A 57,671-nucleotide genomic window follows, 5' to 3' on the forward strand; every position below is an offset into this window, starting at 1 on the left:
AAATTAAAAAGTTTAATGATGGGATTTCATTTTTTTCTATCAACAAAGGAAAAAAGGCCTCATTGATAAAAGAAGCATTGCAGAATACTATTGAAGCAATGAACAATACCCCGGCATTATTTAAATCACCCGAAGACGTGTTAAATTATAAAAAAGATGGAAACAGCCGTAGTCTTAAACAAGCACTGAACTATAATCGATTGCTTATTCAGCGCGAAAAAACAAATACTTTGCTTGAAGTGGAAAGTTTTTTATATCCTAAAAACGGGAAATAGGGTGGAATCCCGGATTCGATCCTGCGGACCTGCATCCAGGCTACTTTGATTAATATTCCCTATGGAGCCTGGGTTCCCCCCTGGGCTGAATGTTACGCAGGTGTTAAGATTATCCACAACCAAGAATTCTTAAAATTTTTTTATCTGCCGGTAATTCTTTTGCATACATAGCAAAATCATGCCGTTGTTGATGTGCTTTACGTAAACTTAGAAAAGCTGTTTCCAGATTGCCAGCTTTTTTTAAACGCTCAGTCTCATAAATCGGATTGTATAATGATAGAACATAGTCTTGCCAGGTTTGTCCACCTGGCATTGGAGGAGCTTGTTGAATGGCAGGAAGTGTATATTCTGGTAAAGCCAATCCATAGGCAGCATGAAGTTTTTGACTTAGTATAATCACTGCGTCATCTTTTGCTTCAAGACTGTGTCCTGCGATATGAGGCGTACATAATGTTGCAAAATTGACAATGTCTGTACTAATGGCAGGTTCATTATTATAAACATCGGTGCAATAAAGTAAGGGTTGGGCTTGCTGCAATAACTCCTTTTCATTAACAATACTACCACGAGAAGCATTAATAATAGCGCAATGAGGTTTTAATTTTTTTAAAACAGCCTGATTGATGAGATTAAAACTGGCATCAGGCTGATTAAAATGTAAGTTTGCATGGATAGCAATGAGATCACATTGAGTGACAGCTTCGAGCGAACAACTCATAAAATTATGCTGGCGCTTGCTTTTTGGAGGATCATAGGCAACGGTATGTAAACCAGTTGCTTGCAGACGTTCCAGAACTTTAGAACCCACTTTACCTACACCTATTACAGCAGCGTTAGTTCCTTTAAAATCTTTATATTTTTGCAAAAATGCAAGGCTTGCAATTACATAATCAGCAACAGCTGTCGCATTACTCCCTTTGGCATCAAATAATTTTATTCGCCGTGACTTGAGAAAACTCTCATCAATATGATCAGTTCCACTGCTTGCCGTGGCAACGTAATTCAAAGCGGTATTTTTCAATAAATGCTCTGTCACCTTCAAGGTGGAGCGACAAATTAAAATCTGGTGATTTTTTAGTAATTGAGTGAGCTCAGCAGTATTATAATATAAAGTTAATTCAAAAGGTTTTGGAAAAGCATTAAATAACCCTGGTAATGTAGCATCAGCAAGAATTTTCATAAATTAAATAATGCTCGGAGAAACATAAGAGACCACTGAATCGGTGGATTAATAAGCCAGGGTAGAACGCCCGTGAACAGCAGGATTAATAAAATAAAAAACCCCCATGGTTCCAACCTTAAATAAATAGACGCATGGCGTGGTGGCATAAGGCTGGCAACAATGCGGCTACCATCTAAAGGAGGAATGGGAATTAAGTTCAGATAGGCTAATAACAAATTAATAATAATACCCGCACGCGCTGCTAATAATAAAAATAAAGCAAAATTAGATGATTGAGGATTCATATTAGCTGCTATTTTCAGCAATCCTGTCCACATAATGGCCATTAATAAATTAGAAAGTGGGCCTGCTGCAGTCGCCAAGGCTATATCACGTCGAGGATGGCGAAATTGCGAGTCATTAATGGGTACGGGTTTTGCCCAGCCAAAAACAAAATTAAAACGGCTTAAAATTAAAACAGCAATAGGAACAATAATGGTGCCAATAAGATCAATATGTCTCATAGGATTAAAGCTAACTCGGCCTAACATTTTGGCAGTGGTGTCACCTAAACGGTAAGCTACCCAGGCATGTGCTGCTTCATGAAGGGTTATACCAAACAAAACAGGCAGTAACCATATAGCAATTTGTTGGATAGTGGTTAACTCAGGCATGCCATTACTTAATCATGTAAATAAAGCATTCTAACGGTTGTTATAAGCAGACTCAAGGTCCAAACAAGCTAGACAACCCAAGTGTTTACGTCTGTAATATACTATATAATACTATTTTCTTTTTTATAGGTATGAATAACTCACATACACTCATACACCCTTTATTAAAACCCTATATAAACAGGATAGAAATAATTGATTCTGACCCATTACTCTCTCCTTATAAAGTTTATCCCAATCTATATGTGGTAATGGGATTTCAAGTATCAAGGTCGAATCGCACTTTTGACAGATGACCATCAGCATGTCTTGCTTAGGATCCCCAGCAGATAAAATTCCGCTCTTTGAATGAAAAGATCCTTCAAGTGACGATGTCGCTTTCAGGATGACGTGGGCCGGAGCCTTTTGTCTATTTACATCTCGTCATCCAGAATGCGGCAAAGCCGCATGAAGGATTGTAAGTCTAAAAGTGGTTATATTAGGAACTAAGAGGGTTGCCCTTTGCAAAAACAAAGGGCGTGAGCGACCGTTGAAGGATTGGTTTAACCAACCGCGAAGATCATGGTACTCTAGCCCAGCTCTCGAAACGTTTGAATAGTTGCTTGGGTCTGATTACACACCCGCTTACAATCCTAAACAATTTTTATTTCGAGGCTATGATGCCATTGTACAATAATTTTGTAGGTGTTGATATTGGGAAGTTTAGTTTCGTAGTAGCAGTTCATGGGCAGAAACCAATAAAAGAATATGATAATGATGCATCAGGGATTAAATTCTTCCTAAAAGACTACCAGCGCTATTTATCAAAAGGTTTATGTGTATTGGAGACCACGGGTGGTTATGAAATGCGCTTAGTTCTCACGCTGTGTGAATTAGATTATTCTGTTCACCGAGCCAATACAAGAAAAGTAAAACATTTCATTCGCTCATTTGGCAATGTAGCAAAAACAGATAAACTAGACAGTAAGGCATTTGCCCTTTATGGCTATGAGCGAGGGGAGCGTCTTGAGTGCTTTACTCCACAATCAAAGCAAGCTCTGGCACTTTATGAGTTGGTTCAACGACGCCAAGATTTAAAGCGTCTTCTTGTTGCCGAAAAAATCGCTTAAAAGCACCTAGGGTTAACCTTGTGCAAGAAAGTTGCCTGGTAATGATAGAAACCATTACGCAACAAATCCAAGTGATTACAGAGCAAATAAATCCTTTAATCGAACAAGACCCCTAGTTAAAAGCGAAAAAAGAAATCCTTAAAACTATACCCGGAATAGGCGATATCACAGCCAATGAGTTATTAGTTTTATTACCTGAATTAGGAACATTAAGTCGACGTCAAATCGCTTCTTTGGCTGGGGTCGCTCCCATAGCCAATGAGAGTGGAACTTACAAAGGATACCGAGCAACTGGACATGGACGGTCTGCCATTAAGCCCATCCTGTTTATGGCCGCTATGGCCGCCAGAAACTCGAACTCAAGCCTTAAAACTTTTTATCATCGCCTCGTTAATTCAGGAAAAAAGAAAATGGTCGCTATCACCGCTTTAATGCGTAAGATTATTGTTATTGCCAATGCAAGATTAAAACCTTTAGTTACTGGGGGCTTGATCAACTTGCTTAAAAAGATATTTTTTAGACCTATAATTTCTCGCTTCACGTATCATGGGTGTGATTAAAATAGCTCAAGCCTGTTGCTACTAGTACAGAAGAAACTTTGTTAAGTCCTGAACCACAAAAAACCCTGGAAACTAAGGTTTCTAAAGAATCGGGGAAAGAAGAGGCTTCTACTCTCATGGCAGTTAAAGAAGAAAAAAAATTGAGCTTTTTCTTCGTAACGGCGACAAAAGGTAAGACTTTAGTCAAAATCTCACCTCCAGAGGAAAAGGAAGAATTTTTATTATAGCGGTTTGTCATTTTTACAACTCGGGCCGCAATTTATTATTTCTTATTTTGAAAAGAGGAAACTAATTCAGTTTAATAAAAGCCAGGTAGCCGCTAATTAAGTTTCATCCCCCCTTCCGATTGATTAGCTTTCTCTTTACGTCGCTCCATTTCAACAAAATTAGAAACAGAACCAACGTATTATCTTAATTCTCGAGCATGGGTTAGTAATTCGTTATTACATCTATTATCACCAAAAGGTTATTTAAGCTGTTTGAGCAGAACCTCTTTTTTTGGAGAATTTATAAACACAAATATAACTACTAACTTTGATGGTGTTTGAGTAGTATGCACAGATTTATCCACCTCAGCCCACAATAAAATCTCCTTTGCTTTTACATTGGATTTTAATTCTTTAAAAGCGCCCCTCTTCTGCAAATAAAGATTTAAAGTTGCCCAACAATGAATCGCCCTGTGCTCTTCATAGAAATAGCTCAACTTAAAATCAAAGCGCTGTTATGCGCTGTACCCAGTATTGGGGACTTAAGCTTAAAAATAGTCTATTTTAATGATAGGCAAGATGAATCCATTTGGTGTTTAAGATTAGCTATGCTTTATCCTGCACTCAAGGTGGAATTTTATTCAGGCTTCCTATATTATCGATACTTTTTCATTCGGACATAATCTTTTGTCTAAGTTACAGTCGCTTTTTCTGTTGACTTTATTTTCGCTCTTGCTCTTTCTTCCTGGAATTGCCAAATTACCAGCGATTGATAGAGATGAGGCTCATTTTGCGCAAGCAAGCCGACAGATGCTGCAAACTAACAACTACTTCCAAATTCGTTTTCAGGATAAAACCCGTTTTCAGAAACCACCGGGTATAAATTGGTTACAAGCTGCCAGTGTCCGTTTATTTAGTCATGCTGATGCTACAACCATCTGGCCTTATCGCCTTCCTTCACTATTGGGAGGGTTGTTTTCTGTGTTACTGCTGTATTTCTTTGCACGTCATTTTACGAGTCAGCGTACAGCGTTATTAGCTGCAGGTTTATTCGCCACCTCATTATTATTAATTGTTGAAACACACATGGCAGTCATTGATGCTTCTCTATTATTTTCTGTTTTATTGATGCAAGGCTCTTTGTGGCACTGTTATGAGAAGGGCATTGTGGGTGAGCGCGTGCATTGGGGGTGGGCATTTGCTTTCTGGCTGGCATTGTCGTTTGGAATGGTACTAAAAGGAGTGACACCTTTAGTGGGTTTTTTAACGATTGGTGCACTTTGTCTTTTTGAAAGACGACTGGATTGGCTACAAGAAGTTCGTCTTTATCGTGGAGGTTTATTGTTTTTGCTGCTTACCCTGGCGTGGGTTTATAAGGTTAACGAAGCAGAACACAGCAATTATCTCATGCAAATGTTCTATAAGGATTTACTGCCCAAGTTGCAGGGAGGGCATGAGTCTCATGGAAAACCACCGTTGTTTCATTTGCTAATTTTACCCCTGACGTTTTGGCCTGCCTCTTTATTTTTATGGCACGCAGGTGTCTATGCCAGTCGCTGGCATCGTGAAAAAATAGTTAAATTTCTCCTGGCCTGGTTAATACCTACCTGGCTTTTTTTTGAAGTGATGCCCACCAAGTTACCACAATATGTATTACCCACTTTCCCCGCAATTGCTTTGCTCTGTGCATTAGCTATTGATAGCAATAAACAGGACCGCTTACCCGGGAAGTGGGTGCGCTTTTTACAAATTATGTGGGGAATTTTATCAATAGGTCTTGCCAGCAGTTTTATTATTCTGCCTTATTTACTGATGGGTAAAATTTATGTGGTAAGTAGCCTTCTTTTTTGCGGCATACTTCTTCTGACCGTAATCAGTGTCTATTTTTCATGGCAGGGTGCCTATCGCCAATCGAGTATAGCGGTGTGTATCACAGCTTTAATTACTTACCCTCTTTTATTCGAACAACTGCTTCCTCAGTTAGAGCCAGTATGGTTGACACGTCATATTATAGAATTAATAAAAACAGAGAAAATTACAGATGCCAAACCTTTATTAGTAGCAGGTTTTGAGGAACCAAGTTTAGTATTTAATTTAAATACCAAACGAGTGAAATTTATTGATAGTGCCAATGCCGAACAATTATTGAAAAAAGATACCTCGCGTATGGCACTGGTTAATTCGACCATTTTAGAAGCCTGGAAAAAAGAGGGGCTGCAATTATCCATTAAAGCTCATGCCACAGGATATAATTATACCAAAGGGCGGTGGCTTGAGCTTGTTCTAGTAACGCAACAAAAGGAGAATCACTAATGTCACCATTCGATCGTATATTAAGAGTGATGACCAATCCTGTAGTCATGATAAGTTATGTTGGCTTGATTGTGCTATCTTTCCTGTATTTTGACAAACCCGTTGCTGAGTATTTTTATAATCTCGACGTAAGAAAGCATTTGGCACTGGTTGGTTGGATAACGAAGTTAGGTCTTGGCGTTGTTTATATGCCCACGCTTTTTATCCTGGCTGTTATCTTTCGTTACCTCATAGTCAATCGGGAATGGGCCGCTCGCGCATGGTTTTTATTGATGTGCGTTGCCATACCGAATGTGGTTTGTGGTTTCCTAAAAATACTTTTTGGTCGAGCTCGTCCTAATCTATGGATCCACAATGATGTGTATGGGTTTTATGGTTTGCAATTGCATGCACCATTTTGGTCTTTCCCATCTGGTCATACAACCACCATTATGAGTGTTGTTTTTGGTTTAAGTATCGTATTTCCACGCTACTGCTATGCCTTTATGTTGACTGGAATTACAGTTGCTTTGTCACGTGTATTACTTACCCATCATTATTTAAGCGATATATTGGCTGCAGCTTATTTAAGTTTATTAGAAATTGGAATTTTACTTTGCTTTTTGCGTCGCAAATCGTGGCTGGCACCCGCTTGGGGACATGCAGTATAATAGCAAAATTTGATTGGGGTTGGATAAAAATAATGCAGCAAGATGTTTCAATAGTGATACCGGTTTATAATGAGGTTGATAATGTTGAAGAACTTTATCAAGAAATTGTAGCAGCCCTTCCAGATGAACACTTCCTCTATGAAATTATTTTTGTTGATGATGGCAGTACGGATGGTACCACAGAGTGTTTAAAATCATTGTCAAAGTCCTGCAGTAATTTAAAAGTGATTCACCATAAGAAAAATTTTGGCCAAAGTGCCGGTCTGGTGAGTGGTGCACGAGCTGCGCAATATTCCATGCTGGTCACTTTAGATGGTGATGGTCAAAATGATCCGCACGATATACCTCGTCTTTTTGAACATTTGCATGATTCACGTACGGTGGTTTTTGGTAACCGTAAAAAAAGAGACGACAATACACTCAAAAAATTGTCTTCTCGTATTGGCAACGGTATACGCCAGCGCCTGCTTAATGACAATTGTCCAGATACAGGCTGCAGTTTGAAATTATTCCCTCGAGATGCCTTTTTGGCTTTACCGCACTTTAACCATTTGCATCGGTTTTTGCCTGCGCTTTTTAAAAGAGCGGGATTTAAAATAGTTAATATTCCTGTTAATCATCGTCCACGTTGGCATGGTGTTTCAAAATACGGGGTTATGAATCGTTTATTTGTGGGTATCCATGATTTAATCGGTGTGCGCTGGTTATTAAAGCGGCCTTGCTCACCGGAGGTGTCTAACAATGAACAATGAATATCTTTGGCTTCTCTTGGGTTTAACTGGCCAGGGAATTTTTTCAGCCCGTTTTATAGTTCAATGGCTCGTGAGTGAGAAAGAGAAAAAAAGTATTATCCCGGTAGCGTTTTGGTATTTAAGTTTGCTTGGCGGGTTAACGTTGCTAGTATATTCCATCTACAAACGTGATCCCGTATTTATATTAGGTCAATCGACGGGCGTCTTTATTTATGCGCGTAATTTGTACCTAATACAACGGGAAAGAGCGTCCCGTTTTGCAAAACCCAATCAGGTCAGTGAGAGAGGTATTTCTTAGCCTCTCTGTTTATATAGCAGTTGACTTCTCATTTAATAAACGCTTCCTTGCCTCAATTTTGTCGAAATCCCTACATTGTTTTTGTCTCTAAATCTACAATGTCATCTCCTGCTATCTCTTCTTTATAGTGACCCTGCGCGATATTGCTCATTCGGTGAGTAGAATAAAGTAAATACTTATTTCCAGTTTGTTGCTGCATCGTTTGGCGCTTTTGGAGCATTTCCTCATAGGCCTGCTGCCATTTTTCCTGAAATTGAGGTAAAAAACGCATAATTCTTTGATTTTCTTCCTGAACTTCTATGTCATCCTTACTCTCTGCAATCTCACAGGATTTTTCCAGAATTTTTTCAAGGGTCTTAAATGGATAGGTTTTATTATCTTTCTCTACCACTCCCGGATTTTGGACATTTTGTTTAGACACAATGGCTTTGAGGGCTTCATTGTATAAACTCACCTGCGAATACCTTAAGACCTGTGGTGAAGGGAGGAAAAAACATTCCTTCTCCCCTCTATCGTTGTAATAGGTAAAACTTAAAGTCAATTCCTTTAACTGTTTAGCATTGTCTTTCAATAATTCTTTGGCATACATCATGGCTAAGGTGCCACAGGACATAACATCAGCTTGCGGAATTAATTGTTGTTGCATAGTTCCTTTACGAGAGAGATGTAGGAGATCAGGAGTAAAATAATTACCTTCAGCAGAAGATGAACTAAGCTGTAACTTTCCTTCAAGATTAAAATAGTCGATGGGCCAAAAAGTATAAAGTATAGGCCTTATCGCTTTTCCCGGTAAGCAAATGTAGATTTCAAAATGGGCTTTTCCTGTGAGACGTTGACCTGTAAAAATATACCCAACCGCCTCATCTCCAGTAAGTCCAGCGCAAATTTCTTGTATTTCTTGCTCACTTTCTTCACCAGTTAATCCAATAAAATCTGCATTCATTTCTATGAATTCATTGATTTTTTTGTCAAAAATAGGCTTACAGGAAAGTTCTTCACAAAGTCTATTCAACTCGCCTAATTCTTCGGGAGCTAAACTTGAATTTACTTTTCCTCTTGAAGTTAAGAAGGGGGCTATTTTATTGCGGATTTCTTGATAATATTCTTTAAAAACGCCATCATGCTTATTGATGGCAAAAGGGTCAGTCGTACTTAAAACGTCGGGGCTATGGAAAAATATTTGTAAAAAGCGAGCATATTTCAGTTGCAAAAACCGCTGCTTTTGTTGTTCAAAATTTTCTTGACGGTCTTTAATAAGTTTCTCGGAAGTTGGCGTAGTGCCGTTAATAATTAAACGAATGCCGTATTTTTCCTGGTAATGTTGAACTATTTTTTCCAGATCCCGGGCGCTTACCTGATAACCTGGATAAGAATTCTCTTGTTCCAAAAATGTAGATTTACTAATTTTCATCTTAAACCCCTCTTAATTAAGAAACCAACTGCTGACTAATGAAATACATCAGGGCAGATAATTAAGAGACAAAAAAGATGAAACTTTGGGCTTGGTGATTAATAACTTCGCTGAATGAAAGTCAACTAACAATTCTCAATCATAGGATTGACTGAATCGTTCATCTTCTTTGCCTCAGCGACGAACCCGTTTACTCATTAAAACTAAGTGTTATCACCAGTCCTCCAGAATATCCTTATGGAGAAGATAGGTCGCGATATAAAAATCATTAAATACTAGAATGATTGTTAAAATTTTAACAAATGATCATTAAAGAAATATTAAGGATAGATAATTTGGTTCAAAGTTTAACTTATAATTATATTCCTCGAGAGCTATCCAATCGCATCGGTGTATTGCTTATTAAACATCTTCTCGATGGGACTGTTTCCCTTAAGGAAGATCTTACGATAACGAATAATCAATTAAAACTGCTTTTTGGCTTATACGAGAGTCATCAGACACTAACACCGCAGTTATTGGAAACCTTATTGGATTGTAGAGTAACTGCCGACAATGTAATGCTGGACGCAGAGACATTACGCGCTTTGCACCAGAATAGCTTATTTCCTCCAGCTGGGGAAACGGTTACAGAGGGAAGGCAATTTCGAGCCTTTGGTTTTTAGCTATTATTCATGCTAAAAACAACTAGCTCTTTGGAGGGAATATAGCCAAAGGCTTGCCCCCCAATAACCCGTTTTGTTTCCGGATTTACAAGCAGTTTTATCTCCGTTAATAAAGAGGAATGAGCAAAAAGGTTAATCCAGTAAGGCAATTGGGGAGTTGTCCAAACAATAAGCGATCTGCCTTTGGGTAAATACTCTTTTGTAGGTTGAATCAGCCATAGATTTTTTGTGGGGAGTGTTGTAGCAATATTTCCTAAAAGCCAATAAGAATCAGAAACAATGTAATCCCGCTTGCTAGAGTCAGCTTTAATGAACTCTAATATTTGCTGTAATGACACTTGCTTGCGTTTTGTGTGGTCTGAATGACTGTTGTAAATTAAAATAAGAAAATAAAGGACTTGCGTCGCTGCGCATAAGACAAAAAATGAAATTACCTTAGTTTTTAAAGCTGGACTGTATTTAAGTTGACTAAAGTAGAGGACAGGACATAAAAATAATATCGGAATTAGCCAGCGTGTTTCAAATTCACTAAATCTGCCCAGTATAACAATTGTGGCAAGAATAGGTAGACATAGTAAATGATAACGATACAGCAGCAAATCGCTCTTTTGTTTAAATTGACTTCCATGAAAAAAAATGGCTGCAACGAAAAGAGGCGCTGTGAAAAGTAAGCTTGTTTTGAATAATTGAACAAGCCCGTATAAGTAAGTCACTCCAGAAGGATTTAGTTTATAAGCACTGGCAAAGCCCAAATCAGAATACTTTAAAAGCCAATAGGCATAAGGGCTGGTAATAATCATTGTCATTATTAAGGATACCAGCATAAAGGGATGCATTAACCGCTTGCGGTAGGCTTGAATGGTTAGAGAACTGATAAAAAAAATTATAAAAAATAATAAATAGTTAAATTTTGCCAGCAAACCTATGCCAATAATCCCTCCAAAACCACCATACCAAAAAAATTCGGAACAATGATTGTAGATATGAAACCAATACCAGGTTAAACAGACTGCAAATAAAACTAATATAGAATGGGTGTTGTCTTTTACTAAATCAAGACCAATAGATGGGATAAGAGCCCAGGACGCAAGGGCGCACCAGGCCAATACATTATTTTGGCAGTGAAGCTGACTTATCAAATAAAAAAGATAAAGGCAGCCAAATAATAAAAGGCATTTTAGGAGCGCCAAGCTGAATAAATTAACCCCAAGCACGTGGAAAAAAAAATATTGTAGCCAGGTATAGAGGGGAGGTTGGTTAGGGTAGCCCGGTAAAAGATTTTGTGCCAGCACCACTTGCTCAGACTCATCAAGCAACAGCACGGAGCCGCGTAATACTAGCCTTATAAACAGAATAAAACTTACGAATAACAACAAGCTAATTGCAGGATGCTCAAGCCAAAAATTATTCTTCTTTGTTTGAATATCCATATCTATTATTTTTAACGCACTAATTATTAAAAAATAATTATCCTAAAAAAATTCACTTTAAGCTATAAGAATAGGCGATGTACTGTTGTAGTTTTTCATCTTTTTTACAAGATGAGAAAATTGAAATCAACTGTTGGTTTTTTTTAACGCTTACTTTAATCTGTAGAAAGGGCATTTCAGGTAAGGTAGCGTGATACTCATAGTTTAACCGCATTTGAAATTCCAAGATGCCTGCAGCGATGAAAAAAAAGACGCCACCTAATATATAAGAAAATAAAGAAATCATTGAGTGATTAGCAAGGAGCAGATCATGGATTTTGAGGAGTGTTTAAAACAATTAATCGCTGAATATACCGATTATGATGAAGAACGTTTTATCTACAAAGATAAAACAACCATTACCTTTGAGACTAAACAAAAGATTGAAGCAAGTCTTATCGCGCTAATTTGCCAGTATCTCTCTCAAGATGGATTAACTGCAGAAGCAATACATCCCTATACTAAAAAATTACAGCTTTTATTTCATCCTGACAAATATCCAGTCAGTTCACCGCAAAATAAATGGCTGCAGAATACATTGAGCGCAGAGGGTATTAAAGATGCGACCTGCTTTAATCTGGTAATATTGTGTGAGAAAAAATTAACGGATCCAGAAGCACCGGAATTTCATTATGGAGAAATATTAACGATGGAAGCGTTAATTGCTCAAATCAAAAAAGACAGGGAAAATGCGAAAACTTACACCCAACGTGCCTTGTTGGACAGCATACTTGCCATGCTAACGTCTGCAGAAGCTTACAATAACCAACTAAATACTATTTCTATAATTTGGGCGCAACGCTTAACGCAGTTAATGCCCTATTTAACCACAGGCTACTGTCTCAGTTTTTTTATAGAGGAACTGGCATTGCTTTACGCCGTGACGTTTACCTTGTCAAAAGGGGGGCGTTGGCTTGAGCAATCTTCCTTTAGCCAAGGCCAGACAATCGGCCGTATTATGCGAGTCTTTGGTGAGACTATTTTCACCGCAGTCACAGCACTGGTTGCTCGTTTGACGGAACTAAATATTTTTATGGTTAGAGGGGCCATTAATTTAGGTATTGATGCAGGTAGTGGTATTTATAAATTATTAACGGCTTCAGCCGTAGAAGGAACGAGCAGCTCGCATTCCACCAATCAAAGCAAAGCTTTAATATTGGCTCCACAAGATTTATTGGGTGGCATACGTTTTAAAACCTTCGAATTAAAAATATTGGCAATGAGCTTCGAACAAAAGGCTAAACAGTTGCAGAGTCAATGGTTTTTAGAGTGGCGTGCTGGTAGTTATAAAAATGTCACCATTAGAAAAACATTGCGAAAACTGCGAGAGATAGATCGCAGCAATCTTTCTGTACCTGAAAAGCTTGAAAAAGCCGCTGAAATTATTACAGCACTTGAAAACAATAAGAAAGTGAATGTCAAAGGAAGCGGAACAGAAAAAACTATCAACATCGCTAAAACACTTCTGGAGCGATTACGTGATTCGAATGGGGAGGAAATACAAAGCCAGCTTGCAATATCGGTTTAACGAGCTGAGGAAATGCGCGGGAGACTATTTCCATTCTTTAATATTTTGTCGATAATGCTGACATTTGATTTTTGAGATAGCAATGATTATTTCTATTTATGGTGCGGGCTATGTAGGTTTGGTGTCTGCCGTTTGTATTGCCAAACTTGGTCATGAAGTTATTTGTGCAGACATTGATGGGCAAAAGATTGCTTTACTTTTAAAGGGGCAATGTCCTATTTATGAAAACGAACTTCCGGAGTTGCTACAAGAGCAGCTACAATCAAAGCGTTTGCGTTTTACTGCTGATATCAGTGAGGCTATAGAATCAGCTCAGGTACATATTATTGCTACCGGAACGCCTGGTCATGCGGACGGTAGTGCTGATTTATCCCAAGTATTTGCAGTGGCAAAAAAAGTGGCTCAAGAAGCGAAAGAAAATGGAATATTAGTGACTAAATCAACAGTTCCAGTGGGAACAGGAGATACTATTCAGAGTCTGGTTAATGAAGAATTAGCAGCTTGTGATAAAAATATCACGATAACAGTAGCCTCCAATCCTGAGTTTCTGCGCGAAGGAACCGCTGTTAATGATTTTTTAAATGCCGATCGCATTGTTATTGGTGGTAAGGAAGACGCTTTAGCAATTTTAAAAATGATCTACCAACCTCTGGTGGATAGAGGTGTTCCTCTTCTAAGTATGAGTCTTTGTTCTGCAGAATTAACCAAATATTCAGCCAATGCCATGCTTGCCTGCAGAATCAGTTTTATGAATCAAATGAGTCAAATTGCTGAAAAATTTGATGCAAACATCGATGACATTCGGGAAGGTATCGGGCTTGATCATCGTATAGGTCCTTATTTTTTACAAGCAGGTATCGGCTATGGTGGCTCCTGTTTTCCTAAAGATGTCCGCGCACTCATGCAGCTTGCCAAATCGCATGATTTCGATACAAGTCTTTTACAAGCCATTGATAGGATCAATGAAGTACAAAAAAAGTGGATTTTTAATCAATTAACGAGCTATTTTGAACATAATCTTAAAGATTTAAACATTGGTATTTGGGGACTGGCCTTTAAACCAGGGACCGACGATCTACGTGAAGCAAGCAGTTTAGTTGCCATAAAGGCTTTATTAGACGCTGGGGTAAAACTTCACATTTATGATCCAGTCGCAATATCTGCGGCACAAAAAATATTGCCTAAGGATAGCGCGATTCATTGGTGCAATTCATCAGAAGCAGTACTTGATAACAATCTGGATGCTTTGGTGATTGTTACTGAATGGCCAGAATTTAAAAAATTCAATCTATCTCTCTTAAAGGAGAAATTACACGATGCTCCTGTTATTGATGGTCGAAACTGTTTTGAACTTGCCAATATGGCTGCTGCAAAATTAACGTATTATTCAGTAGGACGCCCAAAAGTTGGTGGTTTCCCCCTTGTCCAATAGGAGTATAAAAGGATGCAAGTTAAAAAGGCTGTTTTTCCAGTCGCAGGATTAGGCTCTCGTTTTTTACCGGCAACGAAGGCAAATCCTAAAGAAATGTTACCCATAGTGGATAAGCCTCTTATTCAATACGCTGTTGAGGAAGCAGTTCGGGCAGGCATTACTCACATGATTTTTATCACAAGCTCAAGTAAAAGGGCCATTGAAGATCATTTTGACAATCATTTTGAATTGGAAAAACGTCTTGAAGAACAAGGAAAAGAAAATCTGCTGGAGTTGGTTCAAAATGTTTCACCACCAGGTATTCAATTTACCTATGTTAGACAAAATCAACCGTTAGGACTTGGCCATGCTGTGCTTTGTGCTGAACATGTCATTGGTAATGAGCCCTTTGCTGTGTTATTGGCTGATGATTTAATCGATGATTCAAGACTCCCTTGTCTTTCGGCCATGACTGAACATTTTAACAGAGATAATTTATCGGTTTTAGCAGTACAACCGGTTCCCTGGCATGATGTGCCGCAATATGGTGTAGTTCGTGTGGTTGATGCCGGTGAAAATTATTCAACTATACTTGCTATGGTGGAAAAGCCAAAAAGAGAACTTGCGCCGTCTAATCTTGCTGCGGTGGGGCGCTATATTTTTACACCACAAATTTTTGCCTGTTTGAAGAAAACAGTCCCAGATCAGTGTGGCGAAATTCAATTAACGGAAGGTATTAGAAGTTTATTAACTGAACAAAAAGTGCAAGCTTACCAGTTTTTGGGAAAACGTTATGATTGCGGTTCAAAATTAGGATATTTACAAGCTACTGTCGAGTTAGGTTTAAATCATCCTGAAATCGGGCAAGAATTTAAAGCTTATTTACAACTATTAGCCAATGATTAGTACAGTCTTGCACAGGGACAACAATTTTTATGGGATTATTGTGAATAAAGTAAAGCAATTTAAAAACGGATTTTTGTACGGGATGGTTTTGCTGGCACTCGCAAAGACGCAATTTTAGGTTTTCGTGCTATGCAAGGTTAAAATAATGTTAAGAATAAAAACAATCAAAGATAAACTTGAACTTGGTCCAGCATCTCTGGCAAGATGCTGACAGGTTGATATTCCAGCGAGGAACTATGAAAATTCTGGTTGCAGTGAAGCGAGTAATAGACCCCTATGTTAAAATTCGGGTTAAAACGGATAACACTGGGGTGGAAACACAAAATATTAAAATGTCCATGAATCCCTTTGACGAAATTGCAGTTGAAGAAGCTGTTCGTCTAAAGGAAAAAAATGATGCTCATGAAATTATTGCTGTATCGATTGGTCCTGACGCAAGTCAGGAAACGCTGCGGCATGCCCTTGCCTTGGGAGCTGATCGAGCAATTCTCGTTCGTATAGAGAGACATCTTTGCAGCTTGAATGTTGCAAAAATACTGCAAAAAATTGTGGAAAAAGAACAACCCCAATTAGTTTTAATGGGTAAGCAATCTATTGATGGTGATAATAATCAAACTCCTCAAATGCTTGCTGCTTTACTGGACTGGCCTCAGGCAACGTTTGCTTCAAATTTGACAGTCCAGGAAAAAACGATTGAAGTAACGCGTGAAATTGATGGTGGTTTAGAGACATTGGCTATGCCACTACCAGCAGTAGTTAGCACGGATTTACGCTTAAATGAACCTCGGTATGCAAGCTTGCCTAATATTATGAAAGCAAAGCGTAAGACTTTGGATATCATCGAATGTGACGCACTTGGATTGACGTTGAAGGAGCACATTCAAATTATTTCTACAATGCCTCCACCCTCAAGAAGTGGTGGTGTCAAAGTCAGCTCTGTCAGTGAATTAATTAATAAATTAAAATTTGAAGCCAAAGTGCTTTAATAGGGAGACAGAATGAGCACTTTAGTAATCGTTGAACATAACAATGAGTCCATGCATTCAGCAACGCGTAATACTCTTTCTGCGGCAATGGAATTAAAACAGGATGTCATACTTTTAGTTGCGGGATATCAATGTCAAGCTGTCGCTGAAGAAGCTGCTGCTATAGCGGGTGTTCACGCTGTTTGGCTGATTGATAATATTGTCTTTGAGCATCAATTGGCTGAAACCATGGCTGAATTAATTACCTCCATTGCGAATTCATTTACGGCCATTTTGGCACCTGCCTCAACATTTGGTAAAAATCTACTGCCACGTGTCGCAGCCAGATTAGATGTTGCCCAGGTGTCTGATGTTAGTCGGATTATTGATAAAGATACTTTTGAGCATCCCATCTATGCGGGTAATGCTATTGAAACAGTAAAGGTTTTAGATGCTATCAAGATTCTTACTATTCGCACGACGGCTTTTGATGCGATAACTGAGAGTCAATCTTCTTGTTGTATAGAACGAATTGACAAATCTATTCAAGAAAGTAGCACCAGGTTTGTTAAGCACGAATTAAGTCGATCCGAACGTCCTGATTTAGGCAGCGCTAAAATAGTTGTTTCGGGTGGAAGAGGACTGCAAAGCGCTGAAAAGTTTAAATTAATTGAAGAGCTGGCTGATGCATTAGGAGCGGCAGTGGGTGCTTCAAGGGCGGCTGTTGATGCAGGTTTTGTTCCCAATGATTATCAGGTTGGACAAACTGGAAAAATTGTTGCTCCATCACTGTATATTGCGGTTGGAATTTCTGGGGCGGTTCAACATTTGGCTGGCATGAAGGATTCCAAAGTTATCGTGGCTATCAATAAAGATGAAGACGCACCAATCCTGCAAATTGCTACCTATGGATTGGTAGGAGATTTATTCGAGTTGGTGCCTGAATTGATTGAGCAATTGAAAGTTAATTAGTAAGGGCAAGAAAGTTGACGTGTGGGTTAAATTCTGCTCCAGGTGTACTTTTTACCTGGAGCAATGACATTAGCCGGTTTTGTAAGGAAAAATTATGTTTGTAGGTGTGCCAAAAGAAATCAAGCCCCAGGAGAATCGGGTCGGTCTTGTTCCTGGAAGTGTGCGAGAAATTATAAGAGCAGGTAGTAATGTGCTTGTGGAAAAAGGGGCTGGTTTAGGGATTGGGATAAGTGATGAGCACTATGTAACTGCAGGTGCGGAAATAGTGGCAACTGCGGATGAAGTATTTGAGCGTGCGGAGTTAATCGTTAAAGTTAAGGAACCTCAGCCGATAGAATGCAAACGTCTACGTGAAGGACAAACGATATTTACTTATTTGCATTTAGCGCCAGATCCTCAGCAAACACGCTTGCTCAAAGAGTCCGGTGCAACTGCAATTGCTTATGAAACCGTAACGCAAAACGATGGTGGATTACCTTTATTAACCCCCATGTCGCAAGTAGCTGGACGTATGTCAATTCAAGCTGGAGCCCACTGCCTGGAGATGGCGCAAGGGGGGAGTGGTGTTTTATTGGGAGGAGTTCCTGGCGTCGCACCTGCTAATGTAGTGGTAATTGGTGGGGGAGTAGTTGGTAGTAACGCAGTACGTATGGCGATGGGTATGGAAGCACGTGTTATTGTAATTGATAAGTCTCTCCCTCGTTTACGTGAACTTGATTTTCAATTTGGTTCCAAATTACATACCATTTATGCGACAGTAGAATCTCTAGAGCACTATGTAAGGGAAGCGGATTTGGTGATTGGTGCTGTGTTAGTGCCAGGGGCTGCGGCACCAAAGCTGGTTACAAGAGCAATGCTGAAATCGATGAGACCGGGTTCGGTTGTGGTTGATGTTGCAATTGATCAAGGTGGTTGTTTTGAAACAAGTAAACCCACAACCCATCAGCAACCTACTTATGTTGTAGAGAATGTGGTGCATTACTGTGTGGCGAATATGCCAGGCGCTGTTCCAAGAACTTCAACATTTGCCTTAAATAATGCCACGTTACCTTTCATAATGAGTTTGGTAACGAAGGGTGTTAAATTGGCATTGCTTAGTGATGGTCATCTTCTCAATGGATTAAATGTCCATAAAGGAATGATTACCTGCGAAGCAGTAGCCCGTGATCTCGGCTATGAATACATTGAAGCAGCAGAAGCGCTAGCAAGTTAAAGAAACCAATTAAGTGTTTAATTCAAATTTACAGAATGTGACTGATAGTCTGGTAAGGCGCAGCATAGTCAATGTTGTTAAAAAAAGGTTCAATGAACTGATCCTTGATTGCGCTGCACTTTATTGATGTCACAGACTTACATCAATTCATAGGCAATTAAATCCAGAGAATTAAATTTGCTATAAATTATCTATATCATCAAAAATGTATTGGTCTCTTTTTTCTTTTTAATAGAAGCTAAATATAGCTATGTCGCGAGGTAGTTTATATGTCCAGTAAAATTATTCAATTTTACGATTTACACCCAATTAACTACAACCAAATTACTTCTAGTCTTGAAGATAAGTATCATCATTTAGACTGTATAACTCAAAAACAATTATCAGATTTTGATCAAGATCATTACGAGGGCTCTGAGGCAATTGAGATATTGGCTCATTCTATTGGTCTTGAGCAAATTCACCAGGTTCTTGATATAGGATGTGGTGTTGGGGGACATCGCGATATTTAGCTTACCACTATGGTTGTCAAGTTTTTGGGTTAGATATTACTCAATCGCGTATCGAAGCAGCAATTAAGCTTACGGCATTATGTGGCTTAAGTCACTTAGTAAAATTTCAACAGGGTGATGCAACCTGTATGCCTTTTGCAAATCAGCAGTTTGATAGGGTCATTGGGCAAGAGGCCTGGGTACATATCGCTGACAAAAAAGCTCTATTTAGTGAGTGTAAAAGGGTACTAAAACCCTGTGGTAAATTAGGATTTACTGATGTGGTTATTAAAAAAGATTTGACTTCAAAAGAACTACTAAGACTTCATGAAGAAATGGCTTGTTACGGTTTGATTACATCAAATGAATATGAGGATGAAATAAAACAAGGAAATCTTACCCTGACGGGGAAAGAGGATTTATCCAGTAATTGGGCGAATATTTTATCAGATAGATTGAAAATGTATCGCAATTTAAAGGAATATACGATAAAAAAATTTGGGGAAGAGTATTTTTTACAATGGGATAAAGCTTACGCATTTTATGTTGATTTATTTGTGAAAGGAAAGCTAGGTGGTATGCGTTTCATAGCCCAATCCAACTAACTACAATTACCTTCATAACAAACACTGTTTGCAATATAAGATAGCTTGATAAAGCGACGCTAGAGCGTGAATGATCTAATTAGCACGAAGAGCGTATTACTTATTTAAATCTGGCGCTCAGCGTGTAAAACTCATGTCTTAAACATCTGCTGCTACACCAGATTTGCCATCGTTTAGATTTATTCTCCAGTGGCAAGAGCCACATCAAAATAAATTCTCCTGCGTGTCTGCCTCGGTTGATGTTTCTGTATCATCAGATGCAGCTGACTCTGTTCCTGGTACATCCTGCTCGCGGAAATATTCAACAATTGCATTGGGTTGATTGTTTTTAGCCAATAATCCGGTTATGGGATCAATTCTTACAGCAACTATATTCTCAGGTTGAGGCAGCTCTTTCTGAGGCAGGTTGGTCAATGCGACTTTCATGAAATCTATCCACATAGGCAATGCCAAACCGGCAGCATATTCATGTAGCGATTGGGGATTATCGTAACCAATCCAGGTAGTCACTACTAAATCTGAATTAAAACCGGCAAACCAGGCATCAACTTGATCATTTGTTGTTCCGGTTTTACCTGCCAAATCAAAACGATTCAGTACTTTTGCCGCATGAGCCGTTCCATGCTGGACAACATCTTTAAGTGCTGTAGTCATCAAAAAAGCAATGTCGGCAGGAATGACTCTAGGAGCCAAGGTTGCTGGATCAATTTTATCCAGTTTACAATCATCACAAGCTATAGACGGTTTAGCCTGTAACAGAATTTCTCCATTGTTGTCTGTAATATGATCAATTAAATACGGTTCAACACGAAAACCACCGTTTGCAAAAACCGCATAGGCTGCTGTTAGTTCCAGAGGACTTACAGATAAACTTCCCAGAGCCAAAGATAAAGCTTTGGGTAATTTATCTTTACGGAAGCCGAAGCGGGAAATAAAATCAATGGCGTAGTCAAAACCTATATCATCTAAAACGCGGATAGAGACTAAATTACGTGAATGGACTAATGCATCTTTAAGGCGAGTAGGGCCATTAAATTTTAGATTCACATTATGAGGTCGCCATAAATTGGCTTGACTTGGATCATCGACTACGACGGGAGCATCATTAACCAAGGTTGCAAGTGTATAGCCTTTATTTAATGCAGCTGCATAAATAAAAGGTTTAAAACTTGAGCCGGGTTGTCGTTCTGACTGTGTAGCTCGATTAAATTTACTTTTTTGGAAATTAAAACCGCCCACGAGTGCTTCGAGTGCACCATTGTTTGGATTTAAGGCAACTAAAGCTGCTTCTACTTGTGGAATTTGCGATAGACGCCATTTATTATCTTGATTATGCACATAGACAATATCACCTACAGCGATTATTTGCTGTGCTTTAGTTGGTGCTTTGCCCATCCAGCCATGTTTAAGAGCCGGTCTTGCCCACGATAATCCCTCCCAAGTGAGAGTAAAGTTACGTCCATGGCGAGTGGCTGCTATGGCTTCTTTATCGCCAACGGCTAAAATCACAGCAGGTTCAAGACTACCAATTACTGGGTATTGAGCTAGCAGTTTATGTATCGAGTCAGGTGATTTGCTGTCAACGCCGCTTATTCTGGCAACCGGCCCTCTATAACCATGACGGCGATCATAGGCAAGAAGATTTTCAGTCACTACCTTATTGGCTGTAATTTGTAAAGGGCCTTTAATAGTTGTATACACTTTGTAGCCTTTGGTATACGCTTTAGGGCCAAAATGATCAAAAAGTGATTGACGAATCATTTCAGCAACATAAGGCGCACTCACTTCAATGTTGGTGCCATGATATTTAGCAGTGATGGGCTGATTAACAGCTTTCTGGTATTCTTGCTCTGTAATGTATTTTTCCTCTAACAGACGTTCTAACACATGATCACGTCGCTTCTTGGCAGCGAGAGGATTGACAATAGGGTTTTGAGTTGAAGGCGCTTGTGGCAAACCTGCAATCATGGCTAATTCAGCCAAGTCCAATTCATTTAATGGTTTGCCATAGTACACTTCCGCAGCAGCACCTACACCATAAGCCCGATTGCCTAAATAAATTTTGTTAAGGTAAAGTTCAAGTATTTTTTCCTTGCTTAATTCGCGATCAATCTTGATAGCTAATAAAATTTCATTAAATTTACGTAAGAAAGTTTTCTTACGACTTAAAAAGAAATTACGAGCCACTTGCATCGTAATAGTACTACCACCCTGCGATTTAGTGCCAGTTTGAATCATACGAACAGTAGCTCGACCTAATCCCAAAATATCAACGCCTGGGTGTTCAAAAAAACGCTGATCTTCGGTAGCGAGAATCGCATGAATTAAGGTAGGTGGAATTTCTTCGTAGTTAAGTGGTATGCGTCTTTTTTCACCATATTCCTGAATGAGGAGGCCATCTTGAGTATATATGCGCAAAGGAACCTGAAGTTTAACTGTCTTTAAAGAATCTACATTGGGTAGCTGACTTTCAAGGTAGAGATAAAGAACACTTGCACAAACAATTAAGAGGAAAAAAAGGCTAAATAAAGCCCATAAACCTTTACGCCAAAAATATGCCGATTTTCTCATCTGATAGGGTTTATAATTTGTTAATCTGCGAATTATAGCGCTATTTAGTGGCTTTTGGCGACTTCTTCTGTTCGTTTTAGAACAAAATCATGCTTTGTCTAAATTAGCAGTGTATATGAGGTTAATAATACCCCTCTTCACGCAAAGAGGGATAGCGTCTTAATCATCTATAAACGTAGGAAAACCCAAAGAGGGTGAGGAAATTTTATTCGTCTCTGATGAATCATCGCGTGGCAGGATGGGTGTTAATCTATTGGCTACGCCAAAAAAAGGATGCATTAAATGCATGTTGGGTTTGACAGCCTTGGTTCTTAACAAAACTAATTCCTTTTTCAGCGTACTTAACTCTTTTTCTAGATTAGTTTTCTCAGTCAGCGTAACTTGTTGCTCTTCCCAAATAGCTCTTTTTTCTTTCGTGAGTTGCTCGTTTTCTATAATTAACTGTGATTTTTCTTCTTTTAGTTGCAGCATCTCCTCTTTTATTTGTTGCTTTTCTTTTTCTAAAGAGGTGACTGTCTCTTTTAATAAGTCCCTTTCTTTCATTAAAAAAGGAATAGTTACTTTCTGCTGATGATTCATAATTAGTTTTTTAACAAAAATTGCAACTGAAGAAACATCAAAATTTTGCAGGTGTAATGGTTTTAGAAATATTTGGTCAATCATATTTCCTGATTTGCAAGGATACCAACCTTGCGTGATAGGTAGTACAAGTCCTGGGATTTGTTCCTCGTTGCCATCGAATTTGATTGAAATTTTACTACTCTGAGAGGTTTTTAATAAAGTATTAACATTCATTATCAGAGATTGTAGATGTTGTTGAACAAGGGATTGCTCTTCTTCATCTAAAGGGGTTTGACGTTCTATCAGAGGCTTTAGTTGTTTAATTTCAAAAAGAAAATAATTAAGCAAACTAAGCCGTTTTGCATAAGATTTAGTACTTTCATTAATGACAGTTTGTAAAGTTTCAATAAAATTTGGGTGAGGTTTTGTTAACAAGGTTTGTAATGGCTCTACTTTGACGTCTTGGGATTCACCATAATCCAAGATGACTTGAGCCAAGGAATGCACAACATTTTGCAATAACATAGTAACTCCTTTTAATATTAATAATGGATGATGCTATACCTAGCTCATTCACTATATGTAAACAACACTATGAGTGCAAGTGTTGAACAATCGGTTAAGACCACAGTTAATACGTAAAATTTTAAATCTAAAATTAACCTGTGGTAATTTTAAAAAAAATATTTATTTTTCTTATGAGTTAGGCTATATTGCCACGCTTAAGTTGCAGGAATAGGGCAACTTATTACAAGTCCAATCAATAAATAAGGAAATAAAAGTGTTCAAGCGTTTTCGATCACGCTACCGTCCTGCTATAGGAGTAGATATAACCCCGGCAGGGATTAATATTCTGCAGATTTCTCAGACTGAAAGTAAACTGTCTATTGAAAATTTTGCCTCAGAAATATTACCGCCTCATGCAATTGTTGATAATCAATTCAAGAATATTGATGTAATTGCACATTGCCTAAAAAAAATTATATCGACTACTTCTTTGTCAGGGTACCCAGCTATCTTGGCTGTACCAGATTCTGCTATTGTGAACAAGTTACTGCAGATTGATAAGAATTTACCTGAAGAAAGCATTGAGGAAGCAGTTTATTTAGAAGCCAGTAAGCAATTTAATTATCCCTTGCAGGAAGTCAGCCTTGATTATTCAATAGCAGGGCCTTCGAAAATGAATAAAGAAAAATTGGATATTTTTATTACGGCCTGCAGAGCAGAATATATTAATCAGCGTATTGAGACAATAAGTCGCGCCGGATTATCAACTCAAGTTGTGGAGCCAGAATCAAATGCTATAGAAAGAATAATCCTCTTGCTCAAAAACCGCACTAAAAATCAGGAAATTACAGCAACAATTGCTCTTATAAAGATTAATCAGTTAAAAATTCAATTGTATGTCATAAAGAAAAACAAAACATTTTTTATACACGAAGAGCTATTAGGTAATCATCAATGGATTGCTGCATTCGGACAGAGCGCTTTAAATAAAGAAAATATTTTAACCGAGTGGAACATGCAGCCTAAGTGTCAACCCAGTGCAACAAATGAAGATTTTGAAATCATAATTCGTCAGATCAAGAAAATGCTACAATTTTTTTATTCTGCCCATGCTAACGAGGTTATTGAGCATCTTTTTTTAGCGGGTGAAAGAGAATTATTGGCCAAGCTTTGTCTACGATTACCCGATAAAATTAAAATTCCGGTTTCTATTGCTGATCCTTTTGCAGATATGCTCCATTCAGCGCGTATTTGCTCTCAACAAATCATCGAAAAAGCACCCTCCTTATTAATAGCTTGTGGTCTAGCACTTAGAGGAAGTGTTAATAAATATGGTTGGAATTAATTTACTCCCTTGGCGAAAGTTAAGAGAACTGGAGAATAAACGAAAATTTAAAACAGCAATAATTATTGGTGTTTTTGCAGCAATATCCCTCATATCATTAATGAATTTTTTTACAAATGATATTTTGTTGGAGCAAGAAAATAAAATTAAAATTTTGAAAAAAGAAATTAATATTTTAAATTTAAAGGTTGGGGAGTTGTCGAGAATTAAAACGGAAATTAATGAAACAAAAACGCATGTTTTATCCTTTATTAATATGCAAAACAACCCCGCTATTTTAATGCATATTTTTGATGATCTATCAAAGGAAACTCCGGGTGATGTTCGATTGGTTTTTATTACTTTTAAAAATAAAAGAATCACTATTTTTGGTCAATCTATAAATCATAATGGCATCAATAAAATGACGAAAATCCTATCAAAAAATAAATGGTTGGTAGATGCTAAATTAGTTGAAGTATCAAAGAGTAAAAATCAAAAAAAAGAGTTTAATCGATTTAAATTGCAAGCTAATATGGAAATTAAAAATGGAACTTAAGAAAAAATGTAAATCAATAACTGTTGAAAGGATTATACAATGGATAATCGTGCAAAGATATTTAAGTGCAACTGCAGTTGCCATTTTAATAATTGGCATTAATTACTTTTTCTTTATCAGTGAAGCAAAAGAGAAATACCAATTCTTAAAAACTCAAGAAGTTAAATTAAAAGAAGAATTTGAGGAAAAGCAGGGTAAGGTTGCTACGCTGGATATTTATTATAAGCAAAAGGAAAAGCTTGATACAATCTTAAATAAAATTCTTAAACTATTTCCTGATAAGAAAAATGCCTCTATTTTGTCAGAAAAAATTTTTAATTTAGCGAAATCTAATGGATTGATGGTAAATTTTTTTGCGCCAATGCATGAAATTAGAAAGGAGTTCTATGTTGAGTTACCCCTTCGTTTAGTCATATCAGGACATTACAGGCAATTGGCTGTTTTCCTAAGCAAAGTAGCTCAATTGCCTTACCTGATAACTTTCGGAGATTTTAAAATCACAAAAATACGTGGTGATAAATTTCAAAAGCTATCCGGTCAATTGTTAATGAAAATTACCCTTCACCTATATCGATTATCTATAAAATGATTTTTAAAAAAAGGATAACTTTAATCATTTTAATTTTAATGGTGACTTCTTGTAGTGAAACAGATAAGGAATTGACCCAATACTTTCAGAAAATTAAAAACAGAAAAGTGCCGTTTCATGAAGACACTCCTCTTTTAAAATTGTTAGCCAAGTTTGATTATCCCTTGGGCAATAAAAGAAATCCTTTCCTTTATAATTTTGAAGATAACAAGAAAGTTGAAGAGAGCTCTTCAAGACCACTTTTAAAGGAGTTTTTCTTTAATTCTTTGCAATTTGTTGGTTTGCTGTGTTCATCCGAAAAAAGTTGGATCTTGATAAAAAATCCCGCTGGGAAAATAACTGCCATTAAACCAGGCGATCACATCGCAAGGGAAAACATAGAATTAATTAAAATTAAGAAAAAAGAACTGCTATTCAGAGCCCAGAATTTTGTAGAAGGAAAATGGCAACAACAAACAGTTAAGGTTTCTTTAAAGAATAAGAATAGGAGTTGAAATTGCATAAAATACTTCTGGGATTGTGCTTATTACTTTTTAACATAAATGTTATAGCCCAAAATAGTTTACAGCACCCTAAAATAAAGAAAGAAGTAGAAAATATAACGAAAGCTAGGATCATTAAAAATAAAGTAGGTAATAAACGAATTTCTTTAAATTTTCAAGATATTGAGGTAAGAGCTGTTTTGCAGTTATTAGCTGAATTTACTGGAATAAATATGGTTATAAGTGATACAGTAAAGGGTAATATCACCTTGAGTTTAAATGATATAGCCTGGGAACAGGCTCTGAGTATTATTTTAACAACCCAATCTCTAGAGAAAAGACGCATGGGCAATATCATGTTTATCGCACCTGCCGAAGAGTTCACTAAACGTGAGAAAAAAATTCGACAGGCACAAGATGAGACGAATAAATTTACGCCATTACAGTCATTGTTATTTCGAATTAAGTATGCCAAAGCTGCCGATATTGCTAATGTTTTGCAAGAAAAAAATGAAGCATTTTTATCAAGACGTGGCAGAATTGCTGTTGATATAAGAACAAACAGCTTATGGGTGCAAGACAGTTATAAGCACTTAAAAATTATTAGAAAACTCATTGAGCAACTCGATATTCCAGTAAAACAAGTTTTAATTGAAGCGCGTATTGTTAATGTTACTAAAGATTTTGCTCAAGATTTAGGATTGCGATTTGGAGTTGCAAGACCAACTCATTTGGGTGCTCTAAAGAAACACGACTCTCTTATAAAATCATCAGACTCGGCTGAAGGTGTTTCATTGAAGGAGAGATTAAATTTTGATCTTGACAGCTTGCCTATGGCAACCTCACCTGTGTCTGTAGGAATAGCCTTAGCCAAGCTCAGCAATCATATCCTTTTGGATTTGGAGTTATCGGCACTTGAAAGCGAGGGGCGGGGCGAAGTAATATCCACTCCAAGATTGATAGCAACCAATCAACAGCCTGCGTTAATCGAATCCGGAGAAGAAATTCCCTATCAGGAGGCGACTTCAAGCGGGGCAACTGCTGTAGTGTTTAAAAAAGCTGTGTTAAGTTTGAAAGTAACACCGCAAATTACTCCGGATAGCAATATTTTGATGGATTTAAAAATTAATCAGGATATACCATCACCAAAAGTTTTTAATGGTGTACCTACAATTCTGACAAAAGAAATTCAAACGAGTGTTTTAGTAGAGAATGGTCGTACAATTGTCTTGGGAGGAATTTATAAACAAGATAAAAATAATGAGATTAATCGCACGCCTCTCCTAGGTGATTTACCGGTTGTGAGACATTTATTCAGGAATCGCTCTCTATCAACCAGAAATGAGGAGTTGCTCATTTTCATTACTCCTAGGATAATATCCAACAATTTATCGTCAAAATCCTTTGACAGTTCAAAGCAATACATGATGAGAGGTGTAAAATTAACAAAGTTTGGTAGACAATTAGAAAAATATCATTAAATTTTTCTGGGTGTACTATGTTTAATCAAGTACATGGGTGTTTTTCTCATGTCTCAGTTGAAGGGGTGTGTAATTAAAAATGAGCATAGTTAAAGTACGAAACATATTTTTAATAGGGCCGATGGGAGCAGGTAAAAGCACAATAGGCCGTACTTTGGCAAAAGAGCTCAAACTTGAGTTCTATGATTCTGACGAAGTAATAGAAGAGCGTGCAGGAGCTGACATCTCTTGGATATTTGATATTGAAGGAGAAGAAGGTTTTCGACGTCGAGAGCAAAAGGTAATTGACGAATTAACGCAAAAAACCAATATTGTCTTGGCGACTGGTGGTGGTGTGGTAATGACACCTGAAAATCGTAATGCCTTGGCAGGGCGGGGAACGGTTATTTATTTAAAAACATCTTTACAACAACAGTATGAACGCACTAAACGTGACACCAAGCGTCCCCTGCTGCAAACTGAGGATTTGGAAAGTCGGTTAGAAATGTTACGGGATGAGCGAGAACCATTTTATGATGAGTTGGCTGATATCAGTTTTGAAACTGATAAATTAACTGTCAAAGCTGTAGCAAATAACATTATTAAATACATCTATGGCGAAGTTTGACCTGTATAAAGAAGTAGTGCTTCATTTACCGAGTCAGCATTATCCTGTTCTCATAGGATATAATGCCTTAAATGATCAGGTGGTACTGAATCGCTATTTAGCAGGTGAGCAGATTCTCATAGTAACCAATGACAAAATTGCATCACTTTATCTTGGTGATTTGCAAACAGCGTTTGCGAACAAACAGTGTGATGTTGTGATTCTTCAAGATGGAGAAGAATTTAAAAATCAGCAAAGCTTGGTTGCCATTTACGATGCATTAATTGCAAAGGGTCACCATCGAGATACCACATTAGTAGCTTTGGGAGGCGGTGTAATAGGGGATATTACTGGCTTTGCCGCAGCTACTTATCAGCGTGGAGTACAATTTTTACAAATACCTACTACGCTGTTAGCTCAGGTTGATGCTTCTATCGGTGGTAAAACGGCTATTAACCATCCTCTCGCCAAAAATATGATAGGCAGTTTTCATCAACCTGCTGCAGTAATCATTGATTTAAATACATTAAATACTCTGCCGGAGCGCGAGTTTCATGCTGGATTTGCTGAAATTATTAAGTATGCGTTATTGTCGGGAGGAGATTTTATTGAGCTTTTGTGTAATGTCTTGCAGGAGGGAATGAAAAACTCTCCAAATTTGGCTGCTGTAATTAGTCATTGTTGTCAGATTAAGGCAAATTATGTTGAGCAGGATGAACATGAAATCAGTGGGATCCGGGCCTATTTAAATCTTGGGCATACTTTTGCGCATGCACTTGAAGCTTATACCCACTATAATCGTTGGCTTCACGGAGAAGCAGTGGCTATTGGACTTTATTGTGCAGCGTTACTGTCGGAACAGTGCGCGCGGCTAGATAGAAAAACCATCCAATTGATTGATGATATGTTACTCATGGCAAAGTTACCACGACGGATTCCAAGAGATATTGACCTTGATAAACTGCGTGCAGCAATGGCGCAGGACAAAAAAATAAAAAATAAACATTTGCGCTTCATATTAATGAGAGCACCAGGAAATTGTTACATTGAAGATGAGGTATCAGAGGACTTGTTGCGCTCAATATTGCAAGCTGCAGTTGATGGAGATTAATTGATGCAAAGCGTAATGCAGGAATTAGAAGGCAAAGAAACGGTGAGCAAAAATACTTTTAAACCAAGCGCCTGGTTTACCAAAATTGATTTTATTAATCACCTTATTTTATTTAATAACGCATTAATAACTGTATTAGCTGAAGAAGGTGGTGGCAAAACGACATTTTGTGAGTTGCTGCAAGCAAATTTAGATCCTCAAATAAAGTCTTATATAATAAAAGCGACCCCCCCTTTCTCACCAGCTGAAGTATTAGCTCAACTTGCAACTTCACTGCATTTACGTACCGATTATGAGCTTTCTTTTGTAAATTTAATCCAGCAAATTAATGAAAGAAAGGCACATGTTGTAGTGATTATTGATGATGCTCAACACGTCCCCGATAACTTTCTTCATGACTTTTTAACTGCATTAAAACAGCAAGGGGAGCAATGTTTTTTTCATTTTTGTTTGGTTTCTGATTTTTCACTCGTGGCTAGTCTCAATAAGCTGGAAGCTGCCTCTTTAGAAAATTTAATTCATCGAGTGGAACCAGGTGCATTAACAGAAGTGGAAACAAAGACTTATCTGCTGAGTAAACTTTCCTCTCCAAAACGTATCGACCTAACCATGTCTGATAAACGACTAGAGCAATTTTACCAGCTAACTGGTGGTAACATAGCACGCATCAATAAGCAAATGGTGAGCTTTTTTTGTCCGGAGTCACTTAACTCCACAGGTTTGCAGAAATCTTCCTATTCAAAATATATAGGATTAGGGGCAACCTGTGCAGTGGCTTTGTTGGCTTCAGTTTACCTTTGGCAAAACCAGGATTTGTTTAAAAACAGGAAAAATCTTGCGCGAGGGAATACGCAAATTGTGACTGCTGTCGAACACCAATTACCTTCGCTTATTCCCAAAGTACCGCAAACAGCCAATGAAGAAAATGTTTTAATCAGCCAGATCCCCAGTTATAATCAACGTATGGAAAGTTATATTCCTGCCTTCACAATTTCAGCAAAAAGACAAGACACCCAACCGTCTCCTCTAAAACGTGTGGTGGAAATTGTTTTGGATGAAGAGGAGCAAGAGAATAGTTCACTCGTGGTAATGGATAAGGTTGTTGTGATTCCTAAACCCATTGGTAATGGTAGTCTTTCAAATACACCGGTAGCTTCTTTGGAAAGAAAGGTAGTTTCTACTCGAGAAACACCTAAGCCAACATTTCAACCGGCGTTTGCTCCTACCACGACGATTGCCTCAAAAGTACAAATTAACGCGCAGCGGGGGCAATATACTTTGCAGTTACTGGCAAGCCAGAACCTTGAAGATATTAAGCGTTTTGTAAATCATCATCATTTAACCCATACAAAAATCCGTATTGCAAAACGACAGGGAGTAAGTTGGTATGTTTTGACCCTGGGAGAATACAGTCGTTTTGAACAAGCGCAGCAGGCTGCCAGTCAATTGCCGACTACTCTCACTCAATATAAACCCTGGATTCGTTCAACCTCAGGGCTTACTGCTTTAGGTTAAGTGAGTTATTCACGCTAAGCGGCAGCTTGTCTTGCCGCTTAGCCCAGGAGCGGTAGCCTGCAATAGCCATGATGGTATAGACAAGCATTAGTAGACTGTGAAATGGTAGTTGCTTTTGAAAATATAAATAGCTGTAAACAGCATCGGTTAAGAACCATAAAATCCATGTGGCTATTAACTTGTAGCACATTAGCCATTGCGCAGCCAAACTTAATGAGGTGGTCAGGCTATCGAGTATGGCGATATCGGAACGAGTAAAAGTTTTAAGTAAATTTGCAATGAATAGAAAAAGAGCAAAAGTGACTGCAGTAAGCACTAGCCACTGTGTTGTTGAGAGTTTTGTAATTATTTTGGTAGTTCTGGGATTTGAACTTCGCCATAAATACCAACCATAGCAAGTACTAAAAAAATAGAATGATTCAAGTGCCATATCCGCATAAATTCCCTTTTGCCAATATAATAAACCATTAATTAATGTGGCCAGCAGGCTCACAGGCCATGCTTTATTACTGATTTGAATAAAATAATAAGTAGCCAATAAGGAAGCTACAGTTCCTACTATATCCAGAAGCATACATCATCCCTACGACGGCATTACCCGAACAGGTTCAATGGGTATTTCTCAGCCCTTTGGAGAGACAACTATCATTTGTCTCACAAAGGACACCCCTAATCTCTTCAAATTCAAGCTATTTGAATTTAAGAGAGAGTAATTTTATAGTAAACTGCTATTTATGGAAATTAAATTCTACGCTATTTAGAACTGATGTAGCCAAGGAGAAAATCATGTACAAAAGAGTACTATTCGCGACGGATTTTGATGAAGTAGGAATAAAAGCAGCTCATAAGGCAAAAAAAATTGCTGATGAAAATGGAGCGGATTTACTCTTGGTTCATGTTGTCGAGCCTATTCCTGCTTATGCTTATCCTGGTTTTGCTGGATTTGCCGAGGTGGAGGTTTCGATTCGTGAACAGGCTGAAAAAGAGCTTTCAGCGTTAGCAAAAAAACTTGGTGTTGATAGTGCACATTGCATGATCGAGTTTGGCTCTACTAAAAATGAAATTTTACGCGTCGCTAAGGAAAAGAAGATTGATTTAATCGTTACAGGAAGCCATGGAAAACATGGGTTAGCCTTGCTGTTGGGGTCAACAGCAAACGCCATTTTACATGGTGCGGAATGTGATGTGCTGATAGTGCGTCCCAAGGTTGATTAGGCTTGGGTAAGTCCAGAAAAAGAAGTTGGGCCAAGGCCCAACCAACCTGCACCTGGTTATGATTCTCAGGCAATCTCTAATGCTTCTTCTTCAAGGGATTTTACAATAGCTGGGCGCTTGTGAAGATTGGCAAAATAGCGTGGTAAATGATCCCACCTTGCTAAATCAATTTTATAGTTTTTTGTCCACATCAGTATAACAAACATATAAGCATCGGGTAGCGTGAATTGTTCACCCATGAGATAGCTATGCTTTAATTGTTTGTCAATAAAGCCTAACTTGGTTTTGATTAGAGGAATATATACCTTCTCTTTCATTTCCTGAGGAATAGTGGGATTAAACAAGGCTGAAAAATTTTTATGCAACTCTGTCGTAATAAAATTAATACACTCAAGAATGCGGTAACGTTTAAAATCACCGACAGGCGGTAATAGTTCTCGACTATGAAATTTATCCGCCAAATACTGTTGGATTACAGCATTTTCAGTGAGTATTTGTCCACCTTCCACTTCCAGCGCTGGCACCGCACCTTTAGGGTTAATTTTTAAATAATCCTGATCATCTTCAGTGCGTTTAGTTTTTAAATTGACGGACTTATAGTCACAATCAATACCCATCTCATTAATAAGAATTCGTACTGCCAGAGAACACGCTCCCTTTGTATAAAATAATTTCATGCTAGTCCCTTAAAAATAGATGAGTTTTTCATTTTACTTGTTCAGGTATATTTGTCGATACCTATTCACCATTATGAAATACTACCATTACCCGGGATTGTTTAAATTATTTCTGAGTAATTCAGTAATAAGATGGAAGTATACTCCAAATTGCTAGTGTTCTGATGCTATAGTTAGAGGATATATTTAAATGGCTCTGGACACAGGAATATTAGTAACGATGAAAATGAAAAGTAGCATAGTGCAAATAGTAGTAATTATTACATCGCTTCTACTTTTCAGTTGCAGTGAAAAAAAAGCCTCAACGCAAACTGTACCCGAGGTAGGTGTTGTAACTTTAAAGGCTGAGCCCTTTATTTTAACTACCGTGTTACCCGGTAGAACTCGCCCTTATCGGGTGGCTGAAGTAAGACCTCAGGTAAGTGGCATTATATTAAAACGCCAGTTTATTGAGGGTAGTGATGTTAAGGAAGGCCAATCTTTATATCAAATTGATCCAGCACCTTATCAGGCAGCTTATGATAGTGCCCAGGGTGATTTGGCAAAAGCTGAGGCAGATGCTGAAATCAATCACCTGACGGTAAAGCGTTATAAACCTTTGTTAGGCTCTAAATTTGTAAGTCATCAGGATTATGATACCGCTGTTGCCAATGCAAAACAGGCTGACGCAACCGTAGTAGCGGCTAAGGCTTCACTCAAGACTGCTCATATTAATCTTATTTATACTAAAGTTATCTCCCCAATTAGTGGACGTATTGGTAAGTCCAATGTAACTGAGGGGGCATTGGTTACTGAAAATCAAACAACACCACTGGCCACAGTACAACAGCTTGATCCCATTTACGTTGATGTAACTCAGTCGAGTACGGATTTTTTGCGTTTAAGGCGAGAATATGCCGAGGGAGCTTATAGAAAAAGCAAGAATGATCTTGAGATTGAATTGCTCCTGGAAGATGGCACCCTTTATAGTAAAAAGGGTACTCTGGAATTTTCTGATGTGACTGTTGATGAGACTACGGGAGCAATTACTGTACGCGCTATTTTCCCGAACCCTGAGCATGAGCTTCTTCCTGGGATGTTTGTTCGTGCCCGTATAAAAGAGGGTTTGAAAGAACAAGCAATTCTTGCTCCACAACAGGGAATTACTCGTAACCCTCGTGGTCAAGCCACTGCTTTAGTCGTTGATGCCGGTAATAAGGTCGTGTTACGTGAGGTTAAAGCGACACTGGCTGTGGGTGATAAATGGCTTATTACCAGCGGCTTGCAAGAAGGGGATAAAATTATTGTATCTGGACATATGAAAGTTAAACCAGGTATGACTGTAACTTCCGTTGAAGTCAGGGCGAATGAAAAAGAGAGTTCAGATGCGGCTTTGCAAAGAAAAAAGGTAAGTTAAAAAGATGTCTAATTTTTTTATAGACAGACCCATTTTTGCTTGGGTTTTAGCCATTCTTGTTAGTCTGGCAGGAATTATTGCTATTTTTAATTTACCTATAGCGCAATATCCAAGTGTTGCCCCACCAGCTATTGAAATTCAAGCGACTTATCCTGGAGCTGATGCTCAAACAGTAGAGAATACAGTAACTCAGGTTATTGAGCAAAATATGAGTGGCCTTGATAAATTAATGTATATGTCGGCTCAGAGCGATTCTTCGGGCACCGTTACCATTACGCTTACCTTTGATGCGAGTGCTGATGCTGACATTGCACAGGTTCAAGTTCAGAACAAATTGCAGCTAGCAATGCCAAGGCTCCCGCAGGAAGTACAGACTCAAGGCATTAATGTTAAAAAATCGAGTAGTAGTTACCTATTGGTTATAGGCGCTATTTCAGAAGACGGCAGTATGGATCAGTATGATCTTGCTGATTATGTGGCCTCAAGCATTCAGGACCCAATTAGCCGTCTTAATGGGGTAGGTGATGTTGAGTTGTTCGGTGCTCAATATGCAATGCGCATTTGGTTGGATCCTCATAAGTTAAATAATTATCAACTGATACCTAATGATATCATTCTGGCGATAAGAGCGCAGAATGATCAGGTTGCCGCCGGACAGTTAGGAGGAACGCCTGCTGTGGCTGGTCAGCAACTTAATGCTCCCATTATTGCTCAAACTCGCTTAAGAACTCCGGAAGAGTTTGGCAAAATTCTATTAAAAGTAAATAAAGACGGCTCGCTTGTGCGGTTGAGGGATGTGGCTCGGGTAGAGCTGGGGGGTGAAAATTATACGACCATTTCACGTTATAATGGAAAGCCAGCCGCAGGTTTAGGCGTAAAACTTGTGACAGGTGCCAATGCTATTGATACTGCAGCAGCCATTAAACAAAAAATCGTTGAAATGGAGCCCTATTTTCCCACAGGTTTTAAAATTGTTTATCCCTATGACACCACACCTTTTGTAGAAATCTCTATTGAAGAGGTCATAAAAACTCTATTTGAAGCAATGGTTCTTGTTTTTTTGGTGATGTATCTTTTTCTGCAAAATTTTCGTGCTACCTTGATTCCAACCATTGCTATTCCTGTCGTTTTGCTTGGTACTTTTGCCATATTGGCTGTGTGTGGATTTACTATTAATACCCTTACCATGTTTGGTATGGTTTTAGCGATTGGATTATTGGTCGACGATGCAATTGTAGTCATTGAAAATGTAGAACGCGTCATTGTCGAAGAAGGTTTAAATCCTAAAGAAGCAACGCGTCGCTCTATGGGACAAATCCAGGGAGCATTAGTAGGAATTGCCACGGTATTATCTGCAGTATTTGTGCCGATGGCTTTTTTTGGGGGCTCAACGGGTGCAATTTATCGCCAATTTTCTATTACCATTGTATCAGCAATGATTTTGTCTGTTCTCGTTGCATTAATATTAACGCCTGCCCTGTGCGCTACAATGCTAAAGCCTGCTTCAGTCAGTGAAAGCCATAGAAAGGGATTTTTTGGCTGGTTTAACCGAAATTTTGAGCGCGCGCAGCATCTCTACCATGATGGGGTTAAGAAAATTTTGTTTCAAACAGGGCGCTATCTTCTTATGTATTTAGCCATCATTTTGGGGGTAGGCTATTTATTTTTAACCTTGCCCTCTTCGTTCTTACCCGAAGAGGATCAAGGCATGCTGCTCACCATGATTCAATTACCACCTGGAGCTACTCAACAGCGAACACAAAAAGTTGCTGATCAAATTACAGATTATTATCTTACTGAAGAAAAAAATAACGTTATTTCAATTTTTACTGTCGTTGGCTTTGGCTTTAATGGACAAGGACAAAATAATGGCATTGCGTTTATTACCCTTAAGAATTGGGATGAGCGCAAGGGGGCTGAAAATAAAGTAGAAAGTATTATTAACAGGGCCACACAGGCTTTCGCAAAAATCAAAGATGGCTTGGTTTTTCCTTTTAACTTGCCTGCGATTATTGAATTGGGTACGGCGACAGGATTTGATTTTGAATTAATTGATAGAGCAAATCTTGGGCATGAAAAATTGACTGAGGCTCGAAATCAACTTTTAGGGATGGTTGCCAAGCATCCCGATACACTGGTTCGCGTGCGGCCCAATGGTCTGGAAGATGCGCCACAGTTCAAACTCAAAATAGATCAGGAAAAAGCGGAAACCTTGGGTGTTTCTATAGCGGATATCAATCAAGCCATCTCTACCAATCTTGGTAGTACTTACGTCAATGATTTTATTGATAGAGGACGAGTAAAAAAAGTGTATGTGCAGGCTGATGCTAAATTTCGTATGCTTCCAAATGATATTAAGACCTGGTACATACGAGGAAAAGATGGACAGATGGTGCCTTTTTCAGCCTTTACTGAATCACAGTGGGAATATGGTTCACCTCGTCTTGAAAGGTATAATGGTTTGCCATCCATGGAAATTCTTGGAGAAGCCGCTCCTGGGAAAAGTACAGGGGAAGCAATGAATCTCATGGAGCAACTCGCTTCCAAATTACCGCAGGGGATTGGCTACGATTGGACGGGGATGTCTTATCAGGAGCGTTTGTCAGGCGCACAGGCCCCTTTACTTTATGCCATTTCCCTGATTGTGGTCTTTTTATGTCTGGCAGCTTTGTATGAAAGTTGGTCTATTCCCTTTTCGGTCATGCTGGTTGTTCCACTAGGCGTCATAGGCGCATTATTGGCCACTTATTTCCGTGGCTTGAACAATGATGTTTACTTTCAGGTTGGACTTTTAACAACCGTTGGTTTATCGGCCAAAAATGCGATTTTGATAGTAGAGTTTGCCAAAGATTTAATGGAAAAAGAAAGGAAGGGATTAATAGAAGCAACCTTGGAAGCATCACGCATGCGTTTACGTCCCATTTTAATGACTTCCATGGCATTTATCTTTGGAGTATTACCTTTGGTGCTAAGCACAGGAGCAGGTTCTGGAGCTCAAAATGCGGTAGGTACTGGGGTCGCTGGCGGAATGTTTACGGCAACTGTGCTGGCTATTTTCTTTGTCCCTGTATTTTTTGTGGTAATCCACCGGCGGCTAACGAGAGATACCGCAGAATAGTGCCTGGAAATTCAGCGACAAATAAAGCAGGAGGTCGCCTCTACCCATATTAATTTCGCAATCTGCTTTAAACTCTGTATAATTATTTTTTTATTATTATTAATAAAGCATGAAGCTGCTACGTGGACTAAAAAATATTCCTGATTTTTCACAAGGCACTGTTGCAACGATTGGCAATTTTGACGGCGTGCATCGCGGCCATCAGGCGTTGCTGGCACGATTACGCTTTCAGGCTGATCGAATGCAATTACCTTCGGTTGTTTTATTATTCGAGCCGCAACCTAGTGAATTCTTTCGAGGTTCACAGGCTCCAGCGAGATTAGCAACGCTGCGTGAAAAATTGGAAGCGCTTAAGCAGTGTAATATTGATTACGTCTACTGTTTAAAATTTAATAAAAAGCTTGCTTTAATGGAAGCTGAAAAGTTTGCGCGACACTATTTTTTTTCCTTATTGAAGGTAAAGTATTTGTTGGTGGGAGAAGATTTCCGTTTTGGAAGGCAACGACAAGGGGATATTCACTTAATTCAGCAGATGACTAAGGATTATGACGCTTGGGTTGAAACATTTCCTGAAGTGTCCATTGAAGGCGAAAGAGTAAGTTCTACAAAAATTAGAGCAGCGTTAGCCAATGGTTATCTTACTCAAGCTTCTTTGTTATTGGGCAGAACTTATAGTCTTTGTGGACGCATTATCAAAGGAGATGGACGAGGAAGACAGTGGGGCATTCCAACGGCTAATGTAAGAACCCAGCGACTTACCTTACCTTTAAAGGGCGTATTCTGTATTCAGGTCAAAAGAGGAAATAAATGGTTAAAGGGGGTTGCTAATCTTGGAAGCAGGCCCACCGTCGATGGAACTAAAAACGTTTTAGAAGTTCACCTTTTTGATTTTGATGAGAACCTGTATGGAGAGATATTGCAAGTGTTTTTCTTGCACAAGCTGCGAGATGAGATTAAATTTTCATCAGTGGATGTTTTGATAAAACAAATTCATGAGGATATTGATGCAGCGAGAGCTTTTTTTGCTAAAGGCTGTTGACAGCTCGTGTTAAAACCCCACGCCTGGGCATGGGCTCCATGGAGAGGATAGGGCTACAGCACCTCAGCGTTATAGCTCCAACAACCCGAGCAGGCCTAATTTAAATTTTAACGCTTTAACAGAGTAGATGAGATGGCAGATTATAAAGATACCTTAAATTTACCAGATACAACGTTTCCAATGAAAGCTAATCTTGCCCAGCGAGAACCCCAAATGTTGGCTGAGTGGGAATCCCAAGGTATCTATAAAAAAATTAGACAGGCCCGCGAAGGGGCTAAACGATTTGTTCTTCATGACGGGCCTCCTTATGCCAATGGGCATTTGCATTGCGGACATGCCCTTAACAAGATTCTGAAAGATATTATTAACAAGTCAAAATGTTTCAGTGGTTTTGATACGCCTTTTGTGCCTGGTTGGGATTGTCATGGCTTGCCAATTGAGTTGAATGTTGAAAAAAAGATAGGCAAGGCAGGTGTTAAAGTTAGTCCCAGCGAATTTCGTTTAAAATGCCGTGAATACGCTGCAAGTCAAATTGATATTCAACGTGATGAATTTAAACGTCTAGGCGTATTTGGTGACTGGGAGCATCCTTATGTGACGATGGATTACTCTTATGAAGCCAATATTATACGTGCTTTAGGGAAGGTCATTGAAAATGGCCATTTACAGCAAGGCTTTAAACCAGTTCATTGGTGCATCGAATGTGGTTCTGCGTTGGCAGAAGCAGAAGTCGATTATGAAGACAAAACCTCGCCTTCAATTGATGTGGCTTTCGTAGCAGTAAATCCTCAAGCTATCTTAGACAAACTCGCAAATAATCGGGTGGTTAAGCCTATCATTGTACCTATTTGGACTACCACACCATGGACGCTGCCTGCTAATGAAGCAGTGTGCTTGCATCCGGAGCTCGAATATTCATTACTGGAAACTTCTGAACACTATTTTTTAGTTGCCACTGAACTGACTGAATCCGTGATGAGTCGTTATGGAGTAGACAGGTACACCATTGCTGGAAAAGTAAAGGGTCAGCATTTTGAAAATATTTCCTTACAACATCCTTTTAATGAGAGACAGGTTCCCATTGTTTTAGGAGAACATGTAACTATCGATGCCGGTACCGGCTGTGTGCATACCGCACCAGCTCATGGCCCGGATGATTATCAGGTGGGCCTGACTTATGATTTGCCATTAATTAATCCTGTTTTAACAAATGGTTGCTACAGTGAGGATGTACCTTTGTTTGCTGGACTTTCTGTATTAAAGGCCAATGACAAAGTGGTTGAAGTTTTAAAGGCACGCCAGGTGCTTTTGCATAATGAATCCATTCGTCATAGTTATCCTCATTGTTGGCGCCATAAAACCCCCATGATTTTTTTAGCTACACCCCAATGGTTTATCGCCATGGATAAAAATGGTCTACGCCATGCAATTGCTGCGGTGATTAATGAAGTAAATTGGATTCCAGAATGGGGCAAAGCGCGTATTGCCAACATGATAGAAACCCGGCCTGATTGGTGTATTTCTCGCCAACGTGCCTGGGGTACTCCGATGACCTTGTTTGTGCATAAAAACACACGTGAACTGCATCCTGACTCAGTTGCGTTAATTGAAAAAATTGCAATGAAAGTAGAGCAGCATGGTATTGATGCCTGGTTTGATTTAAATATTGAAGAGTTTTTAGGTGACGATGCTGCCCATTATGAGAAAATAACCGATACACTGGATGTTTGGTTTGATTCGGGTGTTTCCCATTATTGCGTATTAAAACAAAATAAAGAATTAGAAATTCCCGCTGATGTTTATTTTGAAGGATCGGATCAGCATCGAGGATGGTTTAATTCTTCTTTGACCACTGCCGTTGCTATTTACGGTCATGCTCCTTATAAAAGCGTATTAACCCATGGTTATACTGTTGATGCAGAGGGACGAAAACTCTCCAAATCCAAAGGCAATTATGTAGCCCTGGACAAGCTGGTAAACCAACATGGTGCTGATATTTTACGTTTATGGGTTTCCTCGACAGACTATCGTCATGAAGTGAGTATTTCTGAGGAAATTATCAAGCGCAACTCGGATGCTTATCGCCGTATACGAAATACAGCACGGTTTCTGTTGGCGAACTTGTTTGATTTTATTCCGGAAGAACACTGTGTCGATGCTGCTGAATTAGTTGAATTGGATAGTTGGGCCATTAAACGTACTCAGCAACTACAAGAAGAAATTCTGGAGGCGTACAAAAATTATAATTTTCATGTGATTTATCAGAAAATTCATAACTTCTGTGCGGTGGATATGGGAAGTTTCTATTTGGATGTCATTAAAGATCGGCAATATACAACCGCAACAAACAGTATCGCCAGACGCTCTTGTCAAACAGCGATGTTTCATATTATTCATGCCTTGACACGTTGGCTGGCTCCCATCTTATCGTTTACCGCAGAAGAAATTTGGCAGGTTATTCCTGGTAAAACGAGTAGTTCTGTTTTTGAAGAGCGTTGGTATGAGCAATGGCCTGCAGTCACTGAGGTTAACATGCAGTTTTGGCAACATTTGCAAGGAATTAGAGATGAAGTGAACAAGGCACTGGAAAGTCAGCGTAAAGAGGGTTTAATTGGTTCCGCTTTGGCAGCAGAAGTAACCATTTACGCCAATGAGAAAACAGTTCCTTTATTGCAGCAGTTAGGTGATGAATTAAGATTCATTTTAATAACGTCTGCAGCGAAAGTAGAGGCGTTAGAAAACTGTTCCGCCAAGGTTGAGGTGGATTCTGAATTGGGTGTGGCTATTGTAGTCCAGCCTAGCCATCATGAAAAATGCGAGCGTTGCTGGCATCGACGAGAAGAGGTAGGTCAGGATGTAAACTATCCAACCTTATGTCAACGTTGTGTAGGGAATATTAGTGGTCGTGATGAAGTGAGGCACTACGCATGAAAAAATGGCCCTGGTTTTTATTGAGTATTGTAATTATTGTAGCTGATCAGCTTACCAAGCATTGGGCTGCTATAAATTTGGTTCCTTATCAACCGGTGCCCTTACTGCCCATGCTTAATTTTACCCTGGCCTATAATTCAGGAGCTGCTTTTAGCTTTTTGAGTGGTACTGGTGAATGGCATCGATGGTTTTTTGCAGGATTCAGTATTTTAATGAGTATTTTTTTAATCCTCTGGCTGATGCGATTACCTGCAAAAGCCAAACTACAATCTTGTGCTGTTGGTCTTATTCTTGGTGGTGCAGTAGGAAATTTGTATGACAGAGCAGTAGTTGGCCAAGTTACTGATTTTATCGATTTCTATTATAAAAATCACCACTGGCCTGTATTTAATCTTGCTGATAGCGCAATTTGCATTGGCGCTTTTCTGCTACTGGTTGATTTATGCAAGAACCCCGGCCGATAATGCCTGAAGTTGCTTACTTTCAGGGTTAAGAATGCTAACTGCTGCTACTGCAGGTAAACTTAAGTAATGTTCGGCTTCATCCCATTCAATTTCGGCTGGGAATAGTCTAAGCATAGGCAAGCATTTATTTAATGAGGCACAGAAAGTTAAATTTGCGGGATAAGGCCTTGCTTGATGATAACCAAGCGCCATCACTTGCATTGCTTCAGAAATGGTAGCAATACCAGGAAGATAATTCATTGAATAAATCGCTGCTGTCTGAGCAATGGCGGGTAAAAAACCAGGACTTGAAGCGAAATGAATGCCTGCTTGATAACTATCTTCTAACTGTTGTGTTGTCGTAATATTTCCAGCACCAATTCGTAGTCCTGGAAAATCTCGCAAGGCCTTCTTCAGAATTTCCTGTTCGCTGGTATTAATTTCAACCACAGCAAAGCCTGCACTGGCAATTTGCTTTAGTTTGTCAAATAAAAAGGCATCAACATCTAAAGTTATAATAATTGATTGATTATCAAACAATTTGTCAGTCATCATAGTGTTATTCGCTAACGGCCGCAATATTGTCCATGTTAGAAGAGTTGCGGCCGCTTAGCAAGAGTTGATTAAGGTTTTGGATAAGGAGTTGTTGAAAAAGGAGTAAACGTTGAACGAGGTTGATCATCGTGAGCTGTTTCTTTCGGACGTGGAATTTTAGTGACGTTGGGTTTATAGGCAGAGACGCCAAGCCGCTCCATATTTTTTAGCAAACTGTTTATAATTTGTGGTGGTATGGGCTGCCCATAACGAATATTAGCCAGGATAGATTGTGTTGAAGAATCAATTGTACCGTCAGGCCTTTTAAAAATAGATTCCAGTCGAGATACAGATTGAGGTGTGGGATTAGCCTTCATCAATAGTAAAATATGTCTATAACTTTGGGCCACAACCTGTGTATTAGTTGGCTGTGAACTTTTGCTGTTCATACTGGGCTTAGGGGATGGAACAGGCGTAGTGGAGCGGGGGTCTGTAGCTATCTCCGGAGTCAAATTATTCAACTGCTTCATCAAAAGTTCTACATCAGCTCGTGCAGCTTGAAGTTTTGTAAGCTGATTGGAAATCAGTAAAATTTCCTGCTGCATTGTTTCACTACGGGTATTAATAGCCTCTCTCTTATCAAATTGCAGTCCTTTTTCCAGTGTCTTGTTGTGATGAACCAAGGTTTTCAAGCTGCTAATACTTGGACGGGCACGCTCGAAATCTTTGTGGGCTCTATTTTTATCTTCTTCACTCAGGAAAGGGAAATTTTCAGGTGACTGATCTTTCTGCAGTAAATAATATTTACCATCATGCAATACGATAGATTGTTCTTTAGAAAGTATAAAGGCAGATTCGCCAAATTGAGCAAAAGACGACATGGGTTGACCATCTTTGCTCCAAAGTGTTTTTTCTCCTTTTAAAACGGCGACCATATCTCGAAGCCCTTCATATTGAACATGCAAGCCATTGTGCTTATGAAGCAATTGTCTTGCTTTTTCCTCGTTTCCTTCTTCAATTAAAGCACCAATTTTTCCTGCCTGTTTTTCAAGAGTTTCTTTAAGGTTATTAATTTTTAATTCCAAATGTTCTGTGGTGAATTCAGGCGTTTCAGTTTGTTTCTGCAGAATAGAGTAGGTGGTTTGTAAAGTCTCTAATTGCTTTTTGACATTTGCATTGCCTGTTGAAGACAGTTGTTCTTGCAGTTGGGTTATTTTTTGCTCTAATTGTGTTAAAGTTTTACTTCTTTCTTCAGGGCTCATCGAATGAGAATTAAGAAGAATAATGTATTGATCGAGCGCGTCAAGATTGCCGTCGAAGAGGTTGTAGCGTTCTTCAATAATGGCATCTTGCTCATCAAGTTTCTGTAATTCAATTTCTAACTCTACTTCCAGTTTCTCGGATTCCTGAAGTTTATCTGAGAGCGTTTTTTGCAGAGCATTGATAGATTCAGTGTAGGCGTTATATTGCGCCTGAGCATTGGCTATCTCTGAATTACTTTCAGATGCGGTAGAAGTGGGAGATTGATGTAATTTTTTATCAATTCCCTTCTGGATTTCCGTATTTTTTTCCTTGGCTCTGGCTTCTTTTTCATAAAGTAGTCCCAGAAGCAAGGCTGCCAAAGCACGATGTCGTCGAATTTCATGATCTCGTTGTTCCAGTTGAACAGCTTCTTTTATAGATTCAATTTCTGCCAATTGTTGACCGATTATGGCAAGGACATCATGGCCTGCAGGAGATTTAAGAAAAGTAATAACGTCTTTGGACGTTTTAAGACCATAGCGACTTAAATAAATGGTGGCTAGATAGGAGGGGTGAACCTCTGGATCATGTGGGTGAGGTATATGTTTATCTTTCCTGTTTTCTTGCTGATTACTTGCTTCAAGATTAGCAAACCACTGCTCCAGATGAGAAGCGGTTAAACTAATTACCTTATTCGGACTGGTTTTAATCTCGAGGGATTGATCAGACTCCTCATGAGCTCTGGTTGTAAAAGCAGATTCTTTTGCAGGCTCAGAATGCTGTTTATTGAGTTCAGTAGGTACTTTTAATTCCTCCCTGGAATTAATTTTAGTGCTGTTAGCCATAACAAACCCCTCAAGCAAAATTAATACTTAAGTATACATCATTTAACTGGTTATACAATAGCCAAAATGGGCTCCAAAAGAACTAAAATGATGCAATTGTTTAATATGCTACCTTTAGGGCTTTTAAAGGTAATTCAGTGCCTCAGGGGGGCTGTCATTTCGTGGCAGGACGATTTTAACCGGTTTCAAATGGAGTCCTACCAGCATTTTTCAACAGTAGCAGTAGGACTACCAAGAGGGCCCGGAGAAATTCCTTTAACGCCCGCCTGATCAAAAGAGAGCGTTTGGCAGGCTTTATCCTGGCTTTGAGCCCCGCGAGGAATTGCATGAAGGGTAAATCGGTGGGTCGTTTGCAGGGTTATTTTTAAAATATACCATTTCTCCTCGGATAAATTAGTTTCTTTCACATCAGTGGGTTTCCCACTAGCCAGCGTTGCGGTTTTATAAGTATGGTTTTGTCCATAAAAATGCTCCATTCGGTTCGCTAAATTAATTAATGCAGTCTGACCATCATAACGTCTGGTATATTGTAAATGAGCAACATAACTTGGGTAGACGAGGTAAATAAAAATAGCCAGTAGGACAAGTACAAGAAGTGATTCAAATAAGGTAAACCCTTTTTCTAACATCATGATTAATAAGTAGGTGCTTGTTGATATGAAGCAGGATCTTCTTGCGATGAAATGATGCTTTTCGAGTTTCTGGCAGAGGCTGAATGAAACAACAGGGTATGTTTAGGATTTTCCGCAGGCAAATTCTGCACGGCATTGCTCAATAAGTTTTCAAGTACACATCCTGTTGACGTATGGGGTAAACGTTCAAATTTCATTGGATCACGAAAATGCTCTACATCATTATGGATTTTATGAAAAGCTTTTTCTTCTTCCTGAGTGAAGGCCCAGTGGTAAAGCTTTCGTCGCTCGACTTGTATTTTTGCTACTAAATATTGTTTAAAATGCCCAGCAATAGTATCCAGCTGACTACAACCATAAGTAATGGCGTAAGCTGTCAGATTACATAAAATTCCTACCGAATGGTCCCAAAAGACACCGGTTATTTTTAAAAATAACCCGATGCCATAGGCAATTCCTCGACTTAAAGGATCAAGAAGAGTCAATAAACTTCGCAACAGAAAGGATAGTGAATCAATAACAGGCAGAACAATAAGGTTTTTAAGCAGCATTAAAGGGGGCAAAAGAAACAGCATGAGCGCATTTAATGTTAAATTAGCCCATTTATTTTCTGCATAATGTCCAAAAGGAGAACGAAATCCATACAGTGGTGATAATCGGAAACCAGGCAAATAACCCCAACTATTGGCACGAGTAGCAAATTTCATCAGCTGATCACCCAATAGCTCCCAATTTCCCAAAACAGCCAGAGACTTACTTAACAATTTAGTGATTCCCCGAAAAGGAACATGAATCAATAAAGAACTAAGTTCTAACACCGGGATAGTTATCATTTCCAAAACAAGATCAGCAAGAGCCGCAAAGAATTGTTTAGTTAGTTTTACAAAAAGATGCTGGCTTTTTTTCAAGCCCGAAAGAAAGCCATTGCGATAGCCGTAGAAATAAGCTTCTACAAACGGTCCGCCCACTAATTTGGCCAAATTAAGCGCTCCGCGAAGCAACCATTTAATTGAACCAAGTAACCAATCATCTCCAGGATGCATAATTGTATCGTAAATAGCAGCCCCCCCTTTTGCTCCTAGCGCTGCATAATTAATATAAGGAAATTGACCCATTTCTTCTTCAAGGCTTGGTACGGTTTTACAAAGACCATAACCTAAAATGATGGCGAGTGAAATAACAATGGCAACCTCGGCAGGCTCTTCCTTTAATAAATCGACCGCCTTGATAAAAAATTGATCCAAATCACCACCAACAACAATGGCCTGCCAGTAAGTCATTGCGGCAGAAATTGCTTCTGAGGTTGTACCATGACTCATCCACTTAGCCATTATTTGCGTAGGTTTAATTCCCTTGATAAGTCCACCAAGATTCAACTTGGTTAAGAGTGAACTTAATGTTTCAGGTGCAATTACAGCGCCTGCCCCATAAACATAAGCTGCCATCGCCAAAGTACCCAGTATTGGATTTTTCTCACTGGTATCAACAAAAAACCCTCCTAAATGACGCAGGACACTTAAAAAACGGTGAAGCGGATTTTCATAGGGTGGTGGACTGGGAGCGTGCTTTTCACGCACGAGAATATAATGATTTTTTTGCAGTTCAGTCCTAACAAATTCCTCTAAAGTTAACCCATTTGCTAATAAACCATGCTCATGCAGTGCTTTTTGTAAATAACTTAATCGATTTAGTTTTTTGCTATCAACGGATGATTGAGGAGTTGATTGTATGTGATTTAAATGAATATGATTGATGAATTCCTGATATAAATCACGCACAAATTGACTGATACTACGAAATAAATAGTTAAAAAAAACAGGCAGACGTGAAAAAAACGCTTTCAACTGTAGACTCGCCCGCTCGGGCAAGTAAAGATGATGCTTTCCTAACTGACTTAACATAAACAAATCCTCTCCGCAGGGTAGAGGAAAAAATAAACCTTGTTCTTGGAAAAAATGAACAGTAACGAGTTCATTGTGTAACCGCAAAATGACCTTATCTGGCAACTTAACCCAGCTGCCATTAGGGCGGCTAATTAACCATTGTGTAGCTTCCTGAGTTGAAGAGGCGTGGGTAGACATTGCTTTTGGATGCTTACTGATACAGCTTATTAAATCGTCTAACGTTGGATAGCCGATTTGAGCAAGACCATCAAGATAATAATAAGGTTTAATTTTAGTGATGGATAATCCATCGGCTCTGGTCTCAATGTATGTTTCTGGACTTGCTTTTTGAGGGTAGGCTAAATGATTCATCCAATCGCGCCCATCTAGCCAGAGTTTTCGCACAAATAATTGCAGGCGTTTAAAACGATTTGCTGGAATATTGCTAAGTGATACAGGGGGGACAAGTCCATATTGTTGACAAATGACTCGAATAGCATCGTTTAATGCTTCTTCATTTTGACCAATATGCAACTCACTATCCCATACAAAAATTTTTTCAGCCGTTTCCTCACTAAAATCAAGTTGATCAATTTTACAGACGGCATGCACGCGGTTAAATTGATAATGTTGCGCAGCTTGGCTACTCTCGTAAAGAATAGTGTCTAATTTACCCTCAGAAACAACAGGATTTGTAGCAATCAATAAATTCTTTCCACGTGCTTCATTAAGAATAGCAATCACTTTTGCACGTAGTTTCTCTTGTCCTTCCCAATCACTCCAGGATAATTCACGCTCTGTCGCAAGTAGCTGAGACAGTTGAGCAATACAGGCAGTGGCTAATTCATATTTTGCACGCTGCGCGTTTGTACGTGGTTGTTGATAATGCGCAGAGCGAATGCAATAGCGATTAACTTGCTGAATGGTGTTGGCGACTAAAGAAGACAGGCGAGCCCCAGGCAAGGCGTTTAGTTTGTGAGGGTCATGAGTTAGTAATAGCAACTGTACGTTTTTTTTATTATGGTTAGCAAAAATACGAAGACAATCATTGCCTGGTAACTTATATTCCATGTTGTAGTAGCCATAGAACACTGTTCCTGCTTGACTACTAATTGCAGAACCTGTAATGGTGGGCATTTCTTCATGAGCATGAGGTTTAACTTGCAGAGGAATAACGGTTTGTAGCCGCTCACCGATTAATTTTACTGGAAACATAGTTTACTACTATAATTTGCCCATCCTTTAGCAAGACTACAAAACTTTATAGTTTTATTGCAAGTAGACGAGTAGAACGGATAAATGTATCTGCTTTTTGAGCACAAAGGCTGCTGGTAATCTGGCAGAGGCGCTGTTAAAATGACTTAAAAATAAACAGGAAAGATAATTGATGACAAGCTATTGCGGCTATATTGCTTTAGTAGGAAGACCAAACGTTGGTAAGTCTACCTTACTAAACCGTCTCTTACATCAAAAATTAAGTATTACCTCCAGGAAGCCCCAAACTACCCGACATAGTATTTTAGGCATACAAACAGTTGATGACTACCAGTATGTTTATGTGGATACTCCTGGAATTCATCAAGGTTCAAAGAAAGTCATGAATCGCATGATGAATAAAACTGCGAAAAGTGTCTTACGTGATGTGGATGCCATTGCATTTCTTGTCGAAGGCACGCATTGGACTGAAGAAGACGAGTACGTCTTGCGTTTAATCAAACAAGTGAATGTTCCTTGCCTGTTGCTGATTAATAAAGTGGATAAAATTGCAGATAAAACGCAGCTATTGCCCTTTATTGAAAAGTTAAGCAGCCTTCATCAATTTGTTAAAATTATTCCTCTTTCTGCTAAAACAGGGACGCAAGTAGAAGAGTTTGAACAAGTAATAAAAGATTATTTACCCGAAGGCCCCCACTTATTCGCAGACGATCAATTTACAGACCGACCTATTCGTTTTCTCTGTGCAGAATTATTAAGAGAGAAGGTTTTTCGTCTCTGTGGGCAAGAGCTTCCTTATTCAACCACGGTAGAAATTGAATCTTATAAAGACGAAGGGAATCTGGTGCGTATTCATGCTTTGATTTTAGTAGAAAAAGAGAATCATAAACGCATCATTATCGGTGATAAAGGAAAGAAACTTAAAGAAATGGCAACCAGTGCTCGTTTGGACATGGAAAAATTATTAGGGAAAAAAGTTTTTCTGCAATGCTGGTGTAAAGTAAAAACAGGCTGGGCGGATGATGAACGTATATTAAAACAATTAGGTTATGACGACTGAACTACTTGAAGCCTGGGTGTTGCATAAACAACCGTCAGGGGAAACTAGTATCCTTGTTACTTTTTTTACACGGGAAAAAGGCATCATTAAGTGCCTGTGCAAGGGAGGCAGGACCCTTAAAAAGCAGGCAATGCTTCAAGCGTTTACTCCCTTATGGATCTCGGTAGATAGCAAAAACGAGCGACATTATGCTCGCCAACTTGAAGCCGTTTCATGTCCCTTTAATTTTAAAGGCGATACATTGTTCGCCGGTTTATATCTTAATGAATTACTCTACTATAGCTTAAGTCTTTCAGATCCTCATCCAGATCTATTTGATAATTACCTTGGAACGCTTCGAGGCTTGGCAACGGTTACTGACAAGTTTGTCATGGAAGCTTTATTAAGACAATTTGAATGGTCTTTATTAGTGGCTTGTGGTCAAGCTATTTCACTGACTGAAGAGGCGCATTCAACAATGTCGATTGATGAAAATAAATATTATCATTTTAAAGCAAACGAGGGATTTATACCCGCCTCGGCAGGATTGCCAGGCAAAGACATACTAGCACTATCGCAGGGGTGTCTGGATAATGCATCAGTTCTTAAGACGGCCAAGGTTATTATGAGACAGGCAATTGATGAATTATTGGACGGCAGAGTTTTAAAGTCACGTGCTTTGTATTTATTGAAGAATTCAGGTTAAGATAAAATAGTTGTAGAGCTGAACCTCTGCTAGTTGTCAGTATACAGGTCGATATAGTTGCCACTGAGAATAAGACGATGGTAGCGAAACTTGCTGAAGCCAGTAACTGGTTTGCGGATTAAACCGCGTAGGATGTTCTAAAGGACACAGTAATATTAAATCGATTTGTCTTTTTTGGATAATTTGTCTTGCCTCTTTTTCATTTGCTTTAAAAAAACGAAGGGTATCTTTCAATCCCTGGGGATTATGATGGTCATTAGTAGCAATGATAGCGTACTGGGTTGAGTAAAGTAATAAAGGGCCATAATTGCTATGAATAAAGAGGGTTTTATCCTTACCAAACTGGGGGGTTTCCAAAAATTTATTGTTAAGCATTAAATGAAACTGTTGCAGGCATAATTGCTGTGAGTCTACGAAGTAATCTTTAATAGTCAGAGAAATTAAGAGTGGCAAGAAGCTCATTACCCCCACTACCATTACTTGCATGCTTTGAGAGGTGTGTTTCATTTCACGAATGACAAAAGAAGCCAATATGATGCTCATAGGAATAGCAAATCCTACCCATCGGTACATGTAAACAGTGAGTAAGGTTGTAGTCGTACTCGCCCATAAGAAAAATAATAGCGGGGTACAAAGGGAGCCTGACAAATAGAGGTAATAGCAATAGCCGGCGCCTATTAAAAAATAACTCAAGATGGCTAGTGCCAGAGAGGGATCTATGCTGAATGGTGAGTAAAATTCAGAAAGAGTAGGAAAAAAATAGTGCAATAGATAGGAATCCACCTGGTTATAAGGTCCGCGATAAAAGCCTGGAAATAAAAAATTCATTACTCCAAACAGAGTAATGATGCTTGCAGCGATAAAAAGAAGCTTAGAAGCAATGCTTTTACTCTTAAAAAATAAGATATAGAGAGTAAAACCTAGCGTTAAAAGAAGAAAAAAAGTCAGGTGCACAATGGAGATAATATCATAGGTGATTGTCAAAAATTGACGGTGTTCAAGAGGAATAATAAGAAGAAAACCGATGCAAAGACTAAGAAGAAAGATAGCAACGGGTTGAGGATTGATTTCTTCTTCGACGAGGGCCAGCCAAAAAGAAAAGCTGTTCCAATAAATAAGGGCAATAGAAAGCTGATGCTAGTCCAGGTGGCAAGACTGACAACTACTGCCGTTATTATGGCAAAACTTCTTCCCTCTGCTTGTATGAACCTTAATAAGCATCCCCAATAAACGATAGAAAGAGGAATGAGTAAAAAATCATAGTCAACACGTAAAGGTATAAAAAAAGTATTAATAAACGGATTAAATAAGAAAGCAAATAGCACAAAAAGTTGTTGAAACACTGACGGTTTTAATGGCTGGATAACCCATAACATTGCCCAAACCGCTATAGCATAAAAAATAAGGGGTAGCCAAAAGCTCCACCAGTAAAGTGCAGTTGTAAGAGGCATGAATAAACTTAACAATAGGGCACCAGTGGCTAGTAGGGCAGTGATAGCTCTTGTCCAACTATGGGTATCCGCTCCCCATGGTGCATTAAGTCGTGGGTTAAAATGCTGATACCAATCTCTGTGCTTTAACAAATCGGAAGCAATGACTAAATGCATATAAGCATCTTGCTCATAGACATAATATTGATGGTGAATAAGATCTTTGATATTTTGCAGATTGCAAAGGAGAATAATAACTAGCGTGATAGCAGCAATTACACACTTTTTAAGCCGTGGTGTCGGTTGCGGTAATTTTGGGTAGAGAGAAGACATAATCTGTCAAATTACTGATTTTAATAAACTATACAGTGTGGAAGCTGTCTTTAAAAGACAGGTTAAGGGTATGCTTTCTGTGGAGCAATATCAAAAAAGCCTACAGGAATGGTTCTTAGGCATAGTCAGGGGATCCTTCAAGCGACGATGTCGCTTTCAGGATGACGTACTAGGATGATGTACTGGAACCTTTTGAGCGTTGTTTAAACCCGTCATCCTGGCATTAACTGCATGAAGGACTTCCTGCAAGCAAAGCTTGATCCGTATAGAGATTCTTACTTACCTCTATTCAGAGGGAAATTCTTTGGAAGCGACAGATTTCTTGGCAGAGGTAAAATACTCCAAAATTTGGCATATAAATCGCTTATATTTGTACAATTACAAAAATGATCACTGCTGAGTATAGATGCAAAATACGTTTCAAGTCATAATTCGTGCACTTTATTTTTATTGATGGTGATGCTATGACAAATAACATTTTGCTAGGCGTAAATATTGATCATATCGCGACAGTTCGTCAGGCGCGCGGTACCCGCTACCCTGACCCTGTACAAGCAGCGATGGAAGCGGAAGAAGCTGGTGCTGATGGAATTACCTTACATATGCGTGAAGACTTACGCCATATCCAGGCGCGCGATGTAAGACTTATTAAAGCTGTTTTGCAAACACGAATGAATTTGGAATTAGCTGTAACCGATGCCATGCTTGATTTTGCTGAAGAGATTAAGCCTGAGCATGCCTGTTTTGTTCCTGAGAAACGCGAGGAGCTGACGACTGAGGGTGGTTTGGATGTTATAGGACATTATCAACAGGTTGCCACTGCGGTACAGCGTTTAAAGGCGATAGGCAGTGAAGTTTCCTTATTTATTGATCCAGATATGAAACAAATTGAAGCCGCTGCTGCTATTGGTGCTCCAGCCATTGAAATTCACACCGGTTGTTATGCAGATGCCACCAATCCGGTAGAACAGGCACATGAATTGCAGCGAATTGCGGAGGCGGCAAGCTATGCAGCCAGCCTTAATTTAATTGTTAATGCGGGTCATGGGTTAAATTATCATAATGTTAAACCTGTTGCGGCAATTAAAGAATTCCACGAACTAAATATTGGCCATGCCATTATCGCCCGTGCTTTATTTAGCGGTTTGAAGGATGCGGTAAGACACATGCGTCAACTCATGTTGGAAGCGAGAAATGATGCTTAATACTGACGCAATCGTTATACGATTAACCGGAGATTCTGGGGACGGGGTGCAACTGGTTGGTGAGCAGCTAACCATTACGGCGGCTTTAACGGGTAAAGATGTAAGAACGCTGCCTGATTTCCCTGCAGAAATTAGAGCACCAGCTGGAACAGTTGCTGGTGTGTCCGGTTTTCAGTTAGCGATGTCAGAGCAGACTATATTTACGGCAGGTGAAACACTTGATGTGCTAGTTGCATTAAATCCGGCCGCTTTGAAGAATTCTTTGGAACATTTAAATCCTGGTGGCTTGTTAATTATCAATGAAGACAGCTTCACGGAAAAAGATTGGCAGAAGGCTGGATTAGACAAGAGTTTTCTGGATAATGCCGCGGAACATTATCAACTTGTTGCTTTGCCTTTGATAACTCAAACGCTGGAGGCTGTTGCATCGGTAGATATTAGTCACGCACAAGCAAAGAAAGCTAAAAATTTTTATGTGTTGGGATTAGTTCTTTGGTTATTTGATTTACCCCCGGATAGCTGTATTGATTTTATTAGAAAAAAATTTAAAGCCAATCCGCCAATTGCGAAAGCTAATGAACTCACCTTATTGGCAGGATTTAACTATGCCATGACGTTGGAGCTTGCTCGCCGCCAATTTATGTTAGGGCAGGTCAGTCGTGAAAATGGTGAATATAGACAGATAACTGGTGTTGAAGCGCTATCGTTGGCAATAGCAACCATGGCTACCAGCACTGAAACCCCCGTTCTAGTTTCAGGCTATCCCATTACCCCGGCATCGGCAATTTTACATGAATGTGTTCGTTTGGAAGATTATGGAGTACGATTGCTGCAAGCAGAAGATGAGATTGCTGCTATTTGTGCCTGTATCGGGGCTGCTTACGGTGGTTGCCTTGCTCTTACCTGTACTTCAGGACCAGGTTTTGATTTAAAAAGTGAAAGTTTAGGGCTTGCCGTCATGGCGGAATTACCGTTGGTATTAGTGGATGTACAACGGGCTGGTGCTTCAACTGGATTACCTACCAAAACCAGTCAAAGTGATTTACGCCAGGCGCTTTACGGACGACATGGGGAAGCACCGTTACCTGTGCTTGCAGCCAAGTCACCCGCTGATTGTTTCAATACTATTTTGGAAGCCTTTCATTTGGCGATTAACTACATGACCCCCGTAATCGTTTTATTAGATGCTTATCTTGCAAATGCTGCTGAGCCCTGGAAAATTCCTTCACTGGAATCATTGGAAATTCCCCAAATCCAGTTTAATCGTTTTCCCAAACCCTATCAGCGTGATGAAATTCTTTCACGCAGTTGGAATGTGCCTGGTACCCCGGGTTTTATTCATCAATTAGGTGGCCTGGAGAAACAGGGTGAAGATGGACGCGTGAGCTATGATGCGGAAAATCATCAGAAAATGGTTAAGCTCAGAGCGGATAAAATTGCTGGTATTGCACGTGAATATGCTGAATTACAACTCGAGGGTGATGAAAGCGCTGACACCTTGGTTGTAGGTTGGGGAAGTACTTACGGCAGCTTAAAATCTGCGGTTAATCAATGTCGTGCTGAAGGCTTGCCTGTAGCTCTCCTGCATTTGCGACATTTAAATCCTTTACCACATCAATTAGGTGATTTACTAGGCCAATTTAATAAAGTGTTAGTTGCAGAATTAAATTCAGGACAACTATGCCAGTTACTTCGTGCTACTTATTTAGTCGATGCTAAGTCAATCAATCAGTGCAGTGGTCAACCTTTTACAGTCAGTCAGCTGGTTAACGCCATTAAATTGGAAATTAATCATGAATAATAGCTATAAACGTGACGATTTTGCCAATGCAACAGAAGTTCGCTGGTGTCCAGGATGCGGCGATTACGCCATTCTGGCTGCGTTGCAACGTGTGTTACCGGAATTGGGTCTGCCTCCTGAGAAACATGTTTTTATTTCTGGTATTGGCTGTGCAGGACGATTGCCTTACTACATGAATACCTACGGTTTTCACACTATTCATGGCAGAGCTACTGCGGTTGCTACGGGTCTTAAAGCCATGCGTGATGATATAACCGTATGGGTAATTACTGGTGATGGTGATGCATTGAGCATTGGTGGCAATCATTTAATCCATTGCCTGCGAAGAAACGTCAATGTTAATATTTTACTATTCAATAATCAGGTTTATGGGCTAACGAAGGGGCAGTTCTCACCAACTTCCCAAAAGGGGCAAGTAACAAAAACCTCTCCCCAGGGGGTTAATAATGAGCCGATTAATCCATTGACTATTGCTCTTGCTTCTGGCGCAAGCTTTGTAGCACGTGCTGTCGATAAAGATCCAGCCCATCTTGCAACCATTCTAAAAAAAGCGTATGAACACAAGGGGTGTTCATTTGTTGAAATCTATCAGGATTGTAATATTTTTAACAATGGTGCTTTTGATGCATTCGCGATAAAAGCAAACCGTGCGGAACAAACAGTGATCCTGAATGATGGCCAACCGTTAATTTTTGGCGCCGAACAGCAATGGGCATTAGATTTAGAGAATGAAATATTGCTACGAAAAGCAATCGGAGAAGCGAGTTATTGTCATGATGCAAGTAATTTTATAGCCGCTATGCGCTTAGCTCGCCTCACCTTTCCCGATTTTCCAGTACCACTGGGTGTTTATTACCAAGAGGAGCGTGAACAATTTACGCTCAATAAATCATTTAAAAAATCGCAAGCGGATTTACCCGCTTTATTTCGTGCTAAAGCCAGCTGGCAGCAAGCCGGTAAGTAAATGGGCTATCGCCTTTCTGGACTATAATTAATATAGGCTTTACAGGGAGAAATCACTGCTTCGGATGAAAGTAGAATTTATCTGCTTTAATTTTCAAAAGCATATTTAAAAGGTGGACGTATGAAATGGATAGTGACAGCGAATTCAAATGCGTGTTGTTTTTATAGTTATGACTCTAAAAAATTAGATGCGTTAAAGTCATTGACGCATCCTAAAGGTAAATTGCAAAATCGCGAGCTGGTTACCGACAGACCGGGACGCTATAAACTAGGCGAGTCCACGCGAGGAGCTTATGAACCTCAAACAGAACCTGAAAAAGTTGAATCAGAAAAATTTGCCCAAGAAATTGCCCGAGAATTGAATAACGGTAGAGTTCATCATCAATTCGATGGGCTTATCATTATTATGCCTGCACAAATGGAAGGCTTACTTTCAAAACATCTTAACAAAGAAGTAAAAGAGCAGATTCACGTGATTTTGCATAAAAATATTATGGACTTCTCCAGAAGTGAACTTCAAGACTATATTAAAAGGCATATTTAATTCTGTTACTTGAAGCAGTATGTCTGCAATGATGATATCGACGTTTTGGGAGAGCAATGTCAAAAATATGATAGCTTTAGACACCCTTACATGCTCCTCAAAGGATTATAAAGTATGTTTATCTAAATGTTGTGGAGTATTTTTTTCTTGAATCAATGAGTCAACTTGTTCACTGGTTTTTATCTGCGCTAGTTCTTTGGGTGTAAAAGAAATTTTTTCAGAAGCAGGTTTTAAATGAGCGTCTTTTAATAATGTACAAAATTCTTGTACGCTGTGAGGTTCAAATAAACCAAAAATATTGCGTTTGATAGAACATGTATCTCGAATAAGAGCAATAATTGCGTCCTGATTGCTTTCATTAAGTGAATTTTTCTCTAACCATTGTGAGATAGCTTTCAATTTTTCAACTTTTGTTTCTGAGTTAAAGTTAAACCAAGTGGCTCGAGTTCCTGCTTTTTTCTGGATATTATCAATTAATGTGTCAACAATTTTTTTAACAATGGGTGCTGCATCTGCTGAGGTGAAATTTAAACTGTTTCTAACATCAGGAGTAGTTCTTTGTGTAGTGGATATTTCTCCCACTGTAGAAAAGTCTTCTACAGTGGCAGTTTCTTTATCGTTAACTCCTGCAGTAAGTAATGGAGACTCATACACTTCACTCATTGTTTCTTCACAAGCTAGATAGCCTTCATGGGCAAGGGAGTTTAGTGCTTTGGAACAAGAGGCCTCAAGCTTATAAAAATCAAGCGAGGAATTGTTTTCTGATTTGGTTAAATACTCGGCTGCTAGACGAAACAATGTTAGGCTGGAAACGAGTTTTTGTGCATCAACAACACCATTCATTAGCGTGGCGGGAGGAATATTTTTTGCTAATTTATCAGTAACCAACTCTACCATTTCCTGATAATGTTGGAAAAGGAGAGGATCTTTTAAATAAGCGCATGCTTCTTCGAAATCCTTAATACCATATTTTTGAGCAGTAGCACTTGACCCAAGCGATTTGAGTTGGGGAAATATATACCAAATCCAATGACCTCGTTTTCTTCCGGAGGCAATTTCATCGTGAGCGTTTTGGTAATTGTCCTTTTGGGCTTCATGAAAACGTTGTAAATTAATTGTCTTACTGCTACCGGTACTTTTTTTAGGCATGATGGTCTCGTGTCTATTGTTATAATGAGCTTAGCACAGCTTTATTAGCGCAATCTTAGGTAAGTAAAATAATCTGAAGATCAACAGGGCGATTTCATCATTACGGTAATTTGCATGATAATCAGGCTCCTTCTTAAGATTTTATAATCTACGTATCGTAACGTAAGTGACTGATTCTACACACTTTAAACCTGTATCTCCTAGTTTTTTATTAAAAAATATACTAAATCTCTTGTTTAAATCGTTTGATTTTTAAACTTTGGTGAAATCGCCCTTCAAAACTATGTCATAGTCTCTTTATTTAGATGAGGTGTTTTGTTGGATTGAGGTGGGCTCCATATTTTCGTTATTTATTTCTTCTGATATCTTTTTGTGAAAACGTTCTAATTTGTTTTGGCTATTTGTATTTG

At 39.0% G+C, this 57,671-nt stretch carries 53 protein-coding genes, 1 pseudogene and 1 riboswitch (2 of these 55 cut by a window edge); of the genes and pseudogenes, 36 read left to right on the top strand and 18 right to left on the bottom strand.

Annotated features, from left to right (window positions below; genetic code table 11):
- Nucleotides 1-275, top strand: partial view of a hypothetical protein gene (locus clem_RS04325; protein ID WP_157698175.1) — the final stretch only. It extends 445 nt beyond the left edge of the window; only the last 275 of its 720 coding nucleotides appear in the window; the start codon falls outside the window, past its left edge; its stop codon occupies nt 273-275.
- Nucleotides 276-384: 109 nt separating this feature from the next.
- Here clem_RS04325 and clem_RS04330 read toward each other — a convergent pair whose 3' ends face one another.
- Together clem_RS04330 and clem_RS04335 are read right to left on the bottom strand one after the other, a co-directional pair.
- On the bottom strand, nt 385-1,455 hold the full coding sequence (locus clem_RS04330; RefSeq protein ID WP_094090494.1) for an NAD(P)-dependent oxidoreductase: 1,071 nt from the start codon (nt 1,453-1,455) through the stop codon (nt 385-387).
- Nucleotides 1,452-2,111, bottom strand: a complete 660-nt coding sequence (locus clem_RS04335; RefSeq protein WP_094090495.1) for a site-2 protease family protein — start codon at nt 2,109-2,111, stop codon at nt 1,452-1,454. Before clem_RS04335 ends, clem_RS04330 begins: the two co-directional genes overlap by 4 nt.
- Nucleotides 2,112-2,770: 659 nt before the next feature.
- Here clem_RS04335 and clem_RS15455 point away from each other — a divergent pair.
- Nucleotides 2,771-3,699: pseudogene (locus clem_RS15455) on the top strand (IS110 family RNA-guided transposase); the annotation flags it as partial.
- Nucleotides 3,700-3,818: 119 nt separating this feature from the next.
- Nucleotides 3,819-4,007, top strand: a complete 189-nt coding sequence (locus tag clem_RS04345) for a hypothetical protein (RefSeq protein WP_094090496.1) — start codon at nt 3,819-3,821, stop codon at nt 4,005-4,007.
- 239 nt (nt 4,008-4,246) lie between these two features.
- On the opposite strand, the gene clem_RS04350 is transcribed toward clem_RS04345, so the two are convergent.
- Nucleotides 4,247-4,483, bottom strand: a complete 237-nt coding sequence (locus tag clem_RS04350; RefSeq protein ID WP_094090497.1) for a hypothetical protein — start codon at nt 4,481-4,483, stop codon at nt 4,247-4,249.
- A gap of 190 nt (nt 4,484-4,673) precedes the next feature.
- Between clem_RS04350 and clem_RS04355 the strand changes: the two genes are divergently transcribed.
- The 4 genes from clem_RS04355 to clem_RS04370 are packed head-to-tail and all read left to right on the top strand — an operon-like array spanning nt 4,674 to nt 7,999.
- Nucleotides 4,674-6,299, top strand: coding sequence for an ArnT family glycosyltransferase (locus clem_RS04355; RefSeq protein ID WP_157698176.1), 1,626 nt, complete (start codon nt 4,674-4,676; stop codon nt 6,297-6,299).
- Nucleotides 6,299-6,949: a phosphatase PAP2 family protein gene (locus clem_RS04360; protein ID WP_094090499.1), complete on the top strand. Its 651-nt coding sequence runs from the start codon at nt 6,299-6,301 to the stop codon at nt 6,947-6,949. The genes clem_RS04355 and clem_RS04360 overlap by 1 nt, the downstream gene beginning before the upstream one ends.
- 32 nt (nt 6,950-6,981) lie before the next feature.
- Nucleotides 6,982-7,701: a glycosyltransferase family 2 protein gene (locus tag clem_RS04365; protein ID WP_094090500.1), complete on the top strand. Its 720-nt coding sequence runs from the start codon at nt 6,982-6,984 to the stop codon at nt 7,699-7,701.
- Nucleotides 7,691-7,999, top strand: coding sequence for a lipid-A-disaccharide synthase N-terminal domain-containing protein (locus clem_RS04370; protein ID WP_094090501.1), 309 nt, complete (start codon nt 7,691-7,693; stop codon nt 7,997-7,999). The genes clem_RS04365 and clem_RS04370 overlap by 11 nt, the downstream gene beginning before the upstream one ends.
- A 70-nt stretch (nt 8,000-8,069) precedes the next feature.
- Here clem_RS04370 and clem_RS04375 read toward each other — a convergent pair whose 3' ends face one another.
- Entirely contained in the window at nt 8,070-9,410 is a 1,341-nt protein-coding gene (locus clem_RS04375) for a hypothetical protein (protein ID WP_232505561.1), read from the bottom strand.
- 335 nt (nt 9,411-9,745) lie between these two features.
- On the opposite strand from clem_RS04375, the gene clem_RS04380 reads away from it, so the two are divergent.
- Nucleotides 9,746-10,075, top strand: coding sequence for a hypothetical protein (locus tag clem_RS04380; RefSeq protein ID WP_094090502.1), 330 nt, complete (start codon nt 9,746-9,748; stop codon nt 10,073-10,075).
- Here the strand turns inward: clem_RS04380 and clem_RS04385 are convergent.
- Nucleotides 10,072-11,505: an ArnT family glycosyltransferase gene (locus clem_RS04385; RefSeq protein WP_094090503.1), complete on the bottom strand. Its 1,434-nt coding sequence runs from the start codon at nt 11,503-11,505 to the stop codon at nt 10,072-10,074. The genes clem_RS04380 and clem_RS04385 overlap by 4 nt on opposite strands.
- A 52-nt stretch (nt 11,506-11,557) precedes the next feature.
- Nucleotides 11,558-11,719 (bottom strand): hypothetical protein, encoded by a 162-nt coding sequence (locus tag clem_RS04390; protein ID WP_157698177.1) that lies wholly within the window; start codon nt 11,717-11,719, stop codon nt 11,558-11,560.
- A gap of 96 nt (nt 11,720-11,815) precedes the next feature.
- Here clem_RS04390 and clem_RS04395 point away from each other — a divergent pair, with 96 nt between their 5' ends.
- The 8 genes from clem_RS04395 (at nt 11,816) to clem_RS04430 (ending at nt 19,635) form a co-directional block, all read left to right on the top strand.
- On the top strand, nt 11,816-13,072 hold the full coding sequence (locus clem_RS04395) for a hypothetical protein (RefSeq protein WP_094090505.1): 1,257 nt from the start codon (nt 11,816-11,818) through the stop codon (nt 13,070-13,072).
- A gap of 82 nt (nt 13,073-13,154) precedes the next feature.
- Entirely contained in the window at nt 13,155-14,504 is a 1,350-nt protein-coding gene (locus tag clem_RS04400) for a UDP-glucose dehydrogenase family protein (protein ID WP_094090506.1), read from the top strand.
- Nucleotides 14,505-14,516: 12 nt separating this feature from the next.
- Nucleotides 14,517-15,389 (top strand): UTP--glucose-1-phosphate uridylyltransferase GalU, encoded by an 873-nt coding sequence (gene galU / locus clem_RS04405; RefSeq protein WP_094090507.1) that lies wholly within the window; start codon nt 14,517-14,519, stop codon nt 15,387-15,389.
- A 236-nt stretch (nt 15,390-15,625) separates the two neighbouring features.
- Nucleotides 15,626-16,375 carry an electron transfer flavoprotein subunit beta/FixA family protein gene (locus tag clem_RS04410; protein WP_094090508.1) on the top strand — a complete coding sequence of 250 codons (750 nt, stop codon included), beginning with the start codon at nt 15,626-15,628 and terminating at the stop codon, nt 16,373-16,375.
- Between the two features lie 12 nt (nt 16,376-16,387).
- Nucleotides 16,388-17,326, top strand: coding sequence for an electron transfer flavoprotein subunit alpha/FixB family protein (locus tag clem_RS04415; RefSeq protein ID WP_094090509.1), 939 nt, complete (start codon nt 16,388-16,390; stop codon nt 17,324-17,326).
- 94 nt (nt 17,327-17,420) lie between these two features.
- On the top strand, nt 17,421-18,539 hold the full coding sequence (ald, locus tag clem_RS04420) for an alanine dehydrogenase (RefSeq protein WP_094090510.1): 1,119 nt from the start codon (nt 17,421-17,423) through the stop codon (nt 18,537-18,539).
- Between the two features lie 269 nt (nt 18,540-18,808).
- The gene (locus clem_RS04425) at nt 18,809-19,051 is read left to right on the top strand and encodes a hypothetical protein (protein ID WP_094090511.1); all 243 of its coding nucleotides are present in this window, start codon (nt 18,809-18,811) and stop codon (nt 19,049-19,051) included.
- Entirely contained in the window at nt 19,021-19,635 is a 615-nt protein-coding gene (locus tag clem_RS04430; RefSeq protein ID WP_094090512.1) for a class I SAM-dependent methyltransferase, read from the top strand. The genes clem_RS04425 and clem_RS04430 overlap by 31 nt, the downstream gene beginning before the upstream one ends.
- Before the next feature lie 204 nt (nt 19,636-19,839).
- Here clem_RS04430 and clem_RS04435 read toward each other — a convergent pair whose 3' ends face one another.
- Together clem_RS04435 and clem_RS04440 are read right to left on the bottom strand one after the other, a co-directional pair.
- Nucleotides 19,840-22,206 carry a penicillin-binding protein 1A gene (locus clem_RS04435; RefSeq protein WP_094090513.1) on the bottom strand — a complete coding sequence of 789 codons (2,367 nt, stop codon included), beginning with the start codon at nt 22,204-22,206 and terminating at the stop codon, nt 19,840-19,842.
- Nucleotides 22,207-22,365: 159 nt separating this feature from the next.
- Nucleotides 22,366-23,292, bottom strand: a complete 927-nt coding sequence (locus tag clem_RS04440) for a hypothetical protein (RefSeq protein WP_094090514.1) — start codon at nt 23,290-23,292, stop codon at nt 22,366-22,368.
- Between the two features lie 256 nt (nt 23,293-23,548).
- Here clem_RS04440 and pilM point away from each other — a divergent pair, with 256 nt between their 5' ends.
- The 8 genes from pilM to clem_RS04480 all read left to right on the top strand — a co-directional run bounded on the left by pilM (nt 23,549) and on the right by clem_RS04480 (nt 30,921).
- Nucleotides 23,549-24,619: a type IV pilus biogenesis protein PilM gene (pilM, locus tag clem_RS04445; RefSeq protein WP_157698178.1), complete on the top strand. Its 1,071-nt coding sequence runs from the start codon at nt 23,549-23,551 to the stop codon at nt 24,617-24,619.
- The gene (locus tag clem_RS04450; RefSeq protein WP_094090516.1) at nt 24,606-25,157 is read left to right on the top strand and encodes a PilN domain-containing protein; all 552 of its coding nucleotides are present in this window, start codon (nt 24,606-24,608) and stop codon (nt 25,155-25,157) included. The genes pilM and clem_RS04450 overlap by 14 nt, the downstream gene beginning before the upstream one ends.
- On the top strand, nt 25,147-25,746 hold the full coding sequence (locus tag clem_RS04455; protein WP_094090517.1) for a type IV pilus inner membrane component PilO: 600 nt from the start codon (nt 25,147-25,149) through the stop codon (nt 25,744-25,746). Before clem_RS04450 ends, clem_RS04455 begins: the two co-directional genes overlap by 11 nt.
- Nucleotides 25,743-26,240 carry a pilus assembly protein PilP gene (locus tag clem_RS04460; protein WP_094090518.1) on the top strand — a complete coding sequence of 166 codons (498 nt, stop codon included), beginning with the start codon at nt 25,743-25,745 and terminating at the stop codon, nt 26,238-26,240. Before clem_RS04455 ends, clem_RS04460 begins: the two co-directional genes overlap by 4 nt.
- A 2-nt stretch (nt 26,241-26,242) precedes the next feature.
- On the top strand, nt 26,243-27,709 hold the full coding sequence (locus clem_RS04465) for a type IV pilus secretin PilQ (protein WP_232505562.1): 1,467 nt from the start codon (nt 26,243-26,245) through the stop codon (nt 27,707-27,709).
- A gap of 79 nt (nt 27,710-27,788) precedes the next feature.
- Nucleotides 27,789-28,316 carry a shikimate kinase AroK gene (gene aroK, locus clem_RS04470; RefSeq protein WP_045106431.1) on the top strand — a complete coding sequence of 176 codons (528 nt, stop codon included), beginning with the start codon at nt 27,789-27,791 and terminating at the stop codon, nt 28,314-28,316.
- On the top strand, nt 28,303-29,406 hold the full coding sequence (aroB, locus tag clem_RS04475) for a 3-dehydroquinate synthase (protein ID WP_094090520.1): 1,104 nt from the start codon (nt 28,303-28,305) through the stop codon (nt 29,404-29,406). Before aroK ends, aroB begins: the two co-directional genes overlap by 14 nt.
- Before the next feature lie 3 nt (nt 29,407-29,409).
- Nucleotides 29,410-30,921 (top strand): AAA family ATPase, encoded by a 1,512-nt coding sequence (locus clem_RS04480; RefSeq protein ID WP_094090521.1) that lies wholly within the window; start codon nt 29,410-29,412, stop codon nt 30,919-30,921.
- Here the strand turns inward: clem_RS04480 and pnuC are convergent.
- Entirely contained in the window at nt 30,905-31,495 is a 591-nt protein-coding gene (gene pnuC / locus clem_RS04485) for a nicotinamide riboside transporter PnuC (RefSeq protein ID WP_094090522.1), read from the bottom strand. The genes clem_RS04480 and pnuC overlap by 17 nt on opposite strands.
- A riboswitch (TPP riboswitch) is annotated at nt 31,484-31,602 on the bottom strand. Its footprint overlaps the gene before it by 12 nt.
- A 105-nt stretch (nt 31,603-31,707) precedes the next feature.
- Here pnuC and clem_RS04490 point away from each other — a divergent pair.
- Nucleotides 31,708-32,136, top strand: a complete 429-nt coding sequence (locus clem_RS04490; RefSeq protein WP_094090523.1) for a universal stress protein — start codon at nt 31,708-31,710, stop codon at nt 32,134-32,136.
- Between the two features lie 65 nt (nt 32,137-32,201).
- Here clem_RS04490 and gstA read toward each other — a convergent pair whose 3' ends face one another.
- Nucleotides 32,202-32,813: a glutathione transferase GstA gene (gene gstA, locus clem_RS04495; protein WP_094090524.1), complete on the bottom strand. Its 612-nt coding sequence runs from the start codon at nt 32,811-32,813 to the stop codon at nt 32,202-32,204.
- A gap of 190 nt (nt 32,814-33,003) precedes the next feature.
- Between gstA and clem_RS04500 the strand changes: the two genes are divergently transcribed.
- The 5 genes from clem_RS04500 to lspA all read left to right on the top strand — a co-directional run bounded on the left by clem_RS04500 (nt 33,004) and on the right by lspA (nt 41,761).
- Nucleotides 33,004-34,209, top strand: coding sequence for an efflux RND transporter periplasmic adaptor subunit (locus clem_RS04500; protein ID WP_269766809.1), 1,206 nt, complete (start codon nt 33,004-33,006; stop codon nt 34,207-34,209).
- Between the two features lie 4 nt (nt 34,210-34,213).
- Entirely contained in the window at nt 34,214-37,327 is a 3,114-nt protein-coding gene (locus clem_RS04505; protein WP_094090525.1) for an efflux RND transporter permease subunit, read from the top strand.
- 109 nt (nt 37,328-37,436) lie between these two features.
- Nucleotides 37,437-38,366, top strand: coding sequence for a bifunctional riboflavin kinase/FAD synthetase (gene ribF / locus clem_RS04510; protein ID WP_094090526.1), 930 nt, complete (start codon nt 37,437-37,439; stop codon nt 38,364-38,366).
- 132 nt (nt 38,367-38,498) lie between these two features.
- On the top strand, nt 38,499-41,297 hold the full coding sequence (ileS, locus tag clem_RS04515; RefSeq protein ID WP_094090527.1) for an isoleucine--tRNA ligase: 2,799 nt from the start codon (nt 38,499-38,501) through the stop codon (nt 41,295-41,297).
- Nucleotides 41,294-41,761, top strand: coding sequence for a signal peptidase II (gene lspA, locus clem_RS04520; RefSeq protein ID WP_094090528.1), 468 nt, complete (start codon nt 41,294-41,296; stop codon nt 41,759-41,761). The genes ileS and lspA overlap by 4 nt, the downstream gene beginning before the upstream one ends.
- Here lspA and clem_RS04525 read toward each other — a convergent pair.
- The 4 genes from clem_RS04525 to clem_RS04540 form a co-directional block, all read right to left on the bottom strand.
- The gene (locus clem_RS04525; RefSeq protein WP_094090529.1) at nt 41,738-42,295 is read right to left on the bottom strand and encodes a beta/alpha barrel domain-containing protein; all 558 of its coding nucleotides are present in this window, start codon (nt 42,293-42,295) and stop codon (nt 41,738-41,740) included. The genes lspA and clem_RS04525 overlap by 24 nt on opposite strands.
- A gap of 68 nt (nt 42,296-42,363) precedes the next feature.
- Complete coding sequence (locus clem_RS04530; RefSeq protein ID WP_094090530.1) at nt 42,364-44,361, bottom strand: hypothetical protein; 1,998 nt, start codon at nt 44,359-44,361, stop codon at nt 42,364-42,366.
- A gap of 197 nt (nt 44,362-44,558) precedes the next feature.
- Nucleotides 44,559-44,993 carry a type IV pilin protein gene (locus tag clem_RS04535; RefSeq protein WP_094090531.1) on the bottom strand — a complete coding sequence of 145 codons (435 nt, stop codon included), beginning with the start codon at nt 44,991-44,993 and terminating at the stop codon, nt 44,559-44,561.
- 2 nt (nt 44,994-44,995) lie between these two features.
- Complete coding sequence (locus tag clem_RS04540) at nt 44,996-48,091, bottom strand: hypothetical protein (RefSeq protein WP_094090532.1); 3,096 nt, start codon at nt 48,089-48,091, stop codon at nt 44,996-44,998.
- 172 nt (nt 48,092-48,263) lie between these two features.
- Here clem_RS04540 and era point away from each other — a divergent pair, with 172 nt between their 5' ends.
- Both era and recO read left to right on the top strand, forming a co-directional pair.
- Nucleotides 48,264-49,151, top strand: coding sequence for a GTPase Era (gene era / locus clem_RS04545; RefSeq protein ID WP_094090533.1), 888 nt, complete (start codon nt 48,264-48,266; stop codon nt 49,149-49,151).
- Entirely contained in the window at nt 49,141-49,836 is a 696-nt protein-coding gene (recO, locus tag clem_RS04550; protein ID WP_094090534.1) for a DNA repair protein RecO, read from the top strand. The genes era and recO overlap by 11 nt, the downstream gene beginning before the upstream one ends.
- 36 nt (nt 49,837-49,872) lie before the next feature.
- Here recO and clem_RS04555 read toward each other — a convergent pair whose 3' ends face one another.
- Both clem_RS04555 and clem_RS04560 read right to left on the bottom strand, forming a co-directional pair.
- Nucleotides 49,873-50,664, bottom strand: coding sequence for a hypothetical protein (locus clem_RS04555; protein WP_157698180.1), 792 nt, complete (start codon nt 50,662-50,664; stop codon nt 49,873-49,875).
- Between the two features lie 152 nt (nt 50,665-50,816).
- A complete protein-coding gene (locus tag clem_RS04560; protein ID WP_094090536.1) occupies nt 50,817-51,599 on the bottom strand; it encodes a hypothetical protein in 783 nt (260 codons plus the stop codon).
- Nucleotides 51,600-52,063: 464 nt separating this feature from the next.
- On the opposite strand from clem_RS04560, the gene pdxJ reads away from it, so the two are divergent.
- The 4 genes from pdxJ to clem_RS04580 all read left to right on the top strand — a co-directional run bounded on the left by pdxJ (nt 52,064) and on the right by clem_RS04580 (nt 56,112).
- Nucleotides 52,064-52,804, top strand: a complete 741-nt coding sequence (pdxJ, locus tag clem_RS04565) for a pyridoxine 5'-phosphate synthase (RefSeq protein WP_094090537.1) — start codon at nt 52,064-52,066, stop codon at nt 52,802-52,804.
- The gene (locus tag clem_RS04570) at nt 52,797-54,605 is read left to right on the top strand and encodes a 2-oxoacid:acceptor oxidoreductase subunit alpha (RefSeq protein WP_094092270.1); all 1,809 of its coding nucleotides are present in this window, start codon (nt 52,797-52,799) and stop codon (nt 54,603-54,605) included. Before pdxJ ends, clem_RS04570 begins: the two co-directional genes overlap by 8 nt.
- Nucleotides 54,598-55,569 carry a 2-oxoacid:ferredoxin oxidoreductase subunit beta gene (locus clem_RS04575; RefSeq protein ID WP_094090538.1) on the top strand — a complete coding sequence of 324 codons (972 nt, stop codon included), beginning with the start codon at nt 54,598-54,600 and terminating at the stop codon, nt 55,567-55,569. The genes clem_RS04570 and clem_RS04575 overlap by 8 nt, the downstream gene beginning before the upstream one ends.
- 120 nt (nt 55,570-55,689) lie before the next feature.
- Nucleotides 55,690-56,112, top strand: a complete 423-nt coding sequence (locus tag clem_RS04580) for a host attachment protein (protein ID WP_094090539.1) — start codon at nt 55,690-55,692, stop codon at nt 56,110-56,112.
- Nucleotides 56,113-56,217: 105 nt separating this feature from the next.
- On the opposite strand, the gene clem_RS04585 is transcribed toward clem_RS04580, so the two are convergent.
- Together clem_RS04585 and clem_RS04590 are read right to left on the bottom strand one after the other, a co-directional pair.
- Nucleotides 56,218-57,261 (bottom strand): DUF1810 domain-containing protein, encoded by a 1,044-nt coding sequence (locus clem_RS04585; RefSeq protein WP_094090540.1) that lies wholly within the window; start codon nt 57,259-57,261, stop codon nt 56,218-56,220.
- Nucleotides 57,262-57,558: 297 nt separating this feature from the next.
- Nucleotides 57,559-57,671, bottom strand: partial view of a hypothetical protein gene (locus clem_RS04590; RefSeq protein WP_232505564.1) — the final stretch only. Its footprint extends 901 nt past the window's final position; only the last 113 of its 1,014 coding nucleotides appear in the window; its start codon lies beyond the right edge, outside the window; the stop codon is at nt 57,559-57,561.

Origin of the sequence: Legionella clemsonensis (assembly GCF_002240035.1) — a bacterium.
GTDB lineage: Bacteria > Pseudomonadota > Gammaproteobacteria > Legionellales > Legionellaceae > Tatlockia > Tatlockia clemsonensis.

Excerpts from the sequence above, each read along its gene's own strand:
- clem_RS04330 (WP_094090494.1), bottom strand. The coding sequence starts at position 1,455 with ATGAAAATTCTTGCTGATGCTACATTACCAGGGTTATTTAATGCTTTT.
- clem_RS04335 (WP_094090495.1), bottom strand. The coding sequence starts at position 2,111 with ATGCCTGAGTTAACCACTATCCAACAAATTGCTATATGGTTACTGCCT.
- clem_RS04360 (WP_094090499.1), top strand. The coding sequence starts at position 6,299 with ATGTCACCATTCGATCGTATATTAAGAGTGATGACCAATCCTGTAGTC.
- clem_RS04365 (WP_094090500.1), top strand. The coding sequence starts at position 6,982 with ATGCAGCAAGATGTTTCAATAGTGATACCGGTTTATAATGAGGTTGAT.
- clem_RS04370 (WP_094090501.1), top strand. The coding sequence starts at position 7,691 with ATGAACAATGAATATCTTTGGCTTCTCTTGGGTTTAACTGGCCAGGGA.
- clem_RS04375 (WP_232505561.1), bottom strand. The coding sequence starts at position 9,410 with ATGAAAATTAGTAAATCTACATTTTTGGAACAAGAGAATTCTTATCCA.
- clem_RS04385 (WP_094090503.1), bottom strand. The coding sequence starts at position 11,505 with ATGGATATTCAAACAAAGAAGAATAATTTTTGGCTTGAGCATCCTGCA.
- clem_RS04390 (WP_157698177.1), bottom strand. The coding sequence starts at position 11,719 with ATGCGGTTAAACTATGAGTATCACGCTACCTTACCTGAAATGCCCTTT.
- clem_RS04395 (WP_094090505.1), top strand. The coding sequence starts at position 11,816 with ATGGATTTTGAGGAGTGTTTAAAACAATTAATCGCTGAATATACCGAT.
- clem_RS04400 (WP_094090506.1), top strand. The coding sequence starts at position 13,155 with ATGATTATTTCTATTTATGGTGCGGGCTATGTAGGTTTGGTGTCTGCC.
- galU (WP_094090507.1), top strand. The coding sequence starts at position 14,517 with ATGCAAGTTAAAAAGGCTGTTTTTCCAGTCGCAGGATTAGGCTCTCGT.
- clem_RS04410 (WP_094090508.1), top strand. The coding sequence starts at position 15,626 with ATGAAAATTCTGGTTGCAGTGAAGCGAGTAATAGACCCCTATGTTAAA.
- clem_RS04415 (WP_094090509.1), top strand. The coding sequence starts at position 16,388 with ATGAGCACTTTAGTAATCGTTGAACATAACAATGAGTCCATGCATTCA.
- ald (WP_094090510.1), top strand. The coding sequence starts at position 17,421 with ATGTTTGTAGGTGTGCCAAAAGAAATCAAGCCCCAGGAGAATCGGGTC.
- clem_RS04425 (WP_094090511.1), top strand. The coding sequence starts at position 18,809 with ATGTCCAGTAAAATTATTCAATTTTACGATTTACACCCAATTAACTAC.
- clem_RS04430 (WP_094090512.1), top strand. The coding sequence starts at position 19,021 with ATGTGGTGTTGGGGGACATCGCGATATTTAGCTTACCACTATGGTTGT.
- clem_RS04435 (WP_094090513.1), bottom strand. The coding sequence starts at position 22,206 with ATGAGAAAATCGGCATATTTTTGGCGTAAAGGTTTATGGGCTTTATTT.
- clem_RS04440 (WP_094090514.1), bottom strand. The coding sequence starts at position 23,292 with ATGTTATTGCAAAATGTTGTGCATTCCTTGGCTCAAGTCATCTTGGAT.
- clem_RS04450 (WP_094090516.1), top strand. The coding sequence starts at position 24,606 with ATGGTTGGAATTAATTTACTCCCTTGGCGAAAGTTAAGAGAACTGGAG.
- clem_RS04455 (WP_094090517.1), top strand. The coding sequence starts at position 25,147 with ATGGAACTTAAGAAAAAATGTAAATCAATAACTGTTGAAAGGATTATA.
- clem_RS04460 (WP_094090518.1), top strand. The coding sequence starts at position 25,743 with ATGATTTTTAAAAAAAGGATAACTTTAATCATTTTAATTTTAATGGTG.
- aroK (WP_045106431.1), top strand. The coding sequence starts at position 27,789 with ATGAGCATAGTTAAAGTACGAAACATATTTTTAATAGGGCCGATGGGA.
- aroB (WP_094090520.1), top strand. The coding sequence starts at position 28,303 with ATGGCGAAGTTTGACCTGTATAAAGAAGTAGTGCTTCATTTACCGAGT.
- clem_RS04480 (WP_094090521.1), top strand. The coding sequence starts at position 29,410 with ATGCAAAGCGTAATGCAGGAATTAGAAGGCAAAGAAACGGTGAGCAAA.
- pnuC (WP_094090522.1), bottom strand. The coding sequence starts at position 31,495 with ATGCTTCTGGATATAGTAGGAACTGTAGCTTCCTTATTGGCTACTTAT.
- clem_RS04490 (WP_094090523.1), top strand. The coding sequence starts at position 31,708 with ATGTACAAAAGAGTACTATTCGCGACGGATTTTGATGAAGTAGGAATA.
- gstA (WP_094090524.1), bottom strand. The coding sequence starts at position 32,813 with ATGAAATTATTTTATACAAAGGGAGCGTGTTCTCTGGCAGTACGAATT.
- clem_RS04500 (WP_269766809.1), top strand. The coding sequence starts at position 33,004 with ATGGCTCTGGACACAGGAATATTAGTAACGATGAAAATGAAAAGTAGC.
- clem_RS04505 (WP_094090525.1), top strand. The coding sequence starts at position 34,214 with ATGTCTAATTTTTTTATAGACAGACCCATTTTTGCTTGGGTTTTAGCC.
- ribF (WP_094090526.1), top strand. The coding sequence starts at position 37,437 with ATGAAGCTGCTACGTGGACTAAAAAATATTCCTGATTTTTCACAAGGC.
- ileS (WP_094090527.1), top strand. The coding sequence starts at position 38,499 with ATGGCAGATTATAAAGATACCTTAAATTTACCAGATACAACGTTTCCA.
- lspA (WP_094090528.1), top strand. The coding sequence starts at position 41,294 with ATGAAAAAATGGCCCTGGTTTTTATTGAGTATTGTAATTATTGTAGCT.
- clem_RS04525 (WP_094090529.1), bottom strand. The coding sequence starts at position 42,295 with ATGATGACTGACAAATTGTTTGATAATCAATCAATTATTATAACTTTA.
- clem_RS04530 (WP_094090530.1), bottom strand. The coding sequence starts at position 44,361 with ATGGCTAACAGCACTAAAATTAATTCCAGGGAGGAATTAAAAGTACCT.
- clem_RS04535 (WP_094090531.1), bottom strand. The coding sequence starts at position 44,993 with ATGATGTTAGAAAAAGGGTTTACCTTATTTGAATCACTTCTTGTACTT.
- clem_RS04540 (WP_094090532.1), bottom strand. The coding sequence starts at position 48,091 with ATGTTTCCAGTAAAATTAATCGGTGAGCGGCTACAAACCGTTATTCCT.
- era (WP_094090533.1), top strand. The coding sequence starts at position 48,264 with ATGACAAGCTATTGCGGCTATATTGCTTTAGTAGGAAGACCAAACGTT.
- recO (WP_094090534.1), top strand. The coding sequence starts at position 49,141 with ATGACGACTGAACTACTTGAAGCCTGGGTGTTGCATAAACAACCGTCA.
- clem_RS04555 (WP_157698180.1), bottom strand. The coding sequence starts at position 50,664 with ATGAATTTTTTATTTCCAGGCTTTTATCGCGGACCTTATAACCAGGTG.
- clem_RS04560 (WP_094090536.1), bottom strand. The coding sequence starts at position 51,599 with ATGTCTTCTCTCTACCCAAAATTACCGCAACCGACACCACGGCTTAAA.
- pdxJ (WP_094090537.1), top strand. The coding sequence starts at position 52,064 with ATGACAAATAACATTTTGCTAGGCGTAAATATTGATCATATCGCGACA.
- clem_RS04570 (WP_094092270.1), top strand. The coding sequence starts at position 52,797 with ATGCTTAATACTGACGCAATCGTTATACGATTAACCGGAGATTCTGGG.
- clem_RS04575 (WP_094090538.1), top strand. The coding sequence starts at position 54,598 with ATGAATAATAGCTATAAACGTGACGATTTTGCCAATGCAACAGAAGTT.
- clem_RS04580 (WP_094090539.1), top strand. The coding sequence starts at position 55,690 with ATGAAATGGATAGTGACAGCGAATTCAAATGCGTGTTGTTTTTATAGT.
- clem_RS04585 (WP_094090540.1), bottom strand. The coding sequence starts at position 57,261 with ATGCCTAAAAAAAGTACCGGTAGCAGTAAGACAATTAATTTACAACGT.